The organism is Hydrogenophaga sp. BPS33 (assembly GCF_009859475.1).
GTDB lineage: Bacteria > Pseudomonadota > Gammaproteobacteria > Burkholderiales > Burkholderiaceae_C > Hydrogenophaga.
In genome coordinates, this window is sequence record NZ_CP044549.1 from 1,244,841 (window position 1) to 1,300,486 (window position 55,646).

The following is a 55,646-nucleotide window of genomic DNA, read 5'->3' on the forward strand; positions in this document are numbered from 1 at the left end:
GCAGCGCACCTCGGGCGACCAGGACAACCCGCGCATCCTGGGCGCGTTCAATGAGAAGACGCCCGACTGGCTGGCCTTCTTCATGTTCACCTACTTCACCGACCGCGACGGCAAGTTCCAGCTCTCCGCGCTGGCCGAGTCCGCGTTCGACCCGCTGGCCCGCACGACCAAGTTCATGCTGACCGAGGAAGCGCACCACATGTTCGTGGGCGAGAGCGGCGTCTCGCGCGTGCTCACCCGCACCGCGCAGGTGATGAACGAACTCAAGACCGATGACCCTGCCAAGGTGCGCGCGGCTGGCGCCATCGACCTCGGCACCATCCAGCGTTACCTGAACTTCCACTACTCGGTGACCATCGACCTCTTCGGCGCCGACCAGTCGAGCAACGCCGCCATCTTCTACAGCTCGGGCCTCAAGGGCCGGTACGAAGAAGGCAAGCGCAGCGACGACCACGTGCTCAAGGGCCAGACCTACAAGGTGCTCGAAGTGAAGGACGGCAAGCTCGTCGAGAAGGACGTGCCCATGCTCAACGCGCTCAACGAAGTGCTGCGCGACGACTTCATCGCCGACTCCGTGGCCGGTGTGAACCGCTGGAACAAGGTGCTGGAGAAGGCCGGCATTCCGACGCGCCTGACCGTGCCGCACAAGGCGTTCAACCGCCAGATCGGTGCGCTGGCCGGCATCAAGATGTCGCCCGATGGCCGCGTGGTGAGCGAGGCCGAGTGGGAAGCCAAGAAGAGCGAATGGCTGCCGACGCCGGAAGACTTCGCCTTCGTCGCCTCGCTCATGGGCCGCGTGGTCGACCCAGGCAAGTTCGCCGGCTGGATCGCGCCGCCGGTGATGGGCATCAACCGGCAGCCGGTCGATTTTGAATATGTGCGCTTCGGCTAAGTGCATCACTCCCTCTCCCGCTTGCGGGAGAGGGTTGGGGTGAGGCAAATCGAATGCATCTGCGCAGCGACCATCTACTCCCTCTCCCGCTTGCGGGAGAGGGTTGGGGTGAGGGTCTCCGCACGCTGATACCCTCACCCTGCCCTCTCCCGCACGCGGGAGAGGGTTCCCCATGCAGGAGAGACCCATGAACGCCATTGCCGAAACCGCTGTCATCAAGCAGCACCTGATCGATCCCGAGATCTGCATCCGCTGCAACACCTGCGAAGCAATCTGCCCGGTGCAGGCGATCACGCACGACAACCTCAACTACGTGGTCGATGCCTCCAAGTGCAACCTGTGCATGGACTGCATCTCGCCGTGCCCCACCGGCTCGATCGACAACTGGCGCAGCATGCCGCGCATTCGCGCCTACTCGATCGAGGAGCAGCTGAAGTGGGAAGAACTGCCCGCCGAATTGCCGCCGGAAGAACTTGAAGGGCTGGTCGATGCCGACCCCGAAGCCGCCGTGGCACCCACGCCGGCCGCGCCGCCGGCGGTGGTGAAGGACCCGAGCGGCCAGGAGACCTTCAACTCCTCGGCCTTCGGCGCCACGCTGCCACCCTGGTCGGCCGCGCATGCCTACAGCAACATCTACGGCCCCAAGGCCACGCAGAAAACCGTGACGGCCACGGTGGTGGGCAACGTGCGCGTGACCGAAGTCGGCAAGACCGCCGGCAGCGACTACGACACGCACCACATCGTGCTGGACTTCGGCGCCATGCCGTTTCCGGTGCTGGAGGGGCAGAGCATCGGCGTGGTGCCGCCGGGCGTCGACGACATCGGCCGCAAGCACCACCCGCGCCAGTACTCCATCGCCAGCCCGCGCAACGGCGAGCGCCCGGGCTACAACAACCTCTCGCTCACCATCAAGCGCGTGCTGCAAGACCACGACGGCGACCCTGTGCGCGGCGTGGCGAGCAACTACATGTGCGACCTCCAGGTGGGCGACAAGGTGGAGGTGATCGGCCCGTTCGGCACCAGCTTCCTGATGCCGAACCACCCGCGTTCGAACATCGTGATGATCTGCACCGGCACCGGCAGCGCACCCATGCGCGCCATGACGGAATGGCGCCGCCGCCTGCGCGCCTCGGGCAAGTTCGAAGGCGGCAAGCTCATGCTGTTCTTCGGCGCGCGCACGCAGGAAGAGCTGCCGTACTTTGGCCCGCTGCAAAGCCTGCCCAAGGACTTCATCGACATCAACTTCGCCTTCAGCCGCACGCCCGGCCAGCCCAAGCGCTACGTGCAGGACGCGATGCGCGAGCGCGCGGCCGATCTTGCGCAGTTGGTGCAGGACCCGAACACTTTCTTCTATGTCTGCGGTCTGAAGAGCATGGAAGAGGGCGTGGTACTCGCGCTGCGCGACGTGGTGCAAGGTGCGGGCCTGAACTGGGACACGGTGGGCGGTGCGCTCAAGCGCGAAGGCCGGTTGCACCTGGAGACGTACTGATCTCTTGCGTCCGTCCGGTTTCGCGCAGACGGGGTGGGTGATCCAGCGCTTTCTCACAGGATGGTGGTGGTGCCCGCGGGCGCAGGCCCATTTCGCGGTTGCCACAGAGTGGGCGCGCCCACCCGGTGTTGACGGCATGGTGCATGCGCGCACGGGAAACCGCCCGCGACGGGGGCCGGAGAACGCGGGTGCCGCCGCCGTCCTGGCGCGAGGTAGCCGCCTGAAACGCAACGAGGACCCAAGAGGCAATGGGACGAGAGCGCGGCCAGAACGCTGTGGGGAATAAACTCGGTTCCCTCCCCGCACACCCCCAATAACGCCATGAGCCGAGACGTTCACATCATTGACCACCCCCTGGTCCAGCACAAGCTCACGCTGATGCGCCGCAAAGACACCAGCACCAAGAGCTTCCGCGAGCTGGTGCACGAGCTGAGCGCGTTGCTCGCCTACGAGATCACGCGCGACATGCCCATGCAGGAGATCGAGATCGAAACGCCGCTGGAGAAGATGACTTCGCGCGTGATCGACGGTAAGAAGGTGGTGCTGGCCTCCATCCTGCGCGCCGGCAACGGTTTCCTGGACGGCATGCTGCAGGTCATTCCTGGCGCGCGCGTCGGGCACATCGGCCTGTACCGCGACCCCGCCACGCTCAAGGCGGTGGAGTACTACTTCAAGATGCCGCAGGGCATGGAAGAGCGCGACGTGATCGTGCTCGACCCGATGCTGGCCACCGGCAACTCGGCGGTGATGGCGGTGGACCGGTTGAAGAAAACCCAGCCGCGCTCGATCCGCTTCGTCTGCCTGGTGACCTGCCCCGAGGGCCTGAAAACCTTTCACGACGCGCACCCCGACGTGCCGGTCTACACGCCGGCGGTGGACCGTGGACTCAACGAGCACGGCTACATCGTGCCGGGGCTGGGCGACGCGGGCGATCGGATTTTCGGCACGAAGTAGGCTCCCCCCGCGCCGCGCCTGCGGCGCGTCACCCCTCAGGGGCAATGCCTGTGGCCTGGCAAAGCCAGTTCCACGGCATTTCTGGATGGGCATTGAACCGGGTTCGCATCGTTCTGGGGAACCAATGGGTGTGAGCCTTGCCCCAATGGGGCGATCTTTCTTGCGGTAACGTCCACCTCCATGAACACCTCGCCCCGTCCATTGCCCATCCGCTTCTGGAACCTGGGTTGGTCTTCCCTGGTCCGTGATTGGCGTGCGGGCGAGCTGCGCCTGCTCATGCTCGCCGTCACGCTGGCCGTGGCCGCGCTCACCGCGGTGGGCTTCTTTGCCGATCGGCTGCAGGGCGGTTTGCAGCGCGATGCGCGGGCGCTGATCGGCGGCGATGCGGTGGTGCGCAGCGACAACGCGCCGCCCGACACGTTCGGGGCCAAGGCGCGCGAACTGGGCCTGTCGGTGGTGCAGACCCTTACCTTCCCCACCATGGGCCGCGCGCGCGACGAAGACGGCGGCTCGGCGCGCCTGGTGGCGCTCAAGTCGGTGGGCGAGGGCTATCCCCTGCGCGGCGCGCTGCGCGTGGCCGACGCGCTGGACGCGCCCGATGCCGTCACGCGCGAGATTCCTGCGCCCGGCACCGCCTGGGTCGATGGCGCCCTGCTCGCCGCGCTCGACCTGAAAGTGGGCCAGGCCCTGCTGCTGGGCGACAGCAGCTTCACCATCACCAAGCTGATCGCCGCCGAACCCGACCGCGGCGGTGGCTTCATGAGCTTCGCGCCACGCGTCATGCTCAACAACGCCGATTTGCCCGCCACCGGCCTGGTGCAGCCGGCCAGCCGCCTGAACTACCGCCTTGCGGTGGCAGGCGACGATGGGCGGGTGGGCCAGTTCACCCGCTGGGCGAAACAAGCCATTGAGCAGCGCGAGGTGCGCGGCCTGCGGCTGGAGGCCCTGGAAAGCGGCCAACCCGAAATGCAGCGCACGCTGGGGCGCGCCGAACAGTTCCTCAACCTGGTGGCCCTGCTGGCCGCGCTGCTGTGCGCCGTGGCCGTGGCGATCGCCGCGCGCGGCTTCGCCCAGCGCCACCTGGACGACTGCGCCATGCTGCGCGTGCTCGGGCTCTCGCAAGGCACCATGGCGCGCGCCTACACCTTCGAATTCGCGCTCACCGGTCTGATCGCCAGTGCGCTGGGCGTGGTGATCGGCTACGCGGTGCACCACGTGTTTGTGGTGCTGCTCGCCGGCCTGGTTGACGCGAGCCTGCCCGCGCCCGGCGTCACGCCCGTGCTGCTCGGCCTGGGCATGGGCTTGACGCTGATGATGGCCTTCGGCCTGCCGCCAGTGCTGCAACTGGCGCAGGTGCCGCCGCTGCGCGTGATCCGCCGCGACGTCGGCCAGCTCAAGCCGGCCACGCTGGTGGTGCTCGGCGTGGGCCTGCTGGGTTTTGCGGTGCTGCTCATGGCGGCCAGCCGCGACCTGCTGCTCGGCGGCATCGCGGTGGGCGGCTTTGCGGGTGCGGTGCTGCTCTTCGCGCTGGCCAGCCTGGGCGCGGTGCGCCTGCTGCGTGCCAGCGTGAACGAAAATACTGCGCCGCGCGCCCTCGTCATGGCCACGCGCCAGTTCACCGCGCGCCCGGCCTATGCGGTGGTGCAGATCAGCGCGCTGGCCGTGGGCCTGCTGGCGCTGGTGCTGCTGGTGCTGCTGCGCACCGACCTCATCTCCAGCTGGCGCAACGCCACGCCGCCCGACGTGCCCAACCGCTTCGTCATCAACGTGCAGCCCGAACAAAGCGAAGCCTTCCAGCAGGCGCTGCGCAAGGCCGGCGTGGAGCGCTACGACTGGCACACCATGATCCGGGGGCGCCTGGTCAGCATCAATGGCAAGACCGTGAACCCCGACGACTTCGAAGGCGAACGCGCACAGCGCCTGGTGGACCGCGAGTTCAACCTCTCCAACATGGCGCAGGTGCCCGAGCACAACCCCATCGTCGCGGGCAAGTGGACCGAGAACGAGGCCGATGCGCTCAGCGTGGAAGAGGGTCTGGCCGAAGAACTCGGCCTGAAGCTCGGTGACCGCATGGCATTCGACATCGCGGGCCAGGTGAGCGAAGGGCGCATCACCAGCCTGCGCAAGGTCGACTGGGGCTCCATGCGCGTGAACTTCGTTGTGGTGTTTCCGGTGGCCGACGTGCCCAATGTGCCAGTGAGCTACATCAGCGCCTTCCGCGCCCCCGAGGCCGCCAACGGCCAGACGGGCAGCAACGGATTCGACAACGCGCTGGTGCGCGAATTCCCCAACATCACCAACGTCGACATGACGCAGACCATCGCCCAGGTGCAGCGCGTGCTCGGGCAGGTGATCGGCGCGGTGGAGTTTCTGTTCGCCTTCACGCTGGCCGCCGGCCTGGTGGTGCTGCTCACGGCCATCACCGCCACGCGGGGGGAGCGCGAGCGCGAGTTCGCGATCCTGCGCGCGGTGGGTGCCGGCTCGGGTCTGCTGCAGCAGGTGCAGCGCATCGAACTGCTGGGCGTCGGTTTGCTCGCCGGCTTCCTGGCCTCGGTGGTGGCCGTGATCGTGGGTTGGGCATTGGCGCGCTATGTGTTCCAGTTCGCCTGGACCGCATCGCCCTGGGTGCCGCTGGCCGGCGCCATCGCGGGCGCAGTGCTCGCGCTGATGGCCGGTTGGTGGGGGCTGCGCAGTGTGCTGCGCACGCCCGTGGTGGAAACCTTGCGCAAAGCTGCTGTGTGAGCGTCTGAGATGAATATTCCTTTGTACAAACCCCAAGAACCCACGCGCCACGCCACGCCCTTCGAGTGGATCGGCAGCGAAGAAAAAGTGCGCGAACTGGTCGAGCGTTTCTACGACCTGATGGACATCGAGCCGGGCTACGCCGCCTTGCGCGCCACGCACGGCAGTACCTTGGAGAACGCGCGGCAGCGCCTCTTCTGGTTCCTGTGCGGCTGGCTGGGCGGCCCACAGCACTACACCGAAAAGTTCGGCCACCCGATGCTGCGCGCGCGCCACATGCCCTTTGCCATTGGCATCCAGGAGCGCGACCAGTGGCTGGCGTGCATGGACCAGGCGATGGGCGAGACCGGGGTGGACGAGGCCTTGCGCGAGCGGCTCAGGACCAGTTTTTTCCAGACGGCGGATTGGATGCGGAACACGCCGCGGTAGTTGCTCTTCATCGTGCGACTGAGTCGGGCCACCCGCCACGGGTGGTGTGGATTCCGCGTGGCGGCGTAGCATATCCAGCATCCCTTGGGGGCGGCCACTGGCGGCGGTTCCCGTATTTCTGCTGCCATGCCCCACACCGACTCCGGCTCCAAAGTCCGCTTCTGCAGCGTCCCCGATCTGATTCGCGACATGGCGCTAAAACGGCCCCACGCCATCGCTCTGATCTGTGGCGGCCAGCGAATCACCTACTGCGAACTCGATGCGCTCGCCGCACGCGTTGCAGCGTCGTTGCAGCGCGATGGCCTGCGCCGGGGCGACACTGTGGCGGTCTGCGCAGCGCCTTCCATTGCCTACGTGGCCGTGTTCCTTGGCGCCGTGCGGGTGGGCGTGGTGGTGGCGCCGTTGGCGGCCACGGCCACACCGGAATCCTTGGCGGCCATGGTGCACAACGCCCGGGCCAGCCTGCTATTCGCCGATTCGAGTACAACTGCATGGGTGCGCAACGCAGGCCTGGGTGACATCTGCCTGGTGCTGGAGCCGGGCAGCGCCAGCCTGGGCACCTGGCTGGTGCACGAAGGCAAGCTGCCAGCGCCGGTGGAGATCGCGCCGGACTGGGCTTTCAACATCATCTACTCGTCCGGCACCACGGGCTCTCCCAAAGGCATCGTGCAGACGCACGAACGGCGAGTCGCCCAGGTTTCGCGCCGCGACTTGCTCGGCTACGGAACGGATTCGGTGACGCTATTGGCCACACCGCTGTATTCCAACACCACGCTGGTGGCGCTCTTCCCAACCCTGGTCGCCGGTGGCACCGCCGTGTTGATGCCCAAGTTCGACGCGCGGGGTTTTCTGGTGCTTGCCGAACAGGAGCGCGCTACCCATACCATGCTGGTGCCGGTGCAATACCAGCGCATCCTGGCCGAGCCTGGGTTCGACAGCTTTGACCTGACCCGCTTCCGCATGAAGCTCTGCGCCGGTGCTCCCTTCTCGGCGGCACACAAGCGCGAAGTGCTGCGGCGCTGGCCGGGAGGCCTGATCGAGATGTACGGCACCACTGAAGGCGGCGGGAGTTGCATGCTGGATGCGCAGCGCTACCCGGACAAGCTTCACACCGTGGGCAAGCCTTCCGCGGGAAGCGAGTTTCAGGTGATTGACGAGCAAGGCCATGTCTTGCCGCAGGGAGAGACGGGCGAGATCGTCGGCAGGGCTACCACCATGATGGAGCGCTACCACGGCCAGGCGGCCAGCGAGGCAATCGAATGGTTCGACGCGCAGGGCCGTCGCTTTCTGCGCAGCGGCGATGTGGGCTACTTCGACGCCGACGGGTTCCTGGTGCTCGTGGATCGCCGCAAGGACATGATCATCAGCGGCGGTTTCAACATCTACCCAAGTGACCTGGAGCAGCAGCTGCGTCGGCACCCGCAGGTGCAGGACGCAGCGGTCATCGGCGTGCCTTCAGAACGCTGGGGCGAGACGCCGGTGGCGTTTGTGATTCCTCGGCGCGGCAGCCATCTGGACACGCAGGAAGCGCTGGCCTGGTGCAACGCGAAGCTGGGCAAGACCCAGCGCCTGGCGGACCTGTACCTGGTGGCGGACTTCCCGAGAAACCCGCTCGGCAAAGTGCTCAAGCGCGAGCTGCGCGAGGTCTACAACGCCTCCACGTCAGCCCCCCCGCCGGGGGGGGCGACATAGTAGCCATGCGGATGCAGACTTCGGCCACACCTCCACTCTATAAAGCCGAAGTCCTATGAGTCAGAAAACCTTTATTGCCGGAGTCGGCATGGTCCCCTTTACCAAACCCGGCGCGAGTCCGACCTATGTCGAAATGGGCGCCGATGCCGTGCGTCGCGCGCTGGCCGATGCGGGCATTTCGTACGACAAGATCCAATCTGCATATGCGGGCTATGTGTACGGTGACTCCACCTGTGGCCAGACCGTTCTCTACGAAGTCGGCCGCACGGGTATTCCCATTTTCAACGTCAACAACAATTGCTCCACCGGCTCGAGTGCACTCCTGCTGGCGCGCACCGCCGTCGAGTTGGGACAAGTAGATTGCGCACTGGCCGTTGGATTCGAGCAGATGCAGTCGGGCGCGCTGCGTTCGCATTGGGACGATCGGCCGCAGACGCGCACGCGCTTTCATCCGATCTGGCAAGGCCTTACGCCCGATGCCGAGGGTGTGCCCCGCGCGGTGCGGTGCTTCGCCGGCGCCGGGCGCGAGCACATGCAGAAATACGGCACGAAGCTGGAGACGTTTGCGGCCATCCGCGCCAAGGCCAGCCGCCACGCCGTGAACAACCCGCTGGCCATTTTCCGCCAGGAGCTGACGGTGGAGGACGTGATGAACGACAAGGCCATCTGGCCCGGTGTGGCGACGCGCCTCATGGCATGCCCGCCCACGTGCGGCGCGGCGGCAGCCATTGTGGTGTCGGAAAAATTTGCCCGCCGCCATGGCCTTCGCACCGACGTACAGATCCTCGCGCAGTCGATGGTGACGGACCTGGTCGAGTCCTTCGACCCGCCCTCGATGATCAGCTACGTGGGTTTTCACATGTCGCGCGCGACAGCGCAAAGCGTGTATGAAAAAAGCGGCGTGGACCCAAAGGATGTGCGCGTGTGCGAGCTGCACGATTGTTTTGCCCACAACGAACTGCTCACCTACGAGGCCATTGGTCTCTGCCCGGAAGGGGAAGCCGAGCGGTTTGTGCTGGACGGCGACAACACCTACGGCGGCCAATGCGTGACCAATCCTTCGGGTGGCCTGCTTTCCAAGGGTCACCCTCTGGGTGCCACCGGATTGGCGCAGTGCTACGAGCTCACGCATCAGCTGCGCGGCACGGCCGACGCCCGCCAGGTGGACAACCTGGACATTGCCCTGCAACACAACCTGGGGCTGGGCGGGGCCTGCGTGGTGACGCTGTACGGCCGCGCCGACGCGCACTAGGAAGCAGGCGGAAATCCCCAGAAAGGAGAAAGACAAAGCATGCACAGAACTCTGGAATCCAAAGTCGCCATCGTCACCGGTGCTGGCCGCGGCATCGGCCGCGCCGTGGCGCTCAAGCTGGCGAGCGCCGGTGCAGCCGTCGTCGTCAACGACCTGGACGAGTCACCCGCGCTCGACGTCGTCGCTGAAATCGAGCAGGCCGGCGGCCGGGCGCTGGCGCTTGCTGGAAGCGTGACCGCACCGGACTTCGGCACGCGCACCGTGGCCGCCACGCTCGATGCCTTTGGCGCTATCGACATCATCATCAACAACGCCGGCTACACCTGGGACAACGTGATCCAGAAGATGACCGACGAACAGTTCGAGGCCATCCTCACCTGTCATCTCACGGCGCCCTTCCGGCTGCTGCGCGCTGCGCAACCCTACCTGCGCAGTGTGAGCGCCGCCGAAGAAGCGCAGGGCCGGGAGGTGTTCCGCAAGGTGGTCAATGTCTCGTCGGTGTCGGGCACCGGAGGCAATGCCGGCCAGGCCAATTATTCGGCGGCCAAGGCCGGCATCATCGGGCTGACCAAGTCGCTTGCCAAGGAGTGGGGACGCATGAAGGTCAACGTCAACTGCGTCGCATTCGGCGCGATCGAGACACGGCTCACCCAACGCGTGCCGCAAGGCGGGGAAGCCTTCGTGTCCATCGAAGGACGCGAGATCCGAGTGGGCATACCGGCCGACCGCGCCACCGCGCCGGGACGCGAGATTCCGCTGGGACGGCTGGGCACACCCGAAGAAGCAGCCGGTTCGATCTACCTGTTCTGCCTGCCCGAGTCCGACTACATCAGCGGCCAGACCATCATCTGCGGCGGCGGCCGTGGTGGCTTCTGAGCCGCCTCCTTCAATCAGCGGCGGAGACACATCAACGTGACTGCACAAGCATACATCGCGGGCGTCGGCATGACGCCATTCAAGAAGCCTGGCGACAACGAACCGTACCCACAAATGGCCCAGGCCGCCGTGCGCGCGGCGCTCGCCGACGCCGGCCTGGACTATTCGAAGATCCAGCAGGCCTATGTGGGCTACGTCTATGCCGACTCGACCGCCGGGCAGCGCGCGCTGTACGAGGTCGGTATGAGCGGCGTGCCCATCGTCAACGTCAACAACAACTGCTCCACTGGTTCGACTGCGCTGTTCCTGGCGCGGCAAGCCGTGCAGAGCGGGGCGGCCGAGTGCGTGCTGGCGCTGGGGTTCGAACAGATGAAGCCCGGGCCTCTCGGTTCGGCCTGGCCCGATCGGCCCAGCCCCTTTGACCGTTTCAACCAGACCACCGACGAACTCATGGGCGCCAAGGACTTGCCCCGCGTGCTACGCTACTTTGCGGGTGCGGGGCGCGACCACATGGCGCAGTACGGCACCAAGCTATCGACCTTTGCCAAGATCCGCGCCAAGGCCAGTCGGCATGCGGCAAACAACCCGCTCGCCTTGTTCCGCACTCCGCTGAGCGAAGACGACGTACTCGCATCCCCCTCGCTGCTGGAAGGGCTCATGACGCGGCTCATGGCCTGCCCGCCCACCTGCGGCGCCGCAGCGGCCATCGTATGTTCTGAGGCGTTTGCCGAGCGCCACGGCCTCAGGCGAGACGTGCGCGTTGTGGCACAAAGCATGACCACCGACAGGCCCGAGGTTTTCGAATCGGGCGATATGCGCGAACTGGTGGGTTTTGGCATGGCGAAGGAAGCGGCGCGGCAGGTCTACGAGCAGGCTGGCATCGGGCCGCAGGATGTGGATGTGGTCGAGCTGCACGACTGCTTTGCGCAGAACGAGTTGCTCACCTACGAATCGCTGGGCTTGTGCCAGGAAGGCGAGGCCGAAGCCTTCGTGTGCGATGGCGACAACACCTACGGCGGGCGCGTGGTCACCAACCCGTCCGGTGGCCTGCTGTCCAAGGGCCATCCGCTAGGTGCCACTGGCTTGGCCCAATGTTTTGAGTTGACGCATCAGTTGCGCGGCACGGCCGAGGCGCGGCAGGTCGAGGGAGCTCGGCTGGCCCTGCAGCACAACCTGGGCATGGGGGGCGCTTGCGTCGTCACGCTCTACGAACGCGTCTGAGGAAGCAAAAGAATGAACATCACATCGACATCCGCTGTGGTCACCGGCGGTGCTTCCGGCCTGGGTGCTGCGACCGCGCGCCTGCTCGCGGCGCGTGGTGCACGCGTGGCCATCTTTGACCAGGACGTGGCAGGCGGTGAGAAGCTTGCCGCCGACATTGGCGGCATTTTTTGCGCCGTGGACATCACATCGCAAGCCCAGGTGGAAGCTGCTTTCGACAAGTCGCGCGCTGCCCACGGGCAGGAACGCATCCTGGTGAACTGTGCCGGCATCGGCGGCCCCAACAAGACCGTCAGCCGCGACAAGGACACGGGCGAGATCCGTCCACTCGCGGTGGAGCGCTTCGAGCGCGTGATACAGGTCAACCTGATCGGTACGTTTCGCGCTGTGTCGCTGTCGGCCGCCGGCATGTTCGCCGCGCCGGTCACGGATGCCGATGCCGATGGCGAACGCGGTGTGATCATCAACACCGCCTCCATTGCGGCGCAGGATGGTCAGATGGGCCAAGTGCCCTACAGCGCGTCGAAGGCCGGCGTGGCCGGCATGACCCTCCCCCTGGCGCGCGACTTCATGGCCGAAGGCATCCGCGTCAACACTATTCTTCCAGGCATCTTCGACACGCCCATGCTGGCGCGCGCCGCGCCCCACGTTCGCGCGGCGCTCGCGGCCTCGGTGCCGTTCCCGCGGCGGTTGGGCGATGCAGACGAGTACGCCGCCGTGGTAGCCATGCTGGTGACGACGCGCTACATGAATGGCGAGTGCATCCGCCTGGACGGCGGTCTGCGCATGGCGCCGCGCTGAGTCGCGGTGGAGCGCCTACAACTGCAGGTCGCGCGCCCGCGCCACGGCGGCGTCGCGCGCGGTCACGCCGAGCTTGGTGTAGATGTTCTTCAAGTGCCACTTCACGGTTTCAGGCGAGAGGCCAAGGATGCGTGCGATCTTCTTGTTGGGCAGTGCCTGACCCAGCAGGCCGAGGATTTCAAGCTCGCGCTCTTTCAGCGGCTCCAGCGGCTGCTCACGCGTTGCCGTGTCCTCTGCCAGTGCGCGCAGTGTGCGCTTGCGCGCGGCAACCTCCAGCAGACGCTGCGCATAGAAGCACAGCACCGGGTCGAGCGTGCCCGATTCCACCAGGCCGTGCAGCGCGGCAGGCATGCGACGCGAGGCGTCCAGAAGCGTGTGCACCAGGCCCAGGCGGTGTCCCAGGCGCAACGCCTCGATCAACGTGTCCACGGCCACGGTTTCGTGGCCGAGCGCGCGCTCCACGAGCGCCAGCTGCACCAGCAGGGACGCCACCGGCCGTAGCCGACCCGCCTGCTGCAGGCGCTGCAACACCTGGCGGATGCCTTCGGCCGCGGGCGCAAGCTCGCCCCTTTGCAGATGCACGGCAATCTGCGCGCGTTCGGCCAGTCGCTTGATCTCCTGCGACACGGAATCTTCCATGCCGCGCCGCTGCGCCGCCACTTCGTCCAGCTTGCACAAGGCATCAGACACTGCAAGCATCTCGCCGCGCTGCTGCTGCATGCGCAGTCGCAGACAGAGGGCGTGGGTCTGCAGACGCGCCAGGCCGTGTCTGCTCGCATAGTCCTCCAGTCTGTCCAACTGCGCCAGCGCTTCCAGGCGACGTCCGCACAGCCAGTGCGCGCTGGCCAGCACAATGGCCGCACGCAAGATGGCCTCCGGAATGCCGGCGTGCTCGATCAGATCCATGCGCGGGTCCAGCAGCTCGCACGCGGCTTCGAGTTCGTCCAGTTCGTATAGCACGTCGCCCAGCAGCGCTGCGGCCAGGTTGCGGACCTGTACACCTGCCGGGCCATCGCCGCCAGCATCGAGCACGCGCCGGTACAGGTGCTCAGCCTCGTTCATGCGGCCTTCTAGCGTGTGCGAAAGGCCTTCCAGGCACAGGCCGGTCAGACGCGCCACCGGGCTGTCGTGTCCAGTCTCGTGCTGGCTGAGTACCTCGCGCGCCAGCGCGTACTCGCCGCACGCCAGGTGCAGCCAGGCCATGAGGTTGGCGCGGGTGGAGACCAGCAAGTCGTCCGCACCTTCGGGCAAGCTTTGCAGTGCCGGCAACAGGCGCACCGCTGCGTCGGCATCGTCCCTGTGCAGCAGTGCGGCACAGCGCAGCAAATCGAATTCGGCGCGTTCGAGTGCGTTCAGCGGTGCGTCGCCAAGAGCGCGCATGCTGGCGTCAAGCGCATCGAGTTCGCGCGAGTTCAGGTGCACCTGGGCCTGTGCCAGGCACAAGCCCGTGTGCTGTGCCACGACTTCCAACGGCAGGCGGCGCAGCAGCGCCTTGACCAGCGCGAACTCGCCCTGGTTGAGCAGCCCGCGCACGCTCTCGCGCACCATCCTGGCAGCCGCTTCGCTCTCGCCAGCGAGCACGGCGTGCTGCACCGCCTCGGACACACTGCCGTGTGCCGAAAACCAAAGCCAGGCGCGCCGGTGCAGCTGTTGCACATGGCCTTTGGGCTGGTGCTCCTGCCGGGCTTGCAGCACCTCGCGCAGCAAGGGGTGCAGCCGCCACCAGACCCGCTTGTCGCGGTCCTGCACCTGGACGATGAAGAGGTTGTCCCGGTCCAGCCGAGAGAGCCGATGCTCGATGCGCGACGCCGTCTGCGCGCCGCCCATGAGGGCGTTGCACAGGTCTGCGCAAAAACGCCGGCAGATGGCCGTGAGCCCGAGCAGATCGACATCGGAAGCCGACAAGTGCGCCAGCACATGCTGTTCGAAGTAGGCGGCAAAGGCACCAGCGTCTTTCAGCGGCATCTCGCGTGCCGCAGTGCCTTGCTCCTTATAGTGCAGGCTGAGCAATTGCAGCCCCGCGATCCAGCCGCCCGTGCGCTCGTGCAACTGCATCGCCTCTTCCTGCGAGAGACCCAGCCGTTGCTGGAGGAACTGTTCCGATTCTGTCGGTGTGAACTGCAGATCGGGCCACGCGAAATCGACCGCCGATTGGAGCTGGCGCAGCCGCGCAATGGCGGTGCCCAGCGGGTGCGGTGGCGTGTCGCGTGAGGCCAGCATCAGGTGAAGACCGGGCGGCGAATAGTCCAGCAGCCAGTTGAGCGCCTGCAGCACCGGCTGGCTGGTGATCTGGTGCAGGTCGTCGAGCATCAGCACCAGCTCGCCGCCACGATCGGCCACGTCGTGCGCCAGCGCGATGATGCAGTGCTCCACCGCCTCCGGGTCGCGCGGCCCGCCGCTGGCGAGCAACGACGCGGTGCGCACCGAAGCAGGGTCGACATTGCTGAGGCTGGCAAGCAGGTCGTGCAGGAATGTGTCCAGTTCGTTGTCTTCGGGCACCAGCGAGAGCCAGGCGACATCAAATCCGTGCGTCATGAGCGGCCCGCGCATGGTCAGCAGCAAGCTCGTTTTGCCGCACCCAGGTGGCCCTTGCAAAGAGATGCAGCGTTTGCGGCGCGCGTCCATCAACCGGTCGACCAGGGCCGCGCGGGGCAGCATGCCTCTGGCCATTCGAGGCGCAACGAAGCGGGTGGTGGCGGGCGTGCCTGCAGGGGAGGGAGGCCGCAGCGCAGCACCTGGGTTGGTGTGCCGAAATGTCATGGTTTCATGATATCGCCGGGCATTGCCGCGCTGTGCCCTTGCGCGGCAGCACTACCCGCTGCGGGGGGTGCCTGCGCGGGTCCTCGCCAACACAATGCACTCAACCCTTCAAAGGGTGCCCGTTCGGCGCAGCGCGCATGGAATAAACACACACAACGGAGACTTCGAACATGGACCACTTGCTCAACCGACGCGAGCTCAACCGCCTCCTCACCGCTTCCGCACTGGCCGCCGCCTTGCCCGCCCGGGCCAACGATTACCCCTCGCGCGGCATCCGCATGGTGCTGCCGGTGGGCACGGGTGGTGGGGGCGACACATTGGGCCGCGTGATTGCCGAACAGCTGGCGCAGCACATCAAACAGCCGGTGGTGGTGGACAACAAACCAGGCGCCGACGGCTTGATTGCGATGCAGTCGTTCCTGAGCGCTCCCGCCGATGGCTACACCATGCTGCTGATCGGTCCGCAGCCGATGGTGTTCAATCCCCTGTTGCGCAGCAACCTGCCGTACAAACCGTCTGATCTGGTTCCGATGATTGGCGTGTCGCGCTCCTGGACCGTCCTGATCACCAGTCCCAACTCGAATTTAAAGAACCTTGAAGAGCTGGCGACCGCGATGCGCAAGGAGCGTGACGCCGTGTCTCTGGGCACGTCGGGACTGTCGTACCAGGTCGGTGCCACGCTGCTTGGTAGCAAGCTCGGGGGGCGCTTCCGCCACATCAGCTACAAGAGCTTTCCGCAGATCCTCACCGACCTGCTCAGCGGTGTGCTCGACGTGGCGCTGGTGGATACCACGCCTGTGGTGCCCCTGGTGGCCGGGGGCAAGCTGCGTGTGCTGGCCTCGGCATCGCCAGAGCGCAACGCCAACCTGCCAAGCGTGCCCACCGTGCGTGAATCCGGCGTGGATTTCGACTTTGCGCTGTGGACGGCACTGGCCGTGCGGGCGGGCACGCCACCCGACGTGGCGCGCAAGCTGGAGGCCGACCTGCGCACGACGCTGACCGGACCCGGCGTGCGCGGCTTCGTGGAGAAAATGGGCACGACGCAACTCTCGCCGGTGACGGGCAACGAGATTGCCTCCGAAATCGCGGCCGGTCTCGCGCGCTTCAAAGATCCTGTGGCCGAGATCGCTGCCGAAATGGCGCTCGACAAGCGGTAGTTCGGGTCGTTCATACGGCGGTCATTGGTGAGTGCCGATGCTTCAATGCAAGGAATGCCATGAAGACAATGGAAGGTACCCTGTTCTGGGACGACCTGGAACCCGGCATGCGCTACCGCTCGCGCGGACGCACCATCACGGAGACGGACCTCGTCAACTTTGTCAACGCGAGCTGGTTGACCGAGGGCTTGTTCACGAGCGTGGACCCGGCCGAGCGTGAGCACAGCGCCATCTCGGGCCGGGTGGTGCCGGGCGCTCTGGTCTATTCGTATGCCGAAGGAATGAGCAAGTACACGATGCAAGGCATCGGTCTGGCATTCCTCGAAGCCACGATGGTGGTCAAGGGCCCGACACGGGTAGGGGACACGATCCACGTGGAATGCGAAGTCACTGAAAAAAAGATGACTTCCAAACCCGGCCGTGCCGTCATGCGCTCGCTGGTCGATGTGGTCAACCAGCACGGGCAGACCGTGCTGACCTACACAGCAGTTCGTCTTGTTCGCGCGCCGGGCTGCATCTCGCCATCGACCGACTAATGGGCAGCTACGGCCCGCTAGAACCCGTCCATCCTCGCGCTCAACCCAGCAGTGGTCAAGAGCCGTTACCCCGACCGCAACAACACCACCACCGCCCCCGCCCCACCCTCGGCCGGGCGCGCCTGCACAAACGCCATCACTTCCTTCTTCTGCACCAGCCAGCGCAGTACGCGCTGCTTGAGCACGGGCATGCGGCCTGGTGAACCCAAGCCTTTGCCATGCACCACGCGCACACAGCGCAGGCCGGCGTGGTGGGCGTCGTGGATGAATCGGCTCAGGGCCTCGCGCGCTTCGTCGGTGCGAAGGCCATGCAGGTCGATGTGGCGCTGGATGCTCCACTGGCCCTCGCGCAACTTGCGCACCACCTCGGGCCCGAGGGTAGGGATGCGAAAACTCATCTGGTCGTCGGTATGCAGCAGCGTTTCGATGTCGAATTCATCGGACAAGGCTTCGCGCATCACCGCGGCCTCGTCGCGCTGGCGTTGCACCGGCACGGGCGCGACCGGCGTTCGGTGGGGTTCGATGCGGCCCATTGCGCGCACCAGCGGCTTTACGGGTCCCACCGCCAGCTCGAACAGCTTGTGCTCGCGCTCCCGGCGCAGGGCCGCCAGGCGCTCGGCTTCGCGTTGGGCGGCCTCGCGCGCGGCCCGTTCGGCAATGGCGCGCTGGATCACCTTCAGCTCGGCCAGCGTGTTCACTTTCATGGTGTCGCATTGTGGCCCAGGGCCCGTGACCGTGTGGCATCGGCGGCTTACACCAGCCCTTGCTCGGCCATGGACATCGTGCCGTAGCGCGTGACGACGAAATGGTCGAGCACCCGCACATCCACCAGCGTGAGCGCGGCCTTGAGCGTGCGGGTGAGCACCACGTCCGCGTTCGAGGCCTCCGCCACACCGCTGGGATGGTTGTGCGCGAGCACCACCGAAGCCGCATGGTGGTGCAAGGCGCGCAGCACGACCTCGCGTGGGTAGACGCTGGTCTGGGTCAAGGTGCCGCGAAACATTTCTTCGAGCTCGATCAGGCGGTGCTGGCTGTCGAGGAACAGCACGGCGAACACCTCGTGCGGCTTGTTGCCCAGCTGCAGTTGCAGGTAGTCGCGCACGGCCTGCGCGTTGTCGAGCAGGGCTTTTTGCTCCAGTTGCTGTGTCAGCGCGCGGCGCGCGAGCTCCAGCACCGCTACGACTTCGGCGCGTTTGGCCGGCCCCAGCCCCTTGATCTGCCGCAAGGCGTCTGCGCCCGTGTGCAGCAGGCCACTGAGGCCACCAAACCGATCGAGCAGTTCCTGCGCCAGTTGCAGCACGTGTTTGCCGGCAATTCCAGTGCGCAGCAGCAGCGCGAGCAATTCGCCGTCGCTCAGGGCGCTGGGCCCCCGTGAGAGCAGTTTCTCTCGCGGGCGCGAGTCCGCTGGCAAGCCCTTGAGGCTGGACGTGGCAAGGCCATACATGTGTGTTTCCCCCTGGTTGAAGCCACCTTTTTACAATACGGGCTGTTGCGGTCGTCCCGGCCGTTTGCGCGCCTGTCGGGCGCTGCCCTTTCTCTCAAGCTTTCCCCACCATGCCCCAAGTCCAAGAAGGCTCATTTCTGACGCTGCACTACCGCATGACCGGCCCACAGGGCCAGGTCATCATCGACACCTTCGATGGCAAACCCGCCACGCTCAGCCTGGGCATGGGCGAACTCTCCCCGGCGATCGAGCAGCACCTGATCGGCCTGGAAGAGGGCACGCACACGGTGATCGAACTGGCCGAAGGCGAGGCCTTCGGCGAGCGCCAGCCCGACATGGTGCAGTGGGTGGCGCGCAAGCTGCTCAACGAACTGGGCGACCCGCACGAGCAATACGCCGAAGGCGATGTGGTGCAGTTCCCCACGCCCGACGGCCAGGGCAGCTACGCCGGCGCGGCGGTGGAGGTGCGCGAAGACGGCGCCGTGCTGTTCGACTTCAACCACCCGCTGGCCGGGCGCGCGGTGCGCTTCGAAGTCCAGCTCATCGGGGTGCTCTGATGGACGCATCCGCTGAAATCGTTCTCGCGGAGCCGCGCGGTTTCTGCGCCGGGGTGGACCGCGCGATCGAGATCGTCGAGCGCGCCCTGGTCAAGTTCGGCCGGCCGATCTACGTGCGCCACGAAATCGTGCACAACACCTACGTGGTCAACGACCTCAAGGCCAAGGGCGCGATCTTCATCGAAGAGCTTTCCGACGTGCCGCCGGGCGCCACGCTGGTGTTTTCCGCCCACGGCGTGAGCAAGGCGATCCAGGAAGAAGCCAAGCAGCGCGGCTTCCAGATCTTCGACGCGACCTGTCCGCTGGTGACCAAGGTGCACGTGGAGGTGGCCAAGCTGCACCGCGAAGGCTACGAGTTCATCATGATCGGGCACAAGGGCCACCCCGAGGTGGAAGGCACCATGGGCCAGCTGGAGAGCGGCATCCACCTGGTGGAAGACGTGGCCGACGTGGGCCGCGTGCAGCCCGCGCAGACCGAAAAGCTCGCGGTGGTCACGCAGACGACGCTGTCGGTGGACGACGCGGCCGAGATTCTCAACGCCGTGAAAGCGCGCTTTCCCAGCGTGCGCGAGCCCAAGCAGCAGGACATCTGCTACGCCACACAGAATCGGCAGGACGCGGTCAAGCTGCTCAGCCCCCAGGTGGACATCGTGATCGTGGTGGGCAGCCCCACCAGCTCCAACAGCAACCGCTTGCGCGAACTCGCGGTGAAACTGGACACCGAGAGCTACATGGTGGACAGCGCCGACGAGTTGAAAGCCGAGTGGTTCGAAGGCAAGGGCCGCGTCGGCCTGACCGCCGGCGCCTCGGCGCCCGAGATCCTGGTGCGCCAGGTGATTGACCGCATCAAGGAACTGGGCGCGATTTCGGTGCGCACGCTGGACGGGCTGATCGAAACCACCAAGTTCCCCTTGCCCAAAGGCTTGAAGATCGAGGGCGAGGACGCCAACCAACTGCAACACCTGCGCTGAACCTCGCGGCGGCGGGCGGCGACCGGGTGTTCCGGCGCAAAACTACAATCGCCGGATGCTAGACATCGTTCAACTGAGAAAAGACCTGGATGGCGTCGTCGCGCGCCTGCAGACCCGCAAGCAGCCCCAGCCCTACCTGGATGTGCCGGCCTACCAGGCGCTGGAGTCCGAGCGCAAGGCCTTGCAGACCCGCACCGAGGAACTGCAGAGCCAGCGCAACACGCTGTCCAAGCAGATCGGCGCGCTCAAGGGCAAGGGCCAGCACGCCGAGGCCGATGCGGCCATGGCCCAGGTGGCGGCGTTCAAGGCCGAACTGGAGACCTCCGCGGCCCGGCTGGACGTGATCCAGTCCGAACTGCAAACCTTGCTGCTCGCCGTGCCCAACCTGCCGCACGAGAGCGTGCCGGTGGGCGCGGACGAAAACGCCAACGTCGAGCTGCGCCGCTGGGGCACTCCTCGCAGCTTCGATTTCCCCGTGCGCGACCACGTCGACATTGGCGAGAAACTGGGGCTCGATTTCGAAACCGGCACCAAACTGGCCGGCTCGCGCTTCACGTTCATGAAAGGCCCGATCGCGCGCCTGCACCGCGCGCTCGCCCAGTTCATGCTCGACGTGCAGACGCAGGAACACGGCTACACCGAGTGCTACACGCCCTACATCGTGAACGCCGAGACCTTGCTGGGCACCGGCCAGTTGCCCAAGTTCGAAGGCGACATGTTCGCGGTGAAGAAGGGCGGCCAGGAGGGCGAGGAAGTGCCTGACACTCAGGCGCTCTACCTCATCTCCACCAGCGAAATCACCCTGACCAACACCGTGCGCAACACCGTGGTGGCCGAGGCCGAGCTGCCGATCAAGCTCACCGCGCACACGCCGTGTTTCCGCTCCGAGGCCGGCAGCGCCGGGCGCGACACGCGCGGCATGATCCGCCAGCACCAGTTCGACAAGGTCGAGATGGTGCAGATCACGCACCCCGAAAAGAGCTACGAGGCGATGGAGGAGATGACGCGCCACGCCGAGGCCGTGCTGCAGAAACTCGGCCTGCCCTACCGCGTGATCGTGCTGTGCACCGGCGACATGGGCGCTGGTTCGAGCAAGACGCACGATCTGGAAGTGTGGGTGCCCGCGCAGGGCACCTACCGCGAGATCAGCTCGGTCTCCAACTGCGAGGCCTACCAGGCGCGCCGCCTGCAGGCCCGCTTCAAGAACGCGCAAGGCAAGAACGAGCTGGTGCACACGCTCAATGGTTCGGGCCTGGCCGTGGGCCGTGCGCTGGTGGCGGTGCTGGAGAACTACCAGAACGCCGATGGCAGCGTGACCGTGCCCGAGGTGTTGCGGCCTTACCTGGGCGGGCTGGAGACGCTCTCGGCTTGAAGGCATGCGCCCCAAAAAACCGGCCTCGGCCGGTTTTTTTGTGCCCGCTTGTCGAGAATGGCGGTGCCCACCCGTCGTGGAAGTAGGCGCTCGACAGAGCAACTCAACCCAACAAGGAGCCCACCATGCGATTCATGATTCTGGTCAAAGCCACGAAAGACAGCGAAGCGGGCGTGATGCCCACCGAAGCCGAGTTCACGGCGATGGGCCGCTTCAACGAAGAACTGGTGAAAGCCGGTGTGATGGAGGCGGGTGAAGGTCTTCATCCCACCTCGAAAGGCGCGCGTGTGCGCTTCTCGGGGAGCGGGCGCACCGTCATCGACGGCCCGTTCTCCGAGACCAAGGAGCTGGTGGCCGGCTTCTGGATCTGGAATTGCGCATCGCTGCAGGAAGCGATCGATTGGGTCAAACGCTGCCCCAACCCGATGCGCACCGATTCCGAAATCGAAGTCCGCCAGATCTTCGGTGCCGAAGACTTCGGCGATGCGCTCACGCCCGAACTGCGCGAGCAGGAAGAGCGTTTGCGCGCGCAGGTCGCCGATCAGGGCAAGCCTGCGCGCTGACGCACATCAGAAGCTGTGCCGGATGCCGAACGACACGGCCTTCGGATCCGCGCCCAGGCCGGCGGCTGCGACCGCGGCCGTGCTGCCCACCAGGGCGATGTTGCTGGTGTCGTTGTTCTTCACGATGCCACCCGACACGTACACCACCGTGCGTTTGGAGAGGAAGTGCTCGTAGGTCGCGCCCAGAATGGTCGCGGTGCCGTCGGCCACGCCGGCCGTGCGGTGGCTCTTGGCGCGGATCACCTGCAGCAGGATCTGGCCGTTGTTCACGGGAATCGTGCCGCCCACCCACACCGACTCGGACTTGAGCAGCGTCGTGGCCGTGATCACCTTGTTTTGCTCCGACGGGTCGAAGCGGTAATAACCGCTGGCCAGGCGCACCGGGCCGAAGTTGTACGAGGCCGCGAAGGTCAGCTCGTTTTGCCAGTCGGCGTTCGCGGTGACGGGGATGTCCTTGGCGTACTGGCGGAAGCGTGAATAGCCCAACGTGGCCACCCATTGGCTGTCCTGGTAGGTCAGGCTGCCGCCGTGGTAGTTGCCGGCGCCCTTGGGGCTCGCCGACTCACCGGGCGCGAGCATCAGGCGCGCGGTGAGTGCGCCGGTGGTCCAGCGGCCCAGCAAAGAGTTGTTGATGCGCGCCGTGGCCTGGTGGCCCGCGTCGCCCGCCACCGAATTCGGGCTGTTGCTGCCGATGCCGGTGGATTGCAGGTTGCCCCAGTAGTTGCCCACGCCGGGGTCCACCGCGAGCAGCGACAGCGCCATGGGCGAGAGCTGGCGGCCAACGCGCGCTTCCCAGTCGGCACCGCTCAGGCCCAGCCAGGCTGCGCGGCCAAACGTGGCGCCACCTTGCTGCAGGGTGCCGGTGCTCACGTCGAAGCCTTGTTCCAGCACGAAGTTGGCCTTGAGGCCACCGCCCAGGTCTTCGGTGCCGCGAAAGCCCAGGCGCGAGCCCCAGCCTGCGCCGGAATCGAGACGCCAGAGACCGTTGTTGCCGTTGTCGGCGCGGGTGAGCGAGGTGTCGACCACGCCGTACAGCGTGACCGAGGACTGTGCATGGGCCTGGGTGAGAGGGGCGGCGGCCAGGAGGGCTAGCGCGCCGGACGAAAGCAGCTTGTTCAAGTTTGTCTCCAATGGAAATGTGCAGAAGCAGCGCAACGGCCGGGCTGGTCCGTGCGCTGCGCCCGCAATGTAACGCATAACTTACCGGTCGGCAGGTAATTTACAAATGCGTGCGCGTCGGCAGATGTCGTGCCGATGCCGCGTCCACCTCAGGGCTGCGTCAAAACGCCTTCAATGCGGTAGGTGCGCGCCGCCGTGCCGGCGAACAAGGCGTCGCGATCCGCCGTGCTGTAGCCCTGGGCTATCCTCTGAAAAGCGTTCCACAGAACGCCATAGCTGCAGCCCACCTTGTCGACCGGGAAGTTGCTCTCGAACAGGCAACGATCCACACCGAAGGCGTCGATGCACGCATCGATCCACGGTTTCCAGGCTTGTGCCATGCGCTCGGAACTGACCGGCCGTTCGGCAAGTTCAAAGCCGAACCCCATGCGCGGCATGGCCAGGCCACCGAGCTTCAGGCGCACATTCGGGAAAGCTGCCACGCGCTGCAGGCGCGCACGCCATTCGCCGAAAACGTCCGCCTGCTGGCCCGCGAACAAGGGCCCGCCGCAGTGGTTGAGCACCAGCACCGTGTCGGGGCAGGCGGCGGCCAGGTGTTCCACGTCGTCGAGCTGGGTCTGGTAGACCCAGATGTCGAGCGACAGGCCCATGCGGCCCAGCGCGCGCACAGCGGTGTGCGCGGCCGGTTCGCGCAGCAGCCCCGCGCGGCCATCGCGCGAGGGGTGTACCGCCGGGTCGTCGTGCCAGGTGGGGCGGCTGCGCACACCCCGAAAACGGCTCTGGCCGGCCTCGACGTGGGCTTCCAGCACCGGGCGCACTGCGTCGCCCAACAGCAGATCGGCCCAGCCCACGATGGCGGCGCACAGGCGCGCGCTGCCGTCTTTTTGCACCGGGGTCTGCCCGACCACGAAGCCGGTCTCGCCGACCGGGCGCAGCGCCTCTGGGCCTTCGCGGAAATAGTGCGAGAGGCATTCCATGAACACGGTGGTGCGCATGTTGTGGCCACTGCGCAGGTCATCCTGCAGCTCTTCGCGCAGGTAGTTGTTGCCGGGCACTTCCCACAGGTGGTGGTGCGCGTCGACGATGGCTTGCGCGGGGTCGAACGCATCTTCCCTGTATTGAGAGAGCCAATCGAGGCGCGGCGCGTGCATGGCTTTGTGCGCCGCCGTGTAGGCGACGGTGCGGGAGCTTGCATCAGAGGACATGGCCAGACTTCTCAGAGCAGCGCGTGCGTCACACCACCGTCGACCAGCAGCGATTCGCCGGTCATGAAGCTGCTCTCGTTCGTGGCGAGAAACGCGGCGGCCGCGGCGATGTCGTCCACGTGGCCCAATCGGCCCAGAGGTGCGCGGGCGATGCGCTTGGCGGCCAGGGCCGGATCCACGTTGACGCGCACGCCTTCGGTGGGCACGGAGCCCGGTGCGATGGCGTTCACGCGGATCTTGCGTGGGCCGAGGTCCACGGCCGCCGAGCGCGTGAGGCCCAGCGCACCGGCCTTCACGCCGCAGTACACCATCGCGCCCGGAACGCCGAGAAAGCTGGCCGCCGACGCGATGTTGATGATGGAGCCACCGCCCGAGCGCTCCATGGCCGGTGCCGCCGCCTGGATGCCCCAGACGATGGAGTGGAAGCCGGTGGCGGTCATGCGTTCCAGCATCTCGGGCGTGATCGCGTCGATCGGGCTGTAGCGCACCCAGATGGCGTTGTTGACCAGCACGTCCAGCCGGCCGTGTTGCTGTTCCAGCGCGGACACGGCCTCGGTGAAAGTTTCGCGCAGGGCCACGTTGCCGCCAAATGCCTGGGCTTGGCCGCCGCCGGCGCGGATGTCTTCAGCGGCCTGTTCGGCGCGGTCGAGCTTGATGTCGAGCACGCCGACCACCGCGCCCATGTCGGCAAAACGCTGCGCGATGGCGCGACCAATGCCTTGCGCGCCGCCGGTGACGAGGGCGACCTTGTTCTTCAAACGCTGTTCCATGTTTGTCTCCAGAAGGGTGGTTGAAAAGATATGAAATCTACCGGCTGACCGGTAAGTTGCGTGCGCCAAAAAAACGGCCTGTGCGGGCCGTTTTGGGCTCAGGCCACGGTCGCTTTCTTGCGCGTGGTCTGGGTGGTGGAGGGCTTGTCTGGGCGGGCCGCAGCGCGGTGGACGGCGGCCGTGGTGGCGGGCTTTGTGGCCACCTTCGCAAGGGCCTTGATGGCCGTCTTGGGCGCGGCTTTTGTTGCCGGTGTTGAAACCGCTTTCGTGCCTGGCTTCGCGGCCGCTTTCAGCGCGGTTTTGGGCGTGGCCTTGGCGATCGGTTTGGCACCCACCATCGCCATCGGCAAGGCCGTCAGCAACGGCATGTCCGCGTCCGATCGCGTCGTCATGCCGAGCAGGGCCATGTCCACAAACTGGTCCATCACCTCCGACACGCTGAGCTTGCCTTCGGGCGAATGCCAGCGCGTCACGTAGTTCAGGGCCGACAACAAAAAGCGCGCGATCATGGCCGCGTCCATCTTGCGGAATTCGCCCGTCTCGATGCCCTCGGCAATGCAGCGGCGCAGCAGTTTTTCATAGCTGTCGCGCAGGTGCAGGGCTACGCCACGGCGCTCGGTCTGGCCGGCTTCGCGAAACGCATTCGCACCGGCCAGCCAGTGTTCGCGGTGGTGGTCGAGAAAGTGCGCGGACGACTGGATGAAGGCCCGCACGCGTTCGGTCGGTGTGTGGGCGCGCGCCACGTCACCGCTGACCATTTGCACCAGCGCGTCGAGCGACTGGATCACCACGCGCTCGTAGAGCTCGTCCTTGTTGGGGAAGTGGTAGTACAGCGCGGCCTTGGAGATGTCGGCTTCCTCGGCGATGTCGCGCAGCGAGGTGGCGTGGAAACCGCGGTTGGCGAACAGCCGGCGCGCGATGTCGAGCAGTTGGTCTTCGCGTGTGCTGGCAGACAGCGAAGCGTCGGGGGTTTTGGCGCGAGGAGCCATGCGAAAAGCCTTGTCGTGAGGAGAGGAGAGCGGAAATCGAGACACCCCCGAGATTACCCGCATCAGCCCCAGGCCAGTGCGGGTCACCCAAAGGTGAGAAGCGGTGCGCCTTGTGCTCACGGATTTGCCGGAGTATCATTTACCGGTCGGCAAGTAAAAGCCGATTCGACATGGGCCAAACGCCAGAGCACAAGCTTCTTAAACGAGACAATTTTACCTGCCACACGGCAAGTAATGCCATCTACATGACGCCAGACCAGAACGAGGAATACCGGGCCTTCCGGCAGGAAGTGCGCCGCTTCTGCGAACAGAACGTGTCCGATGCGCTGCGCCAGCGCGTGCGCTCCGGCCTTCGCGCCACGCCCGAAGGCTTTCGCCAGTGGCAAGGCATCCTGTTCCACCAGGGCTGGGGCGCGCCCACCTGGCCGAAAGAGCATGGCGGCACGGGCTGGTCGCCGGTGCAGATCCACATCTTCGAGCAGGAAACCGCTGCGGCCGATGCGCCGCCCCAGTTCCACCAGGGCCTGGAGCTGATCGGGCCGATCCTCTTCACGTACGGCACCGAAGAGCAGAAGGCGCGCTACCTGCCCGGCATCCTCTCGGGCCAGGACTGGTGGTGCCAGGGCTATTCGGAGCCGCAGGCCGGGTCCGACCTGGCCGGCCTGCGCACCCGCGCCGTGCGCGATGGCGACCATTACGTGGTCACCGGCCAGAAGCTGTGGACCAGCTACGCGCACGAAGCCAACCGCATGTTCTGCCTGGTGCGCACCAGCGACGAGTCGCGCAAGCAGGACGGCATCTCGCTGCTGCTGATCGACATGGACACGCCCGGCATCACCGTGCGCCCCTTCCAGACGTTGGACGAGCAGGCCCACGTGACCGAGGTCTTTCTCGACGCGGTGCGCGTGCCGGTGTCGCAGCTGGTGGGTGAAGAAGGGCGTGGCTGGAGCTACGGCAAGGTGCTGCTGGACCGCGAACGCGCGCTCACTGCCACGCTGGGTGCGCGCCTCTCGCGCCTGCTGGAGCAGGTACGCGAAGCGGCGCGCAAGGCCAGCGACGGCAGCCGCAACCTCTACCAGAACCCGGTGTTCCGCGCCAAGCTGGCGCAGCTGGAGATCGAGGTGCTGGCCATCGAACAAATGGGCCTGCGCATGCTGGCCGACAACGTGGCCGGCGTGGACACCGGGCCGCGTGGCTCCATGCTCAAGCTGCGCTGGTCCGAGCTGCTGCAGCAGACCACGCAGCTGTGGGTGGAGACGCTGGGCTACGACGCCTCGCGTTTCGCGCCCGCCGGCAGTGCACCCGGCAGCGTGCCGCTGGACCAGTCGGGCCCCATGTCGGCCTACCTGCACAGCCGCGTCACCAGCATCTACGGTGGCTCCAACGAAATCCAGCGAAACATCATCGCGCGCCGCGCGCTCGGTCTGTAAGTCCACCCCGCCATGCACAACCACTACACCTCCGAACAACAGATGCTGGCCGATGGCGTGGCGCGCTTCGTGCGCGAACACGGCCGCTTTGAAGACTGGCGCAAACTCACCGCCGCCGGTGCGCCCTTCGACGAAGCCAACTGGAAGCGCATGGCCGAAATGGGCTGGCTGGCGCTGGCTATTCCGGAAGAGCACGGTGGCTACGGTGCTTCCATCGCAGAGACCATGATCGTGGCCGAAGGCCTGGGCCGTGGCCTGCTGCGCGAACCTTTCGTGAGCACCTGCGTGATGGCCGTGCGCCTGCTCGCCCGCGCGGGCAACAGCACCCAACACGGCCTTTTCGAAGGCATCGCCGATGGCAGCGGGCGCATCGCCACCGCGTTGGCCGAGAGCGCGGGCCGGTTCCACCTCAACCGCGTGCACACGCGGGCCGTGCCGGTGAACGGGGGCTACCGCCTCAACGGTGCCAAGGCCTGGGTGCCCGATGCGAGCAGTGCCCAGTGGTTCGTCGTGCCGGCGCGCACGCAGGGAACGGGAGAGGCGCGCGACGGCATCTCGCTGTTTCTGGTGCCGGCCGACGCACCGGGCCTGCAGCGCAGCGACTTCCGCAGCCCCGACCACCAGCACATCGGCCAACTGCAGCTCGACGGTGTGGAGGTGCCCGCCTCGGCCTTGATCGGTCCGCTGCACGCAGGCCTTGCCTTGCTGGAAGACGCCGTGGACCACGCCATTGCCGCGCGCCTGGCCGAAGCCTGCGGCGCGATGGACGCGGTGAGCGAAATGACGCTGGAGTACCTCAAGGTGCGCAAACAGTTCGGCACCACCATCGGCAGCTTCCAGGCCTTGCAACACCGCATGGTGGACATGACGATTGCCTGCGAAGAAGCGCGCTCCATGCTGCTGCTCGCCCAGGGCAGTCTGGACGCAGAACCCGCGCAGCGCCAGCGCGCCATCGCCGCGGCCAAGGCGCGTGTAGGCCAGTGTGGCTTGTACGTGGGCCACCAGGCGGTGCAGTTGCACGGCGGCGTGGGCACCAGCGACGAGCTGGCGGTGAGCCATTACCTCAAGCGCCTGTCGATGATCGATCTCGCGTTCGGCAACGCCGACCACCAGCGCGATCGCTTCATTGCGCTGTCGGACGAGATGGCACCGGCGCAGGCCTCATCCACAAGCACCGCACGCGTGGAGCAGGTGGCATGACGGCCCAGGTTGCCACCGGCTGGAACCTCGCCAACATCTTCGACGGTGTCGCCGCGCGCGTGCCGAAAGACCGGCCCGCCATCGTGCACGGCGACACGGTGGTGCGCTGGGGCGAGCTCGACGCGCGCAGCAACCGCGCAGCGCGCGCCTTGCTCGCGACAGGGCACACGGCCGGTGAGCGCGTGGGCTTTCTCTCGCGCAACCACCCGGGCTACATCGAAGGCTTCGTGGCCTGCCTCAAGTCGCGCCTGATCCACGTCAACCTGAACTACCGCTACACGGTGGACGAACTGGCCGGCGTGCTGGAAGACGCGGGCGCCACCGCGCTGCTGTACCAGCAGGAATTCGCGCCGCTGGTGCCGGCCTTGCTCGAACGCCTGCCCGCGCTGCGCTCGCGCATTTGCCTCGACGGCGATGGCCTGGGTCAAGCCACCGCGCAGTTCCAGACCATGGCCGCGCAGGGCGATGCCAGCCCGCTCGATGCGTCCACGCGCGAAGAGCGCGACCCGCTGCTGCTCTACACCGGCGGCACCACCGGCCGCCCCAAGGGCGTGGTCTGGCCCGGTCACCACTACCGCGCCTGCCAGCTCGAATCGCCGCTGGTGCAGCGCCGCCCGGCCAACCTGGGCGAGCACCTCGACCTGGTGGCCGCCAACGCCAACCCCGGTCGCGTGCTGCCGGCCTGCCCCTTGATGCACGGTGCGGGCATCAGCAGCACGCTGGCCGAGTTGCTCAACGGCGGTACTGCCTTGTTGCTGGCCGGCGCGCGCTTCGATGCGCACGAACTCTGGCAACTGGCCGAGCGCGAACGAGCCTCGCGTGTGCTGATCGTGGGCGACGTGTTCGCGCGCCCCATGCTGGCCGCACTCGACGAACAGCCGGGCCGCTACGATCTGTCGTCGCTCAAGGTGATCAGCTCGGCCGGCCTGATGTGGAGCGAAGAGGTCAAGGCGGGCCTGCTGCGCCACATGCCCTGGCTGGTGCTGGCCGACATTTACGGCGCTTCTGAAGCCGCCGGCCTGGGCTACGCCATCACCACCCAAGACCGCGCCACGCCCACCGGCCGCTTCGAACCCGGCCCGCGCACCGTGATGGTGGGGGACGACGGCCACATCGTGCCCGCAGGGCAGGAGGGCGAGGGCTGGCTGGCGCGCGGCGAGCCCTTGCCCGAGGGCTACTTCGGCGATCCGAAGAAAACCGCCGAGGTCTTCCGCACCATCGATGGCCAACGCTATGCCGTACCCGGTGACCGCGTGCGCCGCCATGCCGACGGTTCCATGCAGTTGCTCGGCCGGGGCAGCCTGGTCATCAACTCGGGCGGCGAAAAGATCTACGTCGAAGAGGTGGAAGAGGCCTTGAAGCGCCTGCCCGGGGTGGACGACGTGCTGGTCGTCGGCGTGCCCGACGTGCGCTGGGGCAGTGCCATCGTGGCCCTGCTGCGCACCGATACGCCACCCGATGTGCAGGCCCTGCGCGCGGGCCTGGCGCCGCATCTCGCGGGCTACAAGATGCCCAAGCACTTCCTCGCCGTGGACCAACTGCCCCGCGCCGACAGCGGCAAGGGTGACTACAAGGCCGCGCGCGCGCTGGCCGAACAACTTCTGGAGACCACATGAACCACAACACCGCAAGACGCACCCTTCTCAAAACCATTCCCGCCGCCGTCTGGGGCAGTGTGGGTGGCACGGCCTTGTTGGGCAGCTCGCTCGCCCACGCCGACGACACCTGGCCCAACAAGCCGATCCGCCTCATCGTGCCCGCCGCGCCCGGTGGCGGCTCCGACACCGTGGGCCGCATCGTCGCGCAAGCGCTGACCGAAAAACTCGGCCAGCCGGTGCTGGTGGACAACAAGGCCGGCGCGGCCGGCACGCTGGGCGTGGCGGTGGGTGTGCAGGCACCGGCCGATGGCTACACCTTCATCTGGTGCACGCCGTCGGCGCAGATCATGGCGCCGCCCAGCGTGCGCTACGACGCCTTGAAAGATCTGGTGCCGGTGAGCCTGCTGGTCTCCGCTTCTTACCTGTTGGTGGTCGGCAACCAGCAGCCCTGGACCAAGGTGTCCGACCTGGTGGCGGCCGCGCGCGCCAAGCCCGGCAGCCTCAACTACGGCACGGCTGGCACCGGGTCGTTCGGCCACTACATGGCGGCGTCCTTCGGGCTGGCCACGGGCAGCGACGTGGTGCAGATCCCCTACGCCGGTGAAGGCCCGGCCATGGTGGCGCTCATGCGCGGCGACGTGCAGTTCGCCTTCATCAGTGGCGCGGGTGCGTTGCCTCACGTCAGCTCGGGCCGCGTGCGCGCGCTCGGCGTGTCGTCGGCCAGCGCCATGGAGGGCGTGCCCACCGACATTCCGTTCGTGGCGGGCACCGTGCCCGGCTTCGACCTCGTCGCCATCAACTACATGTCCGCACGCACCGGCACGCCGCAGCCCATCGTCGACAAGATGAGTCAGGCCGTGCAGGCCGTGCTGGCCCAGCCGGCCGTGCGCGAACGCATCGTCGGCCTGGGCGTATCGCCCGTTTCCAGCACGCCCGATGCGTTGGGCCGCCGCGTGCTGGCCGAGCGCAAGAAGGTGCACGACACCCTGAAGCGCGCCAACATCGTGCTCGAGTAGCCACCGGCTTTCACACCACCGGACCCGGCAGAACACCAAGAACCAGAGAGACAAGATGACCCTTCCCCCGACACCACCCCAAGGCCTGCGTCGCCGCGATGCGCTGCTCGCCACGCTGGCCGGTGTGGCCGGCATCGCCGCACCCACCGCCGCGTTCGCCTCCGACGCCCACTGGCCCAACCGTCCGCTGCGCCTGGTCGTGCCGTTCCCACCCGGGGGTGGTTCCGACGCGGTGGCGCGCATCCTCTCCAACGAGCTGGCCGAGCGCCTGGGCCAACCGGTGGTCATCGACAACAAGCCCGGTGGTGCCGGCACGGTGGGCGTGAGCTACGCGCTCAACCAGCCGGCCGATGGCTACACGCTGATCTGGTGCACGCCGGCCGCGCAGTACCTCGCGCCGCGCTCGGTGCGCTACGACCCGATGGCCGACTTTGCGCCGGTGAGCCAGACCGTGGCCGCCACCTACATTCTGTTGGTCGACCCCAAGCTCAACGTGCGCTCGGTGGCCGACCTGGTGGCGCTGGCCAAGGCCAAGCCCGGCACCATCAACTACGCCACAGCCGGCATCGGTGGCCAGGGCCACCTCATGGGGGCCTACTTCAACCAGCTGGCCGGCACCGACATGACCATGGTGCCCTTCACCGGTGAAGGCCCCGCGCTGGTGGGCGTGATCGGTAGCCAGGTGCACGCCACCTTCGTCAGCAGCGCGGCGGCACTGCCGCAGGTGCAGTCGGGCAAGCTGCGGGCGATCGGCATGTCGTCGGCCAAACGCCTGCCCGGCATCCCGGAAGACATTGCGCCCATCGCCGCCACGCTCGCGGGTTACGACGTCACGGCCATCAACTACGTCGCCATGCGCGCCGGCACGCCCAAGGCGATCGTGGACCGCATGAGCAAGCTCGTGAACGAGGCGCTGGAAGTGCCCGCCGTGCGCGAGCGCATTGCGGCGGTTGGCGTGGTGCCCGTGGGCAGCACACCCGATGCCCTGGGCCGCATGGTGGCAGCCGAGCGCAGCAAGTGGGCCGAGATCATGCGCAAGGCCAACATCGTTCTCGAATGATGAGTAGCACAACAGAAAGCGCCACGCGCCACGCCATCGTCACCGGTGCCGCGCGCGGCATCGGCCTGGCCATCGCCGAACAACTCGCGCGCGACGGCCTGCAGGTGCTCGCCACCGACCGCGATGCCGACGTCGTGCAGGCCGAAGCCGAGCGCTTGCGCGGCCTCGGCCTGAACGTGCAGGCCGCCGCGCTCGACGTGCAAAACCGCGCGCAGGTAAAGGCGCTCTTCGCCACGCTACCCACCATCGACGTGGTGGTGAACAACGCCGGCATCGCGTCCACCATGTTGCCGTTTCGCGAGCTCGACGCCGAGCGCCTGCGCAGCATGCTGGGCGTGAACCTGCTGGGCAGCTTCATCGTGGCGCAAGAGGCGGTGCGCCGCATGCCCGAGGGCGGGCGCGTGGTGCAGATTGCATCGCGCGGTTACCTCGGCGGCGCGGGCGCCGCGCACTACGTGGCCAGCAAGGCCGCCGTGGTGGGCATGGTGCGCGCCATGTCGATCGAGCTGCGCTGGCGTGGCATCACCGTCAACGCGGTGGCACCGGGCATGGTGGACACGCGCATGCTGGCGGGCTACACGCCCGAGATGCGGCGAGCCCTGGAGCAACGCGAACCGGCGGGCGCAGCGGCCAGCCCGCAGACCATTGCCGATGCCGTGTCCTTCTTCGCGTCAACGCGTGCGGCGCAGTGCAACGGCCAGGTGCTGTTTGTCGATGGCGGCAAGAGCGTGGGCATGCCACCGCTGTGAGCTTGTCCGCTTTTCATACCGAGTCATGATGACCATGCCCACATCCCCCATTCACCACCCGCAAGGCACCGTGTTGCTCGTGGGTGCGCAAGAGCCTCTGGCCGACGCCGTGTTGCAGCGCCTGCAGCACGACGGCCACGACGTGATGGCCATTCCCGGCGGCGACGAGACCGCCTTGCAAGCCGCGCTCAAGGACTTGACCTTCGACGCGCTGGTCACGGTCACGCCGACCGCGCGCGCCAACGTGGCGTTCGACGACATCGACGATGCCGCCTTCGAAGCCGCGGTCGACGTGCAGTTGCTCGGCGTGGTGCGCACCGCCCAGGCCGCGCTGCCGCGCCTGCGCGAAGGCGCGCGCATCGTGCACGTGGGCTCGCGCGGCCACCAGGGTGCCTGGGGCGGCGTGCACCAGATGGCGGCGAGTGCGGGCCTGGTGGCCATGACGCGCTCCATGGCCCTGGAGCTGCAGCCCGAAGGCTTCTTCGTGAACCTGGTCGCCAGCGAGTTCGAACACGAGCGTCAGGACACCCCCCACAACCGCGAGGCCGTGGCGCATGCCGTGGGCATGCTGGCCTCGCCGCACAACCGCATCACCGGCCAATGCCTGGTGATCGACGGCCTGGCCTCGCTGCGCATGAGCGAAGCGCGCCGGCCCCCAGTCACTGCAACGAACTGAAATCCCCCATCCATCCAACGAGGAGCACACACCCATGCAATACCTGAAACTCACCGTCGAGAACTTTGTCGCCACCGTCACCATGGACGCGCCGCCGGTGAACGCCGTGTCGGCCGAGCTCATGGAAGAGATGATCGCCACCTTCGACCAGATGAGCGACCGCGACGATGTGCGCGTGGTGGTGCTCACCGGTTCCGGCAAGATCTTCTGCGCCGGTGCCGACATCAAGAGCCGCGCGGGCAAGGTGTTCGAGCCGGGCGAGCGCTGGGCCCATTCGCGCCGCGCGCGCGAGCTAAGCTACTCCATCATCGAATGCAAGAAGCCGGTGATCGCCGCCATCAACGGGCCGGCGCTCGGCGCGGGCCTGGGCATCGCCGTGTCGTGCGACATCCTGATGTGTTCCGAGAACGCGTCACTGGGCTTGCCCGAAGTCGATGTGGGTCTGATGGGCGGCGGGCGCCACGCCATGCGCGTGTGCGGCCATTCGCTCACGCGCCGCATGATGCTCACCGGTGACCGCATCAGCGGCCCCGAGCTGTACCGCCGCGGCATCGTCGAAGAATGCGTGCCGCTGGACCAGCTCATGACCACCGCCATGGCGATGGCCACGCGCATCGCCTCCAAGAGCCCGGTGGCCAGCCGCACGGCGAAGAATTCGGCCGCGACGATCGAGAACATGACCCTGCGCGACGGCTACCGTTTCGAGCAGAACATGACGGCCGAGCTGGGCCAGACCGAGGATTCGCGCGAGGCGATGCGGGCATTCGCGGAGAAGCGCCCGCCGGTGTTCCAGGGGCGTTGAGGTGGGCACCTTCCCCGGCTGGGGGAAGGTGGGATTGAGCGCACGCGCGCCGACGCTACTCTTTGGACGCCGGTTTCACCAACTGCGGAAACTTCACGCCCAGTTGCTCCAGGTAGGTGTCGAACTTTGACGCGTCGTAGTAATGCTTGCGCATCTCCGGACGGAACCGCTCCATGGTCTGCTGGTTCATGCGCACCTGGGGCTTGTCGTCCTTGCCGATCAGGGGCACGTATTGCTGCGCCTTGAGCTGCACCCCCTTGAAGTACTGGTCGGCTTGCTGCACCAGCCCGGGGTTGGTCAACAAGTCCACCGCGGTCATGGCCGTCACCTTCGCGCCGGCCACCACGCCCTTGTGCGCAATCGGCGTGGCCATGGCGATCGCGCTGGCCCAGTGGTGGCTGGGAACGTTCGGAATGTTGGACGGGTAGTACAAGGTGACGGTGGGCACGACCCAGGACACGTCGCCAATGTCGTCCGAGCCGCCGCTGCGTGCCGGCGATGATGGTGCCGACAGCGCCGCGTGTTTCAGGTTCAAACCGTCGGGCTTGCTGCTGACCAGGGTCTGCACGGCCTTGGCGAACGTCTGCTCGTCCGCCGTCCACGCGGGCAAACCCACCTGCTCGATGTTGCGCTGCATCGCCTCGGCCACGGGCTTGTTGAAATGGCGTGGCGCTGCCGCCCCCACGATGGTGCGGCTCACGGTGGTGTCCGTCATGGCCGCCGCCGCCTCGGCGATCCGGTGGTTGATGGCGGCGTTTTCCGTGATGTTCTCGAAATCCATCTCGCGCAGGAAGTACCACACGGACGCCGTGTCCGGCACCACGTTGGGCTGGTCACCGCCGTTGGAGATCACGTAGTGCGACCGTTGCTCCGGGCGCAGGTGTTCGCGCCGGTAGTTCCAGCCCGCGTTCATCAGCTCCACCGCGTCCAGCGCGCTGCGACCCCGCCACGGCAACAGCGCAGAGTGCGCCGAGCGGCCCTTGAAGGTGTATTCCACCGACACCATGCCCGTGCCATCGGCCTGGCCCCAGATGGTGCGCAGGTTGTTGCTGACGTGGTTGTACAGAACCACATCCACGCCGTTGAACACGCCGTCGCGCACCATGAAGGGCTTGCCCGCCAGCAGCTCTTCGGCCACGCCGGGCCACAGCACCAGCGTGCCTGGCAGCTTTTCCCGTTCCATCAGGTCTTTCAGGGCCAGGGCCGCCACGATGTTGACGGCCTGCCCGGAGTTGTGCCCCTCGCCATGCCCGGGGGCGTCGGCCACGAGCGGTTCGCGGTAGGCCACACCGGGCTTCTGCGAGGCGCGGGGCAGGGCATCGATGTCGCTGCCCAGGGCGATCACCGGTTTGCCCTGGCCCCAGCGCGCCACCCAGGCCGTGGGCATGCCCGCGACGCCCCGCTGCACGGTGAAGCCGTGTTCTTCCAGCAAGGCGGTGAGGTAGCGCGAGCTCTCCACCTCCTGGAAGGCGAGTTCGCCGTAGCTGAACAAGGTGTCGTTGATGACCTGCGCGAGCTTCTGTCGCTGTTGCACACCCTGCACCACGCGGGCCTTGAGCGGCGCGTTGTCCACAGCGGCTGCCGCAGCGGTGGCGTTGGTGGCGGGGCCGGCGGGTTGAGCGCTGGCGTTGAATGCCATGAGCGTGCTGCCCATGGCCAGCAGGCCCGCGACGCCGGCCCGGCGCGCGCGCTCAGAACGCATGCGAGATCCCGACGCCGACGAACGAGGGGTCGGCGTTCGGCCCTGTGAGGGCCGCACCGTTCAGCGTGATCACCGACCCGCCCTTGTTGTCCACGCGGCCGTAGCGCGCGTAGAGCTTGGTGCGTTTGGAGAAGTCCATGTCGTAGCCCACTTGCCAGCCCGTGGCGGCCACGGGCGAGTCCGACACCTTGCGGCGGGCGACTTGCGCCAGCACGGTGTGCGGTCCCTGGACTTTCCAGGCCACCGAGGCCTGCAGGTTGGTGCTGCGCAGATAGCCCACGGCGTTCGAGCGGTTGCTGTTGACCGTGCCGTACAGCGTGACGCTCGACCACTTGTAGCTCGCGCCGAGCATGTGCGTTTTCTCGGTCGTGGGGTTTGCCACGGGAGCGGCGGCACTGCCGCTCTTGAGGGCCTGGTAGCCATAGCCCAGGTACAGCGGTCCCGAGCTGTACTGCAGGTTGAAGCCGGCGCCGTCGCCCGAGCTGGAGTTGTTGGCGGCTTCGCCCAGGGACAGCATGGCCTCGCCCGAAAAGCCGTTGAAGTTCGGTGTGGTGTAGCGCAAAGAGTTGCTCATGAACCCGGGAACCGAGCCCGAGGTGCCGGTGCGCGTCGACGCGCCTCGGAACATGTTGGTGATCAGCGAGGTGCGGTTGCGCGCCAGCACGTCCGAACGCAAGCCCACCACGAAGGTCGGCGACCACATGCGCCCCGCATCGACCGCGCCCCACGGACCGGACAGGCCCACGTGCACCCAGCGGCTGAAGGCCAGGCTGTTCTGCAGGGTGCCGTCGTCGAGGTTGAAGCCCGACTCCAGCCGGAAGTTCGCCTTCAACCCACCGCCCAGATCTTCGCTGCCCCGCATGCCCCAGCGCGACACCGATGCACCGCCCGAGCTGACCCGGGTCAGATGCTGCCCGTTGCCGGTGTTGGCCTGCTCCAGGAACGCATCCACCTGCCCATAGAGCGTGACCTGCGCCACCGCGTGCCCGGACACCGCGCACGCCAGCGCGCCCACCACTGCTATGCCTAACTTGCTGCCCATTTGAAGTACCCCACGTAAATTTGGTCGACCGTCCCTGATGGCTTTCGGCACTCGGGTGGGCAACGCCACGGCACCTGCCGAAAGTGTTGGGCATTGTGGGATTCAAGGCGATTCAGGAATAATATTATTTGGACATAAAGCTATTACATAAACGGTTCACCGGAAGGACACCATGGCCACCTTGCCGACGCCCAGCGCTTCCACCTTGCCCTTTCGCCTGAAGTTCCGGCAGCTCGTTTTGCTCGACGCCCTCGGGGATTCCCTGTCCTTGCGCAAGGCCGCTGCGCTGGCCAACCTCACGCAGCCGGCGGCCACCCGTGCCATGGCCGAACTGGAGTCGGCCTTCGGCGTGCAGTTGTTCGAACGCTCCCACCGCGGCATGGCGCCCACGGTCTATGGCGAGGCGCTGGTGCGGCATGCCCGCCAAGTGCTGTTCGACGTGCAGCGCGCGCACGACGAGATCCAGGCGCTGCGATCCGGCTCGCACGGTTTTGTCCGCGTGGGCGCGTTGTTGTCCTCGGCCGTTCGGGTGCTGCCGATGGCCATTGGCGAGGTCAAGCGGCAGTTCCCCCGCATGCGCATCTCGGTCGAGCAGCACCCGCAGCTTCCGCTGATCAGCAAGCTGCGCGAGGGCAGCCTGGACATGGTGCTCTGCCGCCTGGTGACGAACAGCGTGGACGCCGAACACCTCGAACAGGTGGTGCTGTTCGACGACGATTTCGTGCTGGTCGCGGGCCGCAACCACCGGCTGGCGCGCACCCGATCGCTCACGCTGGCCGACCTGGTTGACGAGCCCTGGGTGCTGCCACACACCAGCGGTCCGCTGTACGACCATGTGCGCGCCCTGTTCCTCACGCAGGTCGGGCGCCTGCCCACCAACGTGGTGGAGTCCACCACCTCCCTGGTCACCAACCTGATGCTGATCGAGCACTACGGCTTTCTCAACTTCATGCAGCGCTCCGTGGCCCAGACCTACACCAAGCGCGGCGTGCTGCGCGCCATGCCGATTTCCCTGGGCAGCCCGATCGGGCCCCACGTGGTGGCCGTGCGGCGCGACACCACGCACCCACCGGCGGTCGACGCGCTGTTGCAGGCGCTGAAACAGGTGATGGCCGAGCCGGAGCCGGTCTGACATCGGCGGGTTTCTACTGAACCAAAAAATGCATAGGGTAGGAGAAAAATAAGATTACCTTGAATCACCAGCTTCGTTTTATTCTGCGGGCATGCCCTGGTTTCGGGGCAGCTTTTCACAGATTTCAACGACGCCATGCCAGTGATTTCAGTCAGTGCTTTTCAATTGCGGGACATGCTGCTGGACGGCGGCGAGATCGCGGTTCTCGACATCCGTGACGAGGGCTTGCACACCGAAGGACATCTGTTGCTGGCCGCATCGCTGCCCCTGTCGCGGCTGGCGCTGGACGGCGGTTGGCGGGTGCCACGGCGCGGCACCCGCGTCGTGCTGGTGGACGACGCAGCGGCGCGCATCGCGCAGGCGGCCGATCTGCTGGCAAAGGCGGGCTATACCCAAGTGTTCGCGCTGGACAACTTCCACACCGATGGCGAGGCCGCTGGCCTGGGCATCTTCAGCGGCAAGTACGTGCCCAGCAAGGCCTTCGGCGAGGTGGTAGAGACCCGCAAGCACACGCCGCAGCTGGACACGGCCGCACTGCAGGCGCTGTGGGCGCAGACGCCCGATCTGCTGGTGGTGGACAGCCGCACGCCACAGGAATTCCAGCAGTTCTCCCTGCCGGGCGCGCACAGCTGCCCTGGCGCCGAGCTGCTGCTGCGGGTGCCAGAGGCCCTGGGCAGCAACGGTGTGGTGCTGGTCAACTGCGCGGGCCGCACGCGCAGCATCATCGGTGCGCAGTCGCTGATCAACGCTGGCATTGCGGCACGGGTGTATGCGGTGGAGAACGGCACCATGGGCTGGCACCTGCAGGGCCTCGCGCTGGACCATGGAAAGACCCGCATGCTGGCGCCCGCACGCAAGCCCGAGCAGATCGCCTGGGGCCGCCAGCGTGCCCTGGCCCTGCTGGAGCGAACGGGTGGCCGCGTGATCGACTGGGCGCAGCTGCAGGCGCTCAAGAGCGACCCGAACGCCACCACCTATTTCTACGACGTGCGCCTGAACGCGGACTACCAGCGCGGTGCGTTGCCCGGGGCCCGCAACGCGCCTGGCGGCGAGCTGGTGCAAAGCACGGACCACTTTGCCCCGGTGCGCCATGCGCGCATCGTGCTCACCGACACCGACCTGGTCCAGGCGCCCATGACCGCCCACTGGCTGCGGCAGATGGGTTGGCAAGCCGATGTGCTGGACCCGTCCACCGCGCCCGCGTTGCTGCCCGCACAGCCCGACCATGCCGCGTGGCTCCAGATGCCGGCACCGGTGCAGAGCGTGACGGTGCCCTGGCTGGAGGCCGCGCTGCGCGATGGCTCGCCGGTGGCCGTGATCGACTGCGGCAGCAGCATCGAATACCGACACGGCCACATCCCGGGTGCTTGGTACTCCATGCGTTCCGCTCTTCCCGCCAGCCTGAACGCGTTGCCGATGCCGGGCACCACGCTGGTGTTCACCGCACACGACGAGGCCCTGGCCCACTTCGCGGCGGCCGATGCCCAGGCGGCCGGGCACGACGTTCGCGTGCTCACCGGCGGCACCGGCGCGTGGCGCGCGCAAGGCCTGGCGCTGGAGACCGGCGCGCCCCGCCTGCTCAGCCCGACCACCGACGTCTGGTACTCGCCCTATGAGGTGGAGCCCGAGCAACAGGAAGCTGCCATGCGCGCATACATCAGTTGGGAAACCGGGTTGACGCAACGCATTGCCGGCGAACCCGGCGTCCATTTCAACGTGCTCTAAACCTTGTCATGACCTACCCCTTCGACTGCTTCAATCCCACCGAGCTGGGCGCACCCCTCGGGCCCTATTCGCAGGCGCTCGCCGTTCCGTTGCACAGCCAGTTGCTGCTGCTCTCAGGCCAGACGCCCTTGCGCCAGGACGGCAGCATTCCAGAGTCGTTCGACGAACAGGCCGAGCTGGTGTGGCACCGCATCGGCCTGGCCCTGGCCGAAGCCGGCCTGGGCTACCAGCACATCTGCCGCGTGGTGACCTACCTGGTGGACCCGGCCGATGCGCCCGCGCATGCCCGCGTGCGCGCACGCCACCTGGGCACGGCCCGTCCCGCGTCCACCGGCATCGTGGTGCCGCGCCTGTTCAATGCCGCCTACAAGCTGGAGGTGGAGGTCACCGCAGCCTGGCTGCCCACCGCATCCACGGCTGTACCCGTGGCCCGCTGATTTCTTCGGCCGATCTTTTCCTTCCTTGAAAGCGAGTCCTGAACATGAAACGTGAAGTTGCATCTCCGCTCACACGCCGCGCGCTGTGCACCCGCCTCGCGGCCTGGAGCGCGCTGGCGGCCATGCCACCCGCACTGCGCGCGCAGCCCGCCTATGCCTCGCGGGTGGTCAAGCTGGTCATTCCCACGGCACCGGGCGGGTCCGTCGACTCCATCGGTCGCTTTCTCGCGGACTCGCTGACGCGGCCCCTGGCCACCACCGTCATCGTGGAAAACCGCGCCGGTGCCGGCGGCACGATCGGCATCCAGTCGGTCGTGAAAAGCCCTGCGGACGGTCTCACGCTGGTGGTGGGCATCGCCGCCACCATGTCGGTGCAACCCGCCGTGAACAACCTGCCCTACAACGCGGTGAAAGACCTGGCGCCCGTGGCCGTGTTCGCGCAGGGCGGGTTGGTGATCGCGGTGCCCGCGGCCAGCCCGGCGCAGAACGTCAAAGACCTGCGCACCCTGGCCAGCAAAAAAGGCGAGCTCGCCTTTGGCTCCGGCGGCCAGGCCACCTTTGGCCACCTCACGGGCGAGTTGCTCAAGGCCGAGCTGGGCATTCCCATGCGGCACATTCCCTACCGGGGTGCGGCGCCAGCGGTCACGGACGCCATGGCGGGCCTGCTCGACTTCGCGGTGGTGGACGCATTCTCTGCCGCGCCGCACGTGCAGTCCGGCAAGCTGCGCATCCTCGCCATCGCCGGGCCCAACCGCCACAACAGCTTTCCACAGATCCCCACCTTGTCCGAGGCAGGCGTGCCGTTCACCAGAGGCACCTGGATCGGCCTGTTCGCCCCGGCCGGTGTGCCGCAAGACATGCTGGACCGCCTCACCAGCGAGATCAAAAACCTCTCGACGCAAGCAGAGTTCCGCGCGCAGGTGCAAACCCTGGGCTTCACACCGCTCTTCATGCCGCCCGCCGACGTCAGCCGCATGCTGGCGCAGGAGATCGAAGAGTGGAAGCGCATCGCCAAAACGGCCAACCTGAAAGTGGAGTGAGCGTGACTCCGGTGGCTCAACAACGCGAAGCGGCGGTGCAGGCGACCGTGGCCAACGTGCGCGCCCTTATTGGCACGGACGCGGCGCCCGGCATCGCCCAGGCGCAGTGCGCGGCGGCCTGCCTGCAGGCGCTGGCCGGGCAGGCCACGCTGTGGGACAGCCGCGACTTTCCCATCCCCGAGGGCAAACGCTGGCAAGCCTACACCCTGCACGAAGACGCCGATGGCGGCTACGCGATGTATGCCGTGGCCATGCACCCCGGCCACGCGCAGCCGCCGCACGACCACACCACCTGGGCGCTGATCGCCGGGGTGCGCGGCGCCGAGCGCAACAGCCTCTACCGCCGCCCGCACGCCACGGGCCCGGCGCCGCTGGGGCACCTCGGGGACATCACCGTCGCGGCCCATGGGGCGCTCGCGCTCGGCCCCTCGGACATCCATGCCATCGAGGTGCTGGGCCCGGGCGATGCACTGCACCTGCACCTGTACGGCAAGGGCTTCGCCCACTTGCAGGAGCGCCGGATCTTCGACCCGTTCACCAGCGAAAGCCGCGCATTCCCCGCAATCCAGAACGTCGCCTGACAACGGCTTCTGAAAACCGCTTTCTCCTTCTTCTCTCAACCCTTTCTTATCCAACGGTTTCCCGATGAACGCATCCCTTCTTGACCACCACGGCGACGGCTTCGTACACGCCAACGGCTTGCGCCTGCACTACGAACAATGGGGCGACGGCGGCCACCCGGTGGTGGCATTGCACGGCACCTCGCTCCACGGCAAGGTCTGGTACTGGCTGGCCAAGGCCTTGCCTGCCCACTACCGCCTGATCGGCCTGGACCAGCGCTCGCATGGCGACTCCGACCGCGTGGGCCCTGGCCAGTACGGCGTGGAACACTACTGCGCCGACCTTGAGGCCTTCGCCGACCGCATGGGCCTCAAGCGCTTCTCCATCGTGGGTTCGTCGCTCGGCTCCCGCGTGGCGCTGCTCTATGCCGCGCGCCATCCGGAGCGCGTCAGCGCACTGGCCTTGCTCGACCTCAGTTTCGAAATGCCCACCGAGGCGTCCGAACACATGGTGCACGCCCACGTGACCCGGCCGCGCACCTTCCCCGACTTCGAGGCCGCCGTCGCGTTCTCCAAGACCTTGCCGCAGCGCCTGCGCTTTGCCGACCAGGTGCACCGCGACACCCTGGAGGGCGACCTGCGCCAGCTCGACGACGGCACCTGGGAATGGCGCTACGAGAAAGACGCGGCCATTGAAACCCTGCGCTGTGCCGCGCGCGACATGTGGGACTCGGTGCGTGCCGTGCGCGCGCCCACGCTCATCCTGCGCGGTGCCGACAGCGACGTGCTGGTTGCCTCCACGGTCGAGCGCCTGAAGCGCGAACTCCAGGGCGTGCAGATCACCGACGTGCCCAACGCTGGCCACTCGATCTGGGGCGACAACCCCGAGTTCACCGCCAACGCCATCGTGCAGGCGCTGGACGCCGCCGTGCCCGCGCCCACTGGCCACGCTGAGGCGGACACGACGCCGGGTCGCGCACTCCAGATCCAGACGCCCGGCTTGAAATTCCAGGCCCGCGAATGGGGCCCGGCCGACGCACCGGTGCTGCTGTGCCTGCACGGCACCTCCATGCAATCCAGCGCATGGACCGCGCTGGGCAGTGCCTTGCAAGACCAGTGGCGCGTCATCGCGCTGGACATGCGCGGCCACGGCGGATCGGACAAGCCGGCCACGGGCTATTCGCTGGCCCAGTACGCGGCCGATGTCGAGGCGGTGCTGGATGCGTTGGGCGTGGCGCGTGCCAGCCTGATCGGCAGTTCGCTCGGCACCCAGGTGGCGATCGAGTTCGCCGCGCGTTATCCGCAGCGCGTCGACAAGCTCGCGCTGTCCGATCCCAGCTGCCTGATCCAGCAAGCGTCGATCGACCAGTACGTGTCCCTGCACCGCTCACGTCCGCGCCGCTTCCGCGATGCGGACGAGGCCCTGGCGTTCTCGCGCAGCATGCCGCAGCGCAAGCGCTTCTCCGACGCCGTGCACCGCTTTACCCTCGAAGGTGACCTGCAAGCCCAAGCCGATGGCCAGCTGGAATGGAAATACGCGCTGGAGCCGATCCTGCAGACCTTCGTGGCGCTGACCGAAAACCAGGAGGCCGCCATCAAGGCCACGCAGGCGCCCGTGCTCATCTTGCGCGGAGAAGAATCGCACGTGCTGTCGCGCCCCGACGCGCTCAAGCTGCTGGGCTGGTTCCCGCGCGCCGAGCTGGTGGAGTTCGGCGACTGCGGCCACACCATCTGGGGCGACCAGCCTGCCGCACTGGCCCGCGAAGTGCGCGCCTTCCTCGCGCCCGTCGCGCAGGAAGCGGTTGCGGCATGAGCGCAGCGCCGGGCCGCCCCAAGCAAGCTCGCACCGCAGTGCGCCGCACGGAGGCGCTGCCATGAGCCGGCCGCAACCCGCCACCCTCGTCACCCATGGCGGTCGCCCGCAGGGCGCGCGGGTCACGGTGAACCCGCCGGTGGCGCGCACCAGCACTGTCGTTTTCGACTCGATGGCCACGTTGCAGAAGGCCCTGGCCGAACGCACGCGCCACGAGCGCGGCCTGCTCTACGGCCGCAAGGGAAGCTCCACCGGGGATGCGCTGGAAGACGTGCTGACCGCGCTGGAAGGCGGTCACCGCACGCGCCTCTTTGGCTCGGGCCTGGCGGCCATCTCGTGCACCCTGCTGGCGTGCGTGCGCCCCGGCGACCATGTGCTCGTGATCGACTCTTGCTACGACCCCGTGCGCCGCCTGTGCGCCCAGTACCTAGAACCCATGGGCGTCGCGGTGGACTTCTTCCGCCCGGATCTCAGCGACTTCGCGGCCCAGATACGGCCCGAGACGCGGTTGGTCTGGGCGGAGTGCCCCGGCACGCTGCTGTACGAGATGTGCGATCTGCCGGCCCTGGTCGCGCTGACGCGCCAACACGGCCACATCACCGTGGCGGTCGACAACACCTGGGGCTCGGGCTTGCTCTACCACCCGCTGGCGCTGGGGGCCGACATCTCCGTGGTGGCGGGCACCAAGTACCTCGTGGGCCATTCCGACGTGATGCTCGGCGCGGTGACCACGCGCGAGCCAGGTGCCTTTCACCGGGTGGCCGACATGGCCGATCTGCTGGGCCATTCGGTCAGCCCGGACGACGCCTACCTGGCCTTGCGCGGCGTGCGCACGCTCACCGTGCGGCTGCGGCAGCACCAGGCCAATGCCCTGACCGTGGCGCAGTGGCTGCAGCAGCAAGCCGCGGTGCGCACCGTGTTCTATCCGGCCTTGCCGGAAGACCCTGGCCATGCGCTGTGGCAGCGCGACTGCAACGGTGCCAACGGGCTGGTCAGCATCGAGTTCCAGCCGACCGTGAGCGAGGCGCAAACCCATGCCTTCGTGAACGCGCTGCAGTGGTTCGGCATCGGGCACTCGTGGGGCGGTTACGAGAGCCTGGCGCTGCCCATGCGACCGGCCCGTGCGCTCGAAGGCAGCGATTGGCCAGGCCGGGGGCAACTCGTGCGCCTGCACATCGGGCTGGAAGACAGCGGCGATCTGATCGCCGATCTGGCGCAGGCGTTGGTGCTGGTGTCTGCCTGATCCGTGGGGTGTGTTCGCTCCTTCCCCCGCTGGGGGCAAGCGCGCCAAAGGTATCACCTCGCATGTGCCTTGGCGGGCGCGCCGAGGGCTTGAGGCCCTGCGCTGAGGGCGCCGATGCGCAGCCCCTTCGGGGTTCGCTGCGGTGCTCGCGCGCGCAGGCAAGTTCGCAAACTCGCTTCGCTCAAACACGCGAACTTGACCGCGCTGTGCGCGGCAACCTGTGCGCGCTGCGCTCCTCGCCTGCGCATAGGCGCCCTCAGCGCAGGGCCCCAAGCCCTCGGCGAGTGGTTGGTGTGCATGCGCCCAAAAGCCGTTGCGATCGGCCTGTCAACTGTGTCGCGCACAGGCGCTAACGATGCCCCCTCCGGGTCTACAGAGATGGCTGGGACGGGGCAAGTGCGCCGATTTCTTGTTTCTTGAGTCGGCGCTCGCACCGAGGGCTGGAAGATACCGGGTTGCGCTTTTTGGAAATGCGCGTGTTCTTGGCGAACAAAGGCCCCCGTTGAGCCCATGTTTCTTCAGTAAGGCGAATCCTTAATCTTGAGATGACGCGCCTTGTCGGCTGAGAACCAACTGAGCTGGTTCTGGGTCTGTCGTCCCAAACCAGCGTTCACCATGTCCGCTTTCTGCCGCTGACGTTTTAATGCCCAGAGATCAGTCTCCTCACGATCGTTTTCGGTTGAGGCATGTTTGGGAATTGAGGTCGCTTCGTCGGCATTCAGCGCGTGATCTTGTCTGTTGGAAGGACCATTTTCAGGAAGTGTGGTCATGGCTATTTGCATATCGGAATCACGTTCTTTTCAAAGTCTATTCATCTGCTCGACGTTAGCCTCGAAAATCTCGGTGTCTAGCCGCTTGATTTCTTCGATCAGTTGCAGAGAGTAAGTCGAGCAAGCGGCTTTGAGCTTGCCAAGGCGTACTCGATTGACGAGATAGAAATTGCTTCCGGCCTTGGGGGCCGGGTTGTACAGCATGGCGAGCTCTGCGGCAATACGACGTAGGTGAAGCACAACCGACATCTTTCCCAGTAGAGAAAGGCGCTCGGTCGGCAGGTCTTCCAGAAGGCGCGACATTGCTGAGAACTCCGCGGCAATATTTGGATAGATAAGCTCATTGCCCGGGGCATCGATTTGAAACCCTGCCAACACGTTCATGCGTCCAAGTTCGCTGGCTAGATTTTGCAAACTTAGAAGGAGAGAGGCATCTGCGCGTTTAGCTGCCCTTTTTTCTCGGCATCGTTGAACAAAGACACTTCCCAGGGACACGACCACCGCGAGAAAGCTGCCGGCTGCACCGACCACTTGAGCCCAATCGACAACGTTCATTTGAATCCTCGGATTTGTGTTGGCATCTGCAGAGCCGTCAATCACGGATGTCAGGAACTAGCCGGCGGCAAACATCGTAGTCGATGGGATGTGTCGAGCTTTGGCACGTTCTCAGCTCATTCGGATGGCGTCTCCAGTCGCAGCAGCCGATATCGCAACGAGAACCAAACAGCCAGCGCGTTTACCCCCTCTACCACCTACCCATGTTCACCCGGTTGCGCAGGCCGTCAAAGTAGTCTGCGTCGGCAGGTGCCATTGGCTTCGATGCAGATCCAGCCAGCAGCAAGCTGCGCAGTTGCAGACGGTCCAGGTCTTTGCGCATCAGCTCGCGCACATCCTCACTGCTGGTGCCGAAACCGCGCTCGACGACCTGCTCGTCTACAAAGGACTTCAAGGTATCGGGTAGAGAGATGTTCATCGTGCTCGTGGCGCTAGCTTGGGGGTGTTGGCGAATTTTTTGCAAGATTGAATGCCCTCGGCCAGTTGCTTGCTGGCGAGGAGCACCCAAGCGATCCCCGCGTTTCTTCAGTTGGGTGAGTCCTGGATCTTGAGATGACGCGCCTTGCCGCCTGAGAACCAATTGAATTGGTTTCGGAACGCTTCACCAGCAGCTGCCTTCTTGAGGTCAGACCGTTGACGCTCGGACCCGACTCGATTCATAGATTCGCTCTCGGCCAGCTGCATCAGCAGCGCCGTTGTGGTGTCGGCGATCGCGTCGATGCGCCGTTGCATCTCGGTGTTGATCACATGCAGCAACGCACCCAAGCCGGCGCGCGAGAGTGGAATGCTGGCTTGGGTTGTGTCCAGATCGTCGGTGGAAATCAAACGCTCCAGCGCGAGTTGTGCCTGCAGAACGATCGACACTTCGGCCATCTGATCGCTGGCCCTTCCCTTTGAATAGACGCTTGCGTTGGAGGCGTTGACGTGGTTGACCTGTGTGCCGCTGCGGCGCAGTTTCTTTGCCATGTTGTGTGGCTCCCTGTTCGATGTCGTTGAGACAACCACCGCCCCTCGACGTGAAGGGCGGCGGCCCGAACGGGTTGGACTACCGGCATACCCCCTAAGAGACCCGGCGAGCCCGAGGGCTCCCCGCCCGAGCCGCCAAAACGGGGCACGAGCTAAGAAGCCGCAGACTCTGCGGTGAAGGAGACCCTACGGCTTTCGCTGTAGGGGGTATGAGCGGGAGTCCAATCCCGATCAAGCTATTTCTGCTTGACCGGCGCAGTATAGCCAGCGCCTTCTGAGGGTTTACCGCCCCTGCCACCCACCCATGTTCAAACTGCCCATCAAGCCAGTCGACAAACCGCCATCGACCAACAACTCGGTGCCGTTCACATAACCCGCATCCGGCCCGACCAGAAACGACAAGGCATTCGCCATGTCCTCGGCCTGCGCGATGCGCCGCAGCGGCACACGCGCTTCGCGCTGTGCGCGCGATTGCGGGTCCGCGTACACCGGCGCAGTCCCAGGCGTTTCGGTGATGCCGGGCGAGAGGGCATTCGCGCGGATGCCGTCCGGCCCCCATTCCAGTGCCATCTGCTTCACCAGCATCAGCGCCGCGGCCTTGCTCGGACTGTAGGCGGCCAGGGGCGCTGTGGGATGCGTGCCCGAGATGGAGGTGGTGAGCACGATGCAACCGCGCGCCGCCTTGAGCAGCGGGTGCGCAGCCTGGCCCAGCAACCACGCGGCGCGCACGTGCACGGCGAACACCTTGTCCCAGTCGTCTACGCGCGCACTCAGCAGCGGGCTCGGAATCGCGAAGCCGGCGTTGCTCACCACGGCATCGAGGCCACCGAACGCGTTGGCGGCCTGCACGAGACGCGCGGGCGCTTGAGCGTCGGCCAGATCGGCCGTGAGGGCGATCACCTCGGCGCCCTCGCTGCGCAGCTGCACGGCGAGTTGTTCGAGTTCGTCGCCGTGCACGTCAGCCAGCACCATGCGCGCTGGCGCGCCGTGGCGTTGAATCGAATCGCGCGCCAGGCGCTCGGCCATGGCGCGGCCAATGCCGCGCGCGGCACCCGTCAACAAAAAACGCATGCCGGCCTGTGCCATCGGGTGCGGCTCAGTTCGCGAGAATGCCGCCGTCCACCGGCAGCGTCACGCCGTTGATGTAACTCGCCATCGCCGATGCCAGGAACACCGCAGGTGCTGCGATCTCGTCGGGCTGGCCCACGCGGCCGGTTGGGGTGCGCTTGAGGAAACCTTCGAGCCGGCGCGTGTCGGCCAGCGTCGCGTCCGTCATGGGCGTTTCGATCACGCCGGGCGCAATCGCGTTCACGCGGATGCCGTCCGCCGCCAGATCGACCGCCATGCTTTGCGTGAGCATCTTCACCGCGCCCTTGGAGCTGGAATAACCAATGCAACCCGGCTGCGCGATGAAGGCCGCGCCCGAAGCAATGTTGATCACCGTGCCGCGCGTCTTGCGCAAGGCCGGCAGGAAGGCGTGCAACACGTTGAAGCCACCCATCACGTTCACATCAAACACCTTGCGGATCTTGGAGTGCACGTCGGGCGTGTCGATGCCCTCGCGGATCAGGATGCCGGCGTTGTTGACCAGCGTGTCCAGTGTGCCGATGTCGCGGCCCACCTGCTCGGCCAGCGCAGCGCAGGCCGGCACGTCGGTGATGTCGAGCGCAAAGGCCCAGGCCTCGCCGCCCGCATCGCGGATGCCTTGCACCGTGGCCGCGCAGTCTTCGGCGCGCAGGTCCACCAGCACCACGCGGGCACCGGCCTTGGCGTACTGCTGGGCGATGGCACGGCCGATGCCGGCGGCCGCGCCGGTCACCAGGGCCAGGCGGCCTTCGAGAAGTCGTTCATTGCTCATGTGCAGGTTTCCTGAATTCAAGGGTTGCTGTGGCGGGCGGCGCGGCGCGCGAAGAAGGCGTTGATCTCGCCGACGATGCCCTTGCGGAACACCATCACCACGATCACAAACACCAGGCCCTGCACGATCAGCACGGCCTCGGCAATGGCCGACAGCGAGTTCGCCATGGTCACCACCACGATCGCGCCGACCACCGGGCCGAGCAGGGTTTGCAGGCCGCCGACGATGCCCATCAACAAGGCTTCGCCCGAGGTGACCCAGCTCACGTCGGTGAGCGTGGCGATCTGGAACACGATGGTCTTCATGCCACCGGCCAGGCCCGCGAGCGCGGCCGACAGCGTGAACGCCAGCAGCTTGTAGCGGTTGACCCGGTAACCGAGCGAGATCGCGCGCGGCTCGTTGTCGCGAATGGCGGTGAGCACCTGGCCAAACGGCGAGTACACGATGCGCCAGATGAGCCAGAACGCAGCGGCCACCACGGCCGCAACCACGTAGTACAGCGTGAGGTTGTTCGACAGGTCGATGAAGCCCAGCAGATGACCACGCGGCACGCTTTGAATGCCGTCTTCACCACCGGTGAAGGGCGAGCGCAGGGCAATGAAGTAAACCAGTTGCGCGCTGGCCAGCGTGATCATGGAAAACGCAATGCCCGCGCGGCGGATCGCCAGCAGGCCTGTGACCACACCGAGGCCCGCGGCCACCAGCACGCCGAACAACACGCCCAGCGCCGGGTCGAAGCCCCACACCTTCACCGCGTGCGCCGCGCCGTAGGCGGCCGAGCCGAAGAACATGGCATGGCCGAACGAGAGCAGGCCCACGTAGCCCACCAGCAGGTTCAGCGACGCCGCCAGCAGCGCGAAGCACAGCAGCTTCATCAGGAAGATCGGGTACGCCAGGAACGGCGCGACCAGCAGCACGAGCGCGCCGACGATCAGCAACGGGCGCTGGTAACGCGCGAGCAGGGAAGGGGTTTCGGTCATCGTTGTCTTCCTGGTTCTATTTGTGGCTGCCAAAGAGGCCGTTGGGTCTGATGGCAAGGGTCAGCAGCATGATCACGAACACCACCATGCCCGCGCCGTCGGGGTACACCACCTTGGTGATGCCTTCGACCACACCGAGGGTGAAGCCCGCGACGATCGCGCCCACGATGGAGCCCATGCCACCGATCACCACCACCGCGAACACCACGATGATGAGTTGCGAGCCCATGAGCGGGTTCACCTGGTAGATCGGGGCGGCCATCACGCCGCTGAAACCGGCCAGTGCCACGCCCAGGCCGTAGGTGAGCATGAGCATGCGCGGCACGCGCACGCCGAAGGTGCGCACCAGGTTCGGGTTTTCCGTGGCCGCGCGCAGGTATGAGCCGAGCTTGGTGCGCTCGACCACGTACCAGGTGCCCAGGCACATGGCGATGGAGGCGCCGATGACCCACAGCCGGTACCAGGGGAAGAAGGCCATGTCGGTGTCCAGGCCGCCCGGGATCGGGTTGGGATAGGGCTGGCCCGTGGCACCGAACTTGTAGCGGAACACGCCTTCCAGAATCAGCGCGAAGCCAAAGGTGAGCAGCAGCGCGTAGACATGGTCGAGGTGGTAGAGCTTGCGCAGCAGAAAGCGCTCGAGTGCAATGCCCGAGAGCCCCACCAGCAGCGGCGCGATCACCAGCGCCCACCAGTAGTTCAGGCCCAGGTATTCGAGCAGGCCCCAGGCCACGAACGCGCCCAGCATGTACTGCGCGCCGTGCGCGAAGTTCACCACGCGCAGCAGGCCGAAGATGATGGCCAGGCCCAGGCTCATCAAAGCGTAGAGCGAGCCGTTGATCATGCCCACCAGCAACTGCCCTGCAATGGCGGCCAGGGGATATCCGAACAAGGTGTCGGGCATGTTGTGTGTCTCCGTTGTATTGGTCTCAGACGCCCAAGAGCGATTCGATGCGGGCGCGGTCGTCGGCGATGGCCTGGCGGTCGAAGTGTTCGATCACACGGCCTTCCTCGACCACGTAGAAGCGGTCGCCCACGCCCGAGGCGAAGCGGAAGTTCTGCTCCACCATCAGGATGGTGAAGCCGCGCTGGCGCAGCACGCCAATGGCCTCGCCGATCTTGTCGATGATCACGGGCGCGAGGCCTTCGGTGCATTCGTCGAGCAGCAGCAGCTTGGCGCCGGTGCGCAAGATACGGCCAATCGCCAGCATCTGCTGTTCACCGCCCGAGAGGCGCGTGCCCGGGCTCTTGCGGCGCAGCTTGAGGTTGGGGAACAGTGTGTAGATCTCGTCCACCGACATGCCGCCGGGCATGAGCACCGGAGGCAACATCAGGTTCTCTTCCACGTCCAGGCTGGCGAAGATGCCGCGCTCTTCCGGGCAGTAGGCCACCCCCAGGTGCGCAATGTCTTCGGGCGCCATGCCCGTGGTGGGTTTGCCATTGATGGCGATGTGGCCCTGGCGCTTGGTCAGCAGGCCGACGACGGCGCGCAACGTGGTGGTCTTGCCCGCGCCGTTGCGGCCCAGCAGGCAGACCACTTCGCCGGGGTTGACCACGAAATCGATGCCATGCAGCGCCTGCGTTTCGCCGTAGTGGCCGGTGAGGCCCCGCACCTCCACGCACGGGGTCGTGGTGATGTTCTTCTGGTTCTCAGGCATGTGCGCCCCCTCCGACATAGGCTTCCCGCACGCGCGGGTCGTTCGACACTTCTGCGTAGGTGCCTTCGGCCAGCACCTCGCCGGACTGCAGCACGGTGATGCGGTCGCACAGCTCCGCCACCACCTTCATGTTGTGTTCGACCATGAGCACCGTGCGTTGCTTGGCCACTTCGGCAATGAGCCGCGTGACCGGGCCGATGTCTTCGTGGCCCAGGCCCGCCATGGGCTCGTCGAGCAGGATCAATTCGGGGTCCAGCGCCAGCGTGGTCGCCAGCTCCAGCGCGCGCTTGCGGCCGTAGGGCAGGTCGGCGGCGGTGTGCTTCTCGTAGCCGCTCAGGTTCACCGAGGCCAGCAGTTCGCGCGCACGGGGCGTGAAACGGTCCAGCGTCTTGTCGCTGCGCCAGAAGGCGAAGGTGCCGCCGCCCTTGCGTTGCAAGGCCACGCGCACGTTGTCAAGAACGCTCATCTGGCCGAACACGGCCGAGATCTGGAACGAGCGCACCATGCCGCTGGCGGCCACGCTGGCCGGGTCCTTGCGGGTGATGTCGCGGCCGTTGTAGTGGATGCGGCCGGCGGTCGCCGGGATCGACGTGGTCAGCAGGTTGAAGCAGGTGGTCTTGCCCGCACCGTTGGGGCCGATCAGTGCGTGGATGGTGTTGCGCCGTACGGAGAGCGACACGTCGCGCACGGCGTAGAAGCCCATGAACTGTTTGCTCAGGCCTTCGGTGCGCAGGATCACGTCCTCGCCCGGGGCGTTCTGGTGGGAGGTGATGGATGGGGTCATGCAATGGCCTCGTCGTCGAACAGCACCTCGGGAAGACCGCGCACGCCCAGACCGTGGATCGCGAAGACCGCGCCGGCATCGGGGTGGTCGGTTTTCAGGAGGTTGCCGCTGTTGCTGATGCTGGTGACGTAGAGCACGTCCAGCTCGGGCCCGCCGAAGCAGGGGCAGGTGGGGAAAGGCGTGGGCACGTCGACCAGGCGCAGCAGCTGGCCTTGCGGCGTGTAGCAACCGAGTTTGCCGGCTTGCACCAGGGCGACCCAGAGGTTGCCGTCGGCGTCGACCGTGGTGCCATCGGGCGCGGAGCCTTGCGCGCGGGTGTTGAACAGCGAGCGACGTGGACCGACGGCACCTGTGACGGTGTCGTAGTCGACCACGCTCACCTCGTCGCTGAAGCTGTCGGCGTGGTAGAGCGAGCGGCCGTCGGGGCTGAAACAGGTGGCGTTGGCCAGGGCGATGCCGTCGAAGAGTTTCGTGGCCGTGCCATCGCGCTCCAGGCGGTAGTAGCCGCCGTCGGGGTCGTGCCGGCCCACCACCAACGAGCCCGCGACGAAGCGGCCCTGGCGGTCGGTGCGGCCATCGTTCAGGCGCATCGACGGGCCGGCGTGCTGCACTTCGGCGAGGCGGCGGGTCGCGCCGGTTTGCAGATCGAGGATGTGGAAGCCGTCTTCGAGCGACAGCACCAGGCGGCCGCTCTTCGTGAGTGCGATCGAGCCCACGTCGCTGGGGGTTGCCCACTCGTCGTACTCGTGCAGGGCCTCGCCGCGCAGGCGGCGCACCAGCCTGGCTTTGGAGTCGATCCAGTACAGCGCCTGTTCGCGGTGGTCCCACAGCGGGCATTCGCCCAGGCGGTCGCGCCGGGTGCCGAGAATGTCGATGTGCAAGCTCATGCGGTGCTCCGTGCCATGTCGGCTTTGCGCAGCGCATCGGCAGCAGCGGCGCGGCGAATGAGGTACATGCGGTAGGCCTGCGGCCACGTGGCGTAGTCCTGGTTCACGCCCAGGGCGACTTCGGCATGCACCGGCCAGTTGGGGTTGTAGAGGGCTTCGCGGCCCACGCCGATCAGGTCGGCCTGGCCCGCCTGCAAATAGGCTTCTGCCGTTTGCGGTTCGATCACCAGGCCCACGCCCATCACCTGCAGGCCGGTGGCTTCGCGCAGTTGTTTGCCCAGTTCGGCGCGGAACAGCAAGCCGTTGGAGACCGATTTGCCTTGCGTCGGGTAGCTGGAAATGCCACCGCCGGAAGAACAGTCGACCACGTCCACGCCGCGCTCTTTCAGCGCGCTCAGCAGGCCGACCAGTTCGTCGAATTCCATGCCGCCGTCGACCACGTCGGCCAGCGACACGCGCCAGAACAGCGGCTTGTCGTCCGGCCATTCGCGGCGCACGGCTTCGGCCACGTCGAGCGCGAAGCGCCAGCGCTGCTGGCCAAAACGGTCGCTGCGCTGGTTGGCCACGGGCGAGAGGAACTGGTGGATCAGGTAGCCGTGTGCACCGTGCACTTCCAGCACCTCGTAGCCGGCCTCGCGCGCACGCCGTGTCACCACACCGTAGTGGCGCACCAGGCTTTCCACTTCTTCGGTGCTCAATTCGTGCGGCGTGGGCCAGCCCGGTCCCACCGGCAGGGCGCTGGGGCCCACCGAGGTCCAGGGTGGCTCACCGCGCGCGGCATCGGTTTCATTCAAGGGGCCATGGCCGTGCCACCACTTCTGCATGCCGGCCTTGCGCCCGGTGTGGCCGAGCTGGATGGCGGGCACCGCGCCATCGCGGCGCAGGGCGTCGGCAATGCGCGCCAGCGGCGCAATGTGCTCATCGCTCCACAGGCCGATGTCGCCGTGGGTGTTGCGCCCACGCGCTTCCACCGCCGTGGATTCGACGAACACGATGCCGGCACCGCCCATGGCAAAACGCGCCAGGTGGGCCAGGTGCCAGTCGGTCGCCATGCCTTCGACGCCAGCGGACTGCTGCATCGGCGAGATGACCACGCGGTTGCGCGCCTGCATGCCGCGCAGTGTGTAAGGCGTGAAGAGTTGTGCCATGGCGAATGCCCCGCGTTGTTGGCTTACTTTTTGGTCACGAAGTCGCAGCCGCCTTCGGCCAGCGGACGGAAGATCTGCTCAGCCGGAATCGGCGCGCCGACCTTGTAGTAGTCGTACTTGTATTTCGACTCGGCGGGCGACTTGATTTCGATCGGGTACACCGCGCGCATCACCTGGCCGTCTTCGCGGATCGGTGCGTTGGCGGTCATCATGTCGTTGACGCGCGTGGCCTTCATCTTGGCAATCACCTTCGGGCCGTCGTCGGTGTTGATCTCTTTCACCGCCTTGAGGTAGTGCGTCACCGCGCTGTACACGCCGGAGTTGGTGAAGGTGGGGGGAACGCCGCCGCTGCTGCGCGACATGAAGCGCTTGCTCCAGGCACGTGTGGCTTCGTTCTGGTCCCAGTAGAAGGGGTCGGTGATGTTCAGGCCCTGGGCCACGTCCAGGCCCATGGCGGTCACGCTGTTGATGGTCATGCCGAACACGCTGAGCGTCTGGCCGCCACGTGTGACGCGGAACTCTGCGGCCTGCTTGAGCGAGTTGGAGACGTCCGCGCCGGCGTTCAGGATCACGATGCCCTTGGCACCGCTGGACTGCGCCTGCAACAAGTACGACGAGAAGTCGGTCGCACCCAGCGGGTGTTTCACCGAGCCCACCACGCGCCCGCCAGCGGCCTGGATGAACGTCGTGGCCTCGGCCTGCATCGCCGCGCCGAACGCGTAGTCCACCGTGATGAAGAAGAAGTCCTTGATGCCCTTGTTGATCATCAGCTGCACGCCCGCCTTGGGTAGCGAGTAGGTGTCGACCAGGAACTGGATGCTCATGGGCGAGCAGGCCTTGCCGGTGAAGTCCGAGGAGATCGTGCCGGCGATCAGGTAGGGCTTTTGCTTCTCCTTCATGAAGCTCTGCACGCCGAGTGCGATCGACGAGGCCGAGCCGCCGACGATCACGTCGACCTTGTCGGTGTCGATCCACTTGCGCGCGGCGGCCAGGCCCACATCGGGCTTGTTCTGGTCGTCCACCGAGA

The 55,646-nt window shown here is 66.6% G+C and carries 53 protein-coding genes (2 of these 53 cut by a window edge); 31 read left to right on the plus strand and 22 right to left on the minus strand.

Features of this window, described 5'->3' with window-relative positions; translation table 11 throughout:
* The 10 genes from boxB to F9K07_RS05925 all read left to right on the plus strand — a co-directional run.
* Positions 1 to 892, plus strand: the 3' portion of a protein-coding gene (gene boxB, locus F9K07_RS05880) for a benzoyl-CoA 2,3-epoxidase subunit BoxB (RefSeq protein WP_159590297.1). 536 nt of this gene lie to the left of the window's left edge; the window shows 892 of its 1,428 coding nt (coding positions 537–1,428); its start codon lies off the left edge, out of view; the stop codon is at positions 890 to 892.
* A gap of 187 nt (positions 893 to 1,079) precedes the next feature.
* Positions 1,080 to 2,381 carry a benzoyl-CoA 2,3-epoxidase subunit BoxA gene (gene boxA, locus F9K07_RS05885; protein ID WP_159590299.1) on the plus strand — a complete coding sequence of 434 codons (1,302 nt, stop codon included), beginning with the start codon at positions 1,080 to 1,082 and terminating at the stop codon, positions 2,379 to 2,381.
* A 321-nt stretch (positions 2,382 to 2,702) separates the two neighbouring features.
* A complete protein-coding gene (upp, locus tag F9K07_RS05890) occupies positions 2,703 to 3,335 on the plus strand; it encodes a uracil phosphoribosyltransferase (protein ID WP_159590301.1) in 633 nt (210 codons plus the stop codon).
* 180 nt (positions 3,336 to 3,515) lie between these two features.
* The gene (locus tag F9K07_RS05895) at positions 3,516 to 6,077 is read left to right on the plus strand and encodes an ABC transporter permease (RefSeq protein ID WP_159590303.1); all 2,562 of its coding nucleotides are present in this window, start codon (positions 3,516 to 3,518) and stop codon (positions 6,075 to 6,077) included.
* Positions 6,078 to 6,086: 9 nt separating this feature from the next.
* The gene (locus F9K07_RS05900; RefSeq protein ID WP_159590305.1) at positions 6,087 to 6,506 is read left to right on the plus strand and encodes a group II truncated hemoglobin; all 420 of its coding nucleotides are present in this window, start codon (positions 6,087 to 6,089) and stop codon (positions 6,504 to 6,506) included.
* Positions 6,507 to 6,632: 126 nt separating this feature from the next.
* The gene (locus F9K07_RS05905; protein ID WP_159590307.1) at positions 6,633 to 8,198 is read left to right on the plus strand and encodes a class I adenylate-forming enzyme family protein; all 1,566 of its coding nucleotides are present in this window, start codon (positions 6,633 to 6,635) and stop codon (positions 8,196 to 8,198) included.
* 55 nt (positions 8,199 to 8,253) lie between these two features.
* A complete protein-coding gene (locus F9K07_RS05910; protein WP_159590309.1) occupies positions 8,254 to 9,450 on the plus strand; it encodes a lipid-transfer protein in 1,197 nt (398 codons plus the stop codon).
* Between the two features lie 39 nt (positions 9,451 to 9,489).
* Positions 9,490 to 10,326 (plus strand): SDR family NAD(P)-dependent oxidoreductase, encoded by an 837-nt coding sequence (locus F9K07_RS05915; RefSeq protein WP_159590311.1) that lies wholly within the window; start codon positions 9,490 to 9,492, stop codon positions 10,324 to 10,326.
* A 36-nt stretch (positions 10,327 to 10,362) separates the two neighbouring features.
* Positions 10,363 to 11,547: a lipid-transfer protein gene (locus F9K07_RS05920; protein WP_159590313.1), complete on the plus strand. Its 1,185-nt coding sequence runs from the start codon at positions 10,363 to 10,365 to the stop codon at positions 11,545 to 11,547.
* 12 nt (positions 11,548 to 11,559) lie between these two features.
* Positions 11,560 to 12,348, plus strand: a complete 789-nt coding sequence (locus F9K07_RS05925) for an SDR family NAD(P)-dependent oxidoreductase (RefSeq protein ID WP_159590315.1) — start codon at positions 11,560 to 11,562, stop codon at positions 12,346 to 12,348.
* 15 nt (positions 12,349 to 12,363) lie between these two features.
* Here the strand turns inward: F9K07_RS05925 and F9K07_RS05930 are convergent, their stop codons facing one another.
* Positions 12,364 to 15,108 carry a LuxR C-terminal-related transcriptional regulator gene (locus F9K07_RS05930; RefSeq protein ID WP_159590317.1) on the minus strand — a complete coding sequence of 915 codons (2,745 nt, stop codon included), beginning with the start codon at positions 15,106 to 15,108 and terminating at the stop codon, positions 12,364 to 12,366.
* A 170-nt stretch (positions 15,109 to 15,278) separates the two neighbouring features.
* Here F9K07_RS05930 and F9K07_RS05935 point away from each other — a divergent pair, with 170 nt between their 5' ends.
* Together F9K07_RS05935 and F9K07_RS05940 are read left to right on the plus strand one after the other, a co-directional pair.
* The gene (locus F9K07_RS05935; protein WP_159590319.1) at positions 15,279 to 16,265 is read left to right on the plus strand and encodes a tripartite tricarboxylate transporter substrate binding protein; all 987 of its coding nucleotides are present in this window, start codon (positions 15,279 to 15,281) and stop codon (positions 16,263 to 16,265) included.
* Positions 16,266 to 16,324: 59 nt separating this feature from the next.
* The gene (locus F9K07_RS05940; protein ID WP_159590321.1) at positions 16,325 to 16,801 is read left to right on the plus strand and encodes a MaoC family dehydratase; all 477 of its coding nucleotides are present in this window, start codon (positions 16,325 to 16,327) and stop codon (positions 16,799 to 16,801) included.
* Positions 16,802 to 16,866: 65 nt separating this feature from the next.
* Here F9K07_RS05940 and F9K07_RS05945 read toward each other — a convergent pair whose 3' ends face one another.
* Both F9K07_RS05945 and radC read right to left on the minus strand, forming a co-directional pair.
* Positions 16,867 to 17,505, minus strand: a complete 639-nt coding sequence (locus F9K07_RS05945) for a Smr/MutS family protein (RefSeq protein ID WP_159590323.1) — start codon at positions 17,503 to 17,505, stop codon at positions 16,867 to 16,869.
* A 47-nt stretch (positions 17,506 to 17,552) separates the two neighbouring features.
* Positions 17,553 to 18,245, minus strand: a complete 693-nt coding sequence (gene radC / locus F9K07_RS05950; RefSeq protein WP_159590325.1) for a RadC family protein — start codon at positions 18,243 to 18,245, stop codon at positions 17,553 to 17,555.
* A 110-nt stretch (positions 18,246 to 18,355) separates the two neighbouring features.
* Here radC and F9K07_RS05955 point away from each other — a divergent pair, with 110 nt between their 5' ends.
* The 4 genes from F9K07_RS05955 (at position 18,356) to F9K07_RS05970 (ending at position 21,708) form a co-directional block, all read left to right on the plus strand.
* On the plus strand, positions 18,356 to 18,802 hold the full coding sequence (locus F9K07_RS05955) for an FKBP-type peptidyl-prolyl cis-trans isomerase (protein ID WP_159590327.1): 447 nt from the start codon (positions 18,356 to 18,358) through the stop codon (positions 18,800 to 18,802).
* A complete protein-coding gene (ispH, locus tag F9K07_RS05960; RefSeq protein ID WP_159590329.1) occupies positions 18,802 to 19,773 on the plus strand; it encodes a 4-hydroxy-3-methylbut-2-enyl diphosphate reductase in 972 nt (323 codons plus the stop codon). The genes F9K07_RS05955 and ispH overlap by 1 nt, the downstream gene beginning before the upstream one ends.
* A gap of 55 nt (positions 19,774 to 19,828) precedes the next feature.
* Complete coding sequence (gene serS, locus F9K07_RS05965; protein ID WP_159590331.1) at positions 19,829 to 21,145, plus strand: serine--tRNA ligase; 1,317 nt, start codon at positions 19,829 to 19,831, stop codon at positions 21,143 to 21,145.
* A gap of 125 nt (positions 21,146 to 21,270) precedes the next feature.
* Positions 21,271 to 21,708 carry a YciI family protein gene (locus tag F9K07_RS05970; RefSeq protein ID WP_159590333.1) on the plus strand — a complete coding sequence of 146 codons (438 nt, stop codon included), beginning with the start codon at positions 21,271 to 21,273 and terminating at the stop codon, positions 21,706 to 21,708.
* A 6-nt stretch (positions 21,709 to 21,714) separates the two neighbouring features.
* Here the strand turns inward: F9K07_RS05970 and F9K07_RS05975 are convergent, their stop codons facing one another.
* The 4 genes from F9K07_RS05975 to F9K07_RS05990 form a co-directional block, all read right to left on the minus strand.
* Positions 21,715 to 22,827: a porin gene (locus F9K07_RS05975; protein ID WP_159590335.1), complete on the minus strand. Its 1,113-nt coding sequence runs from the start codon at positions 22,825 to 22,827 to the stop codon at positions 21,715 to 21,717.
* A 149-nt stretch (positions 22,828 to 22,976) separates the two neighbouring features.
* Positions 22,977 to 24,032, minus strand: coding sequence for an amidohydrolase family protein (locus F9K07_RS05980; RefSeq protein ID WP_236581805.1), 1,056 nt, complete (start codon positions 24,030 to 24,032; stop codon positions 22,977 to 22,979).
* 11 nt (positions 24,033 to 24,043) lie between these two features.
* Positions 24,044 to 24,802: an SDR family NAD(P)-dependent oxidoreductase gene (locus F9K07_RS05985; protein WP_159590337.1), complete on the minus strand. Its 759-nt coding sequence runs from the start codon at positions 24,800 to 24,802 to the stop codon at positions 24,044 to 24,046.
* A 98-nt stretch (positions 24,803 to 24,900) separates the two neighbouring features.
* On the minus strand, positions 24,901 to 25,791 hold the full coding sequence (locus F9K07_RS05990; protein WP_159590339.1) for a TetR family transcriptional regulator: 891 nt from the start codon (positions 25,789 to 25,791) through the stop codon (positions 24,901 to 24,903).
* A 245-nt stretch (positions 25,792 to 26,036) separates the two neighbouring features.
* Between F9K07_RS05990 and F9K07_RS05995 the strand changes: the two genes are divergently transcribed.
* The 8 genes from F9K07_RS05995 to F9K07_RS06030 are packed head-to-tail and all read left to right on the plus strand — an operon-like array spanning position 26,037 to position 34,322.
* Positions 26,037 to 27,221 carry an acyl-CoA dehydrogenase family protein gene (locus F9K07_RS05995; RefSeq protein WP_159590341.1) on the plus strand — a complete coding sequence of 395 codons (1,185 nt, stop codon included), beginning with the start codon at positions 26,037 to 26,039 and terminating at the stop codon, positions 27,219 to 27,221.
* A gap of 12 nt (positions 27,222 to 27,233) precedes the next feature.
* Positions 27,234 to 28,421: an acyl-CoA dehydrogenase family protein gene (locus F9K07_RS06000; RefSeq protein WP_159590343.1), complete on the plus strand. Its 1,188-nt coding sequence runs from the start codon at positions 27,234 to 27,236 to the stop codon at positions 28,419 to 28,421.
* Entirely contained in the window at positions 28,418 to 30,037 is a 1,620-nt protein-coding gene (locus F9K07_RS06005) for an AMP-binding protein (RefSeq protein WP_159590345.1), read from the plus strand. Before F9K07_RS06000 ends, F9K07_RS06005 begins: the two co-directional genes overlap by 4 nt.
* Entirely contained in the window at positions 30,034 to 31,035 is a 1,002-nt protein-coding gene (locus F9K07_RS06010) for a Bug family tripartite tricarboxylate transporter substrate binding protein (RefSeq protein WP_159590347.1), read from the plus strand. The genes F9K07_RS06005 and F9K07_RS06010 overlap by 4 nt, the downstream gene beginning before the upstream one ends.
* A gap of 55 nt (positions 31,036 to 31,090) precedes the next feature.
* Positions 31,091 to 32,095, plus strand: a complete 1,005-nt coding sequence (locus tag F9K07_RS06015) for a Bug family tripartite tricarboxylate transporter substrate binding protein (protein WP_159590349.1) — start codon at positions 31,091 to 31,093, stop codon at positions 32,093 to 32,095.
* A complete protein-coding gene (locus F9K07_RS06020; RefSeq protein WP_201451519.1) occupies positions 32,092 to 32,844 on the plus strand; it encodes an SDR family NAD(P)-dependent oxidoreductase in 753 nt (250 codons plus the stop codon). The genes F9K07_RS06015 and F9K07_RS06020 overlap by 4 nt, the downstream gene beginning before the upstream one ends.
* A gap of 34 nt (positions 32,845 to 32,878) precedes the next feature.
* Positions 32,879 to 33,520 (plus strand): SDR family NAD(P)-dependent oxidoreductase, encoded by a 642-nt coding sequence (locus tag F9K07_RS06025; RefSeq protein WP_159590351.1) that lies wholly within the window; start codon positions 32,879 to 32,881, stop codon positions 33,518 to 33,520.
* Between the two features lie 34 nt (positions 33,521 to 33,554).
* The gene (locus tag F9K07_RS06030; protein WP_159590353.1) at positions 33,555 to 34,322 is read left to right on the plus strand and encodes an enoyl-CoA hydratase/isomerase family protein; all 768 of its coding nucleotides are present in this window, start codon (positions 33,555 to 33,557) and stop codon (positions 34,320 to 34,322) included.
* Positions 34,323 to 34,377: 55 nt separating this feature from the next.
* On the opposite strand, the gene F9K07_RS06035 is transcribed toward F9K07_RS06030, so the two are convergent.
* Together F9K07_RS06035 and F9K07_RS06040 are read right to left on the minus strand one after the other, a co-directional pair.
* Positions 34,378 to 36,024: an amidohydrolase gene (locus F9K07_RS06035; protein ID WP_201451520.1), complete on the minus strand. Its 1,647-nt coding sequence runs from the start codon at positions 36,022 to 36,024 to the stop codon at positions 34,378 to 34,380.
* Positions 36,014 to 37,066 carry a porin gene (locus tag F9K07_RS06040; protein ID WP_159590355.1) on the minus strand — a complete coding sequence of 351 codons (1,053 nt, stop codon included), beginning with the start codon at positions 37,064 to 37,066 and terminating at the stop codon, positions 36,014 to 36,016. The genes F9K07_RS06035 and F9K07_RS06040 overlap by 11 nt, the downstream gene beginning before the upstream one ends.
* A gap of 172 nt (positions 37,067 to 37,238) precedes the next feature.
* On the opposite strand from F9K07_RS06040, the gene F9K07_RS06045 reads away from it, so the two are divergent.
* The 7 genes from F9K07_RS06045 (at position 37,239) to metC (ending at position 45,016) form a co-directional block, all read left to right on the plus strand.
* Positions 37,239 to 38,198, plus strand: a complete 960-nt coding sequence (locus tag F9K07_RS06045; protein ID WP_159590357.1) for a LysR family transcriptional regulator — start codon at positions 37,239 to 37,241, stop codon at positions 38,196 to 38,198.
* A 135-nt stretch (positions 38,199 to 38,333) separates the two neighbouring features.
* Positions 38,334 to 39,923: a rhodanese-like domain-containing protein gene (locus F9K07_RS06050; protein ID WP_159590359.1), complete on the plus strand. Its 1,590-nt coding sequence runs from the start codon at positions 38,334 to 38,336 to the stop codon at positions 39,921 to 39,923.
* A gap of 8 nt (positions 39,924 to 39,931) precedes the next feature.
* Positions 39,932 to 40,360, plus strand: a complete 429-nt coding sequence (locus F9K07_RS06055) for a RidA family protein (protein ID WP_159590361.1) — start codon at positions 39,932 to 39,934, stop codon at positions 40,358 to 40,360.
* A gap of 44 nt (positions 40,361 to 40,404) precedes the next feature.
* Entirely contained in the window at positions 40,405 to 41,400 is a 996-nt protein-coding gene (locus F9K07_RS06060; protein ID WP_159590364.1) for a Bug family tripartite tricarboxylate transporter substrate binding protein, read from the plus strand.
* 2 nt (positions 41,401 to 41,402) lie between these two features.
* Positions 41,403 to 41,981: a hypothetical protein gene (locus tag F9K07_RS06065; protein WP_159590366.1), complete on the plus strand. Its 579-nt coding sequence runs from the start codon at positions 41,403 to 41,405 to the stop codon at positions 41,979 to 41,981.
* Between the two features lie 64 nt (positions 41,982 to 42,045).
* Complete coding sequence (locus F9K07_RS06070; RefSeq protein WP_159590368.1) at positions 42,046 to 43,773, plus strand: alpha/beta fold hydrolase; 1,728 nt, start codon at positions 42,046 to 42,048, stop codon at positions 43,771 to 43,773.
* 61 nt (positions 43,774 to 43,834) lie between these two features.
* Positions 43,835 to 45,016: a cystathionine beta-lyase gene (metC, locus tag F9K07_RS06075; protein ID WP_159590370.1), complete on the plus strand. Its 1,182-nt coding sequence runs from the start codon at positions 43,835 to 43,837 to the stop codon at positions 45,014 to 45,016.
* Positions 45,017 to 45,534: 518 nt separating this feature from the next.
* Here metC and F9K07_RS06080 read toward each other — a convergent pair.
* The 13 genes from F9K07_RS06080 to F9K07_RS06140 form a co-directional block, all read right to left on the minus strand.
* Positions 45,535 to 45,786, minus strand: a complete 252-nt coding sequence (locus F9K07_RS06080; protein ID WP_159590372.1) for a hypothetical protein — start codon at positions 45,784 to 45,786, stop codon at positions 45,535 to 45,537.
* A 30-nt stretch (positions 45,787 to 45,816) separates the two neighbouring features.
* Positions 45,817 to 46,341 (minus strand): hypothetical protein, encoded by a 525-nt coding sequence (locus F9K07_RS06085; RefSeq protein WP_159590374.1) that lies wholly within the window; start codon positions 46,339 to 46,341, stop codon positions 45,817 to 45,819.
* Positions 46,342 to 46,531: 190 nt separating this feature from the next.
* On the minus strand, positions 46,532 to 46,759 hold the full coding sequence (locus F9K07_RS06090) for a ribbon-helix-helix domain-containing protein (protein ID WP_159590376.1): 228 nt from the start codon (positions 46,757 to 46,759) through the stop codon (positions 46,532 to 46,534).
* A gap of 107 nt (positions 46,760 to 46,866) precedes the next feature.
* On the minus strand, positions 46,867 to 47,307 hold the full coding sequence (locus tag F9K07_RS06095) for a hypothetical protein (protein ID WP_159590378.1): 441 nt from the start codon (positions 47,305 to 47,307) through the stop codon (positions 46,867 to 46,869).
* A gap of 282 nt (positions 47,308 to 47,589) precedes the next feature.
* Positions 47,590 to 48,378 carry an SDR family NAD(P)-dependent oxidoreductase gene (locus tag F9K07_RS06100; RefSeq protein WP_159590380.1) on the minus strand — a complete coding sequence of 263 codons (789 nt, stop codon included), beginning with the start codon at positions 48,376 to 48,378 and terminating at the stop codon, positions 47,590 to 47,592.
* Between the two features lie 25 nt (positions 48,379 to 48,403).
* The gene (locus F9K07_RS06105; protein ID WP_159590382.1) at positions 48,404 to 49,165 is read right to left on the minus strand and encodes an SDR family NAD(P)-dependent oxidoreductase; all 762 of its coding nucleotides are present in this window, start codon (positions 49,163 to 49,165) and stop codon (positions 48,404 to 48,406) included.
* A gap of 17 nt (positions 49,166 to 49,182) precedes the next feature.
* On the minus strand, positions 49,183 to 50,145 hold the full coding sequence (locus F9K07_RS06110) for a branched-chain amino acid ABC transporter permease (protein WP_159590384.1): 963 nt from the start codon (positions 50,143 to 50,145) through the stop codon (positions 49,183 to 49,185).
* Between the two features lie 16 nt (positions 50,146 to 50,161).
* On the minus strand, positions 50,162 to 51,046 hold the full coding sequence (locus F9K07_RS06115; RefSeq protein WP_159590386.1) for a branched-chain amino acid ABC transporter permease: 885 nt from the start codon (positions 51,044 to 51,046) through the stop codon (positions 50,162 to 50,164).
* A gap of 25 nt (positions 51,047 to 51,071) precedes the next feature.
* Positions 51,072 to 51,800: an ABC transporter ATP-binding protein gene (locus F9K07_RS06120; protein WP_159590388.1), complete on the minus strand. Its 729-nt coding sequence runs from the start codon at positions 51,798 to 51,800 to the stop codon at positions 51,072 to 51,074.
* Positions 51,793 to 52,584 carry an ABC transporter ATP-binding protein gene (locus tag F9K07_RS06125; protein WP_159590390.1) on the minus strand — a complete coding sequence of 264 codons (792 nt, stop codon included), beginning with the start codon at positions 52,582 to 52,584 and terminating at the stop codon, positions 51,793 to 51,795. Before F9K07_RS06125 ends, F9K07_RS06120 begins: the two co-directional genes overlap by 8 nt.
* On the minus strand, positions 52,581 to 53,471 hold the full coding sequence (locus F9K07_RS06130) for an SMP-30/gluconolactonase/LRE family protein (protein WP_201451521.1): 891 nt from the start codon (positions 53,469 to 53,471) through the stop codon (positions 52,581 to 52,583). The genes F9K07_RS06125 and F9K07_RS06130 overlap by 4 nt, the downstream gene beginning before the upstream one ends.
* Positions 53,468 to 54,619 (minus strand): NADH:flavin oxidoreductase/NADH oxidase, encoded by a 1,152-nt coding sequence (locus F9K07_RS06135; RefSeq protein WP_159590392.1) that lies wholly within the window; start codon positions 54,617 to 54,619, stop codon positions 53,468 to 53,470. Before F9K07_RS06135 ends, F9K07_RS06130 begins: the two co-directional genes overlap by 4 nt.
* A 23-nt stretch (positions 54,620 to 54,642) precedes the next feature.
* Positions 54,643 to 55,646 carry the 3' portion of an ABC transporter substrate-binding protein gene (locus F9K07_RS06140; protein WP_159590394.1) on the minus strand. Its footprint extends 229 nt past the window's final position, so the window shows 1,004 of its 1,233 coding nt (coding positions 230–1,233); its start codon lies off the right edge, out of view; its stop codon occupies positions 54,643 to 54,645.

What these genes read in the sequence shown, in the direction of transcription:
- boxA (WP_159590299.1), top strand. Translation starts at nt 1,080, where the DNA reads ATGAACGCCATTGCCGAAACCGCTGTCATCAAGCAGCACCTGATCGAT.
- upp (WP_159590301.1), top strand. Translation starts at nt 2,703, where the DNA reads ATGAGCCGAGACGTTCACATCATTGACCACCCCCTGGTCCAGCACAAG.
- F9K07_RS05895 (WP_159590303.1), top strand. Translation starts at nt 3,516, where the DNA reads ATGAACACCTCGCCCCGTCCATTGCCCATCCGCTTCTGGAACCTGGGT.
- F9K07_RS05900 (WP_159590305.1), top strand. Translation starts at nt 6,087, where the DNA reads ATGAATATTCCTTTGTACAAACCCCAAGAACCCACGCGCCACGCCACG.
- F9K07_RS05905 (WP_159590307.1), top strand. Translation starts at nt 6,633, where the DNA reads ATGCCCCACACCGACTCCGGCTCCAAAGTCCGCTTCTGCAGCGTCCCC.
- F9K07_RS05910 (WP_159590309.1), top strand. Translation starts at nt 8,254, where the DNA reads ATGAGTCAGAAAACCTTTATTGCCGGAGTCGGCATGGTCCCCTTTACC.
- F9K07_RS05915 (WP_159590311.1), top strand. Translation starts at nt 9,490, where the DNA reads ATGCACAGAACTCTGGAATCCAAAGTCGCCATCGTCACCGGTGCTGGC.
- F9K07_RS05925 (WP_159590315.1), top strand. Translation starts at nt 11,560, where the DNA reads ATGAACATCACATCGACATCCGCTGTGGTCACCGGCGGTGCTTCCGGC.
- F9K07_RS05930 (WP_159590317.1), bottom strand. Translation starts at nt 15,108, where the DNA reads ATGACATTTCGGCACACCAACCCAGGTGCTGCGCTGCGGCCTCCCTCC.
- F9K07_RS05935 (WP_159590319.1), top strand. Translation starts at nt 15,279, where the DNA reads ATGGACCACTTGCTCAACCGACGCGAGCTCAACCGCCTCCTCACCGCT.
- F9K07_RS05940 (WP_159590321.1), top strand. Translation starts at nt 16,325, where the DNA reads ATGAAGACAATGGAAGGTACCCTGTTCTGGGACGACCTGGAACCCGGC.
- F9K07_RS05945 (WP_159590323.1), bottom strand. Translation starts at nt 17,505, where the DNA reads ATGAAAGTGAACACGCTGGCCGAGCTGAAGGTGATCCAGCGCGCCATT.
- radC (WP_159590325.1), bottom strand. Translation starts at nt 18,245, where the DNA reads ATGTATGGCCTTGCCACGTCCAGCCTCAAGGGCTTGCCAGCGGACTCG.
- F9K07_RS05955 (WP_159590327.1), top strand. Translation starts at nt 18,356, where the DNA reads ATGCCCCAAGTCCAAGAAGGCTCATTTCTGACGCTGCACTACCGCATG.
- ispH (WP_159590329.1), top strand. Translation starts at nt 18,802, where the DNA reads ATGGACGCATCCGCTGAAATCGTTCTCGCGGAGCCGCGCGGTTTCTGC.
- serS (WP_159590331.1), top strand. Translation starts at nt 19,829, where the DNA reads ATGCTAGACATCGTTCAACTGAGAAAAGACCTGGATGGCGTCGTCGCG.
- F9K07_RS05970 (WP_159590333.1), top strand. Translation starts at nt 21,271, where the DNA reads ATGCGATTCATGATTCTGGTCAAAGCCACGAAAGACAGCGAAGCGGGC.
- F9K07_RS05980 (WP_236581805.1), bottom strand. Translation starts at nt 24,032, where the DNA reads ATGTCCTCTGATGCAAGCTCCCGCACCGTCGCCTACACGGCGGCGCAC.
- F9K07_RS05985 (WP_159590337.1), bottom strand. Translation starts at nt 24,802, where the DNA reads ATGGAACAGCGTTTGAAGAACAAGGTCGCCCTCGTCACCGGCGGCGCG.
- F9K07_RS05990 (WP_159590339.1), bottom strand. Translation starts at nt 25,791, where the DNA reads ATGGCTCCTCGCGCCAAAACCCCCGACGCTTCGCTGTCTGCCAGCACA.
- F9K07_RS05995 (WP_159590341.1), top strand. Translation starts at nt 26,037, where the DNA reads ATGACGCCAGACCAGAACGAGGAATACCGGGCCTTCCGGCAGGAAGTG.
- F9K07_RS06000 (WP_159590343.1), top strand. Translation starts at nt 27,234, where the DNA reads ATGCACAACCACTACACCTCCGAACAACAGATGCTGGCCGATGGCGTG.
- F9K07_RS06005 (WP_159590345.1), top strand. Translation starts at nt 28,418, where the DNA reads ATGACGGCCCAGGTTGCCACCGGCTGGAACCTCGCCAACATCTTCGAC.
- F9K07_RS06010 (WP_159590347.1), top strand. Translation starts at nt 30,034, where the DNA reads ATGAACCACAACACCGCAAGACGCACCCTTCTCAAAACCATTCCCGCC.
- F9K07_RS06015 (WP_159590349.1), top strand. Translation starts at nt 31,091, where the DNA reads ATGACCCTTCCCCCGACACCACCCCAAGGCCTGCGTCGCCGCGATGCG.
- F9K07_RS06020 (WP_201451519.1), top strand. Translation starts at nt 32,092, where the DNA reads ATGATGAGTAGCACAACAGAAAGCGCCACGCGCCACGCCATCGTCACC.
- F9K07_RS06025 (WP_159590351.1), top strand. Translation starts at nt 32,879, where the DNA reads ATGCCCACATCCCCCATTCACCACCCGCAAGGCACCGTGTTGCTCGTG.
- F9K07_RS06030 (WP_159590353.1), top strand. Translation starts at nt 33,555, where the DNA reads ATGCAATACCTGAAACTCACCGTCGAGAACTTTGTCGCCACCGTCACC.
- F9K07_RS06035 (WP_201451520.1), bottom strand. Translation starts at nt 36,024, where the DNA reads ATGCGTTCTGAGCGCGCGCGCCGGGCCGGCGTCGCGGGCCTGCTGGCC.
- F9K07_RS06040 (WP_159590355.1), bottom strand. Translation starts at nt 37,066, where the DNA reads ATGGGCAGCAAGTTAGGCATAGCAGTGGTGGGCGCGCTGGCGTGCGCG.
- F9K07_RS06045 (WP_159590357.1), top strand. Translation starts at nt 37,239, where the DNA reads ATGGCCACCTTGCCGACGCCCAGCGCTTCCACCTTGCCCTTTCGCCTG.
- F9K07_RS06050 (WP_159590359.1), top strand. Translation starts at nt 38,334, where the DNA reads ATGCCAGTGATTTCAGTCAGTGCTTTTCAATTGCGGGACATGCTGCTG.
- F9K07_RS06055 (WP_159590361.1), top strand. Translation starts at nt 39,932, where the DNA reads ATGACCTACCCCTTCGACTGCTTCAATCCCACCGAGCTGGGCGCACCC.
- F9K07_RS06060 (WP_159590364.1), top strand. Translation starts at nt 40,405, where the DNA reads ATGAAACGTGAAGTTGCATCTCCGCTCACACGCCGCGCGCTGTGCACC.
- F9K07_RS06070 (WP_159590368.1), top strand. Translation starts at nt 42,046, where the DNA reads ATGAACGCATCCCTTCTTGACCACCACGGCGACGGCTTCGTACACGCC.
- metC (WP_159590370.1), top strand. Translation starts at nt 43,835, where the DNA reads ATGAGCCGGCCGCAACCCGCCACCCTCGTCACCCATGGCGGTCGCCCG.
- F9K07_RS06080 (WP_159590372.1), bottom strand. Translation starts at nt 45,786, where the DNA reads ATGACCACACTTCCTGAAAATGGTCCTTCCAACAGACAAGATCACGCG.
- F9K07_RS06085 (WP_159590374.1), bottom strand. Translation starts at nt 46,341, where the DNA reads ATGAACGTTGTCGATTGGGCTCAAGTGGTCGGTGCAGCCGGCAGCTTT.
- F9K07_RS06090 (WP_159590376.1), bottom strand. Translation starts at nt 46,759, where the DNA reads ATGAACATCTCTCTACCCGATACCTTGAAGTCCTTTGTAGACGAGCAG.
- F9K07_RS06095 (WP_159590378.1), bottom strand. Translation starts at nt 47,307, where the DNA reads ATGGCAAAGAAACTGCGCCGCAGCGGCACACAGGTCAACCACGTCAAC.
- F9K07_RS06100 (WP_159590380.1), bottom strand. Translation starts at nt 48,378, where the DNA reads ATGCGTTTTTTGTTGACGGGTGCCGCGCGCGGCATTGGCCGCGCCATG.
- F9K07_RS06105 (WP_159590382.1), bottom strand. Translation starts at nt 49,165, where the DNA reads ATGAGCAATGAACGACTTCTCGAAGGCCGCCTGGCCCTGGTGACCGGC.
- F9K07_RS06110 (WP_159590384.1), bottom strand. Translation starts at nt 50,145, where the DNA reads ATGACCGAAACCCCTTCCCTGCTCGCGCGTTACCAGCGCCCGTTGCTG.
- F9K07_RS06115 (WP_159590386.1), bottom strand. Translation starts at nt 51,046, where the DNA reads ATGCCCGACACCTTGTTCGGATATCCCCTGGCCGCCATTGCAGGGCAG.
- F9K07_RS06120 (WP_159590388.1), bottom strand. Translation starts at nt 51,800, where the DNA reads ATGCCTGAGAACCAGAAGAACATCACCACGACCCCGTGCGTGGAGGTG.
- F9K07_RS06125 (WP_159590390.1), bottom strand. Translation starts at nt 52,584, where the DNA reads ATGACCCCATCCATCACCTCCCACCAGAACGCCCCGGGCGAGGACGTG.
- F9K07_RS06130 (WP_201451521.1), bottom strand. Translation starts at nt 53,471, where the DNA reads ATGAGCTTGCACATCGACATTCTCGGCACCCGGCGCGACCGCCTGGGC.
- F9K07_RS06135 (WP_159590392.1), bottom strand. Translation starts at nt 54,619, where the DNA reads ATGGCACAACTCTTCACGCCTTACACACTGCGCGGCATGCAGGCGCGC.